General features: G+C 53.2%; 51 protein-coding genes (2 of these 51 running past the window's edge). 20 read left to right on the top strand and 31 right to left on the bottom strand.

Features of this window, described 5'->3' with window-relative positions:
- Positions 1 to 805, top strand: partial view of a LysR family transcriptional regulator gene (locus GHC22_RS07630; protein ID WP_153752592.1) — the 3' portion only. Its footprint begins 74 nt before the window's first position; 805 of the gene's 879 nt are visible here — the last part of the coding sequence; its start codon lies beyond the left edge, outside the window; it ends in the stop codon at positions 803 to 805.
- A 61-nt stretch (positions 806 to 866) separates the two neighbouring features.
- On the opposite strand, the gene glpQ is transcribed toward GHC22_RS07630, so the two are convergent.
- Together glpQ and glpT are read right to left on the bottom strand one after the other, a co-directional pair.
- Positions 867 to 1,934 (bottom strand): glycerophosphodiester phosphodiesterase, encoded by a 1,068-nt coding sequence (gene glpQ, locus GHC22_RS07625; RefSeq protein WP_048234857.1) that lies wholly within the window; start codon positions 1,932 to 1,934, stop codon positions 867 to 869.
- Between the two features lie 3 nt (positions 1,935 to 1,937).
- A complete protein-coding gene (gene glpT / locus GHC22_RS07620; RefSeq protein WP_153752590.1) occupies positions 1,938 to 3,296 on the bottom strand; it encodes a glycerol-3-phosphate transporter in 1,359 nt (452 codons plus the stop codon).
- Positions 3,297 to 3,566: 270 nt separating this feature from the next.
- Here glpT and glpA point away from each other — a divergent pair, with 270 nt between their 5' ends.
- From glpA to GHC22_RS07600, 4 genes are all read left to right on the top strand, one after another.
- Entirely contained in the window at positions 3,567 to 5,195 is a 1,629-nt protein-coding gene (gene glpA, locus GHC22_RS07615) for an anaerobic glycerol-3-phosphate dehydrogenase subunit A (protein WP_153752589.1), read from the top strand.
- On the top strand, positions 5,185 to 6,444 hold the full coding sequence (gene glpB / locus GHC22_RS07610; protein WP_100272090.1) for a glycerol-3-phosphate dehydrogenase subunit GlpB: 1,260 nt from the start codon (positions 5,185 to 5,187) through the stop codon (positions 6,442 to 6,444). The genes glpA and glpB overlap by 11 nt, the downstream gene beginning before the upstream one ends.
- Positions 6,441 to 7,631 carry an anaerobic glycerol-3-phosphate dehydrogenase subunit GlpC gene (gene glpC / locus GHC22_RS07605; protein ID WP_048224697.1) on the top strand — a complete coding sequence of 397 codons (1,191 nt, stop codon included), beginning with the start codon at positions 6,441 to 6,443 and terminating at the stop codon, positions 7,629 to 7,631. Before glpB ends, glpC begins: the two co-directional genes overlap by 4 nt.
- 183 nt (positions 7,632 to 7,814) lie before the next feature.
- Positions 7,815 to 8,732, top strand: a complete 918-nt coding sequence (locus GHC22_RS07600) for an Rpn family recombination-promoting nuclease/putative transposase (protein WP_153752587.1) — start codon at positions 7,815 to 7,817, stop codon at positions 8,730 to 8,732.
- A gap of 38 nt (positions 8,733 to 8,770) precedes the next feature.
- On the opposite strand, the gene GHC22_RS07595 is transcribed toward GHC22_RS07600, so the two are convergent.
- Positions 8,771 to 9,967, bottom strand: a complete 1,197-nt coding sequence (locus GHC22_RS07595; RefSeq protein WP_153752585.1) for a nicotinamide mononucleotide deamidase-related protein YfaY — start codon at positions 9,965 to 9,967, stop codon at positions 8,771 to 8,773.
- A gap of 79 nt (positions 9,968 to 10,046) precedes the next feature.
- Complete coding sequence (locus GHC22_RS07590; protein ID WP_071445251.1) at positions 10,047 to 10,589, bottom strand: YfaZ family protein; 543 nt, start codon at positions 10,587 to 10,589, stop codon at positions 10,047 to 10,049.
- Between the two features lie 317 nt (positions 10,590 to 10,906).
- Here GHC22_RS07590 and nudI point away from each other — a divergent pair, with 317 nt between their 5' ends.
- The 8 genes from nudI (at position 10,907) to arnF (ending at position 19,003) form a co-directional block, all read left to right on the top strand.
- The gene (gene nudI / locus GHC22_RS07585) at positions 10,907 to 11,332 is read left to right on the top strand and encodes a nucleoside triphosphatase NudI (RefSeq protein WP_048215870.1); all 426 of its coding nucleotides are present in this window, start codon (positions 10,907 to 10,909) and stop codon (positions 11,330 to 11,332) included.
- A 294-nt stretch (positions 11,333 to 11,626) separates the two neighbouring features.
- On the top strand, positions 11,627 to 12,766 hold the full coding sequence (gene arnB, locus GHC22_RS07580; RefSeq protein WP_153753965.1) for a UDP-4-amino-4-deoxy-L-arabinose aminotransferase: 1,140 nt from the start codon (positions 11,627 to 11,629) through the stop codon (positions 12,764 to 12,766).
- Between the two features lie 2 nt (positions 12,767 to 12,768).
- Positions 12,769 to 13,752 (top strand): undecaprenyl-phosphate 4-deoxy-4-formamido-L-arabinose transferase, encoded by a 984-nt coding sequence (gene arnC, locus GHC22_RS07575; protein WP_042307134.1) that lies wholly within the window; start codon positions 12,769 to 12,771, stop codon positions 13,750 to 13,752.
- Positions 13,749 to 15,731, top strand: coding sequence for a bifunctional UDP-4-amino-4-deoxy-L-arabinose formyltransferase/UDP-glucuronic acid oxidase ArnA (gene arnA, locus GHC22_RS07570; protein ID WP_153752583.1), 1,983 nt, complete (start codon positions 13,749 to 13,751; stop codon positions 15,729 to 15,731). Before arnC ends, arnA begins: the two co-directional genes overlap by 4 nt.
- Positions 15,728 to 16,630 carry a 4-deoxy-4-formamido-L-arabinose-phosphoundecaprenol deformylase gene (arnD, locus tag GHC22_RS07565; protein ID WP_153752581.1) on the top strand — a complete coding sequence of 301 codons (903 nt, stop codon included), beginning with the start codon at positions 15,728 to 15,730 and terminating at the stop codon, positions 16,628 to 16,630. The genes arnA and arnD overlap by 4 nt, the downstream gene beginning before the upstream one ends.
- Positions 16,627 to 18,285, top strand: coding sequence for a lipid IV(A) 4-amino-4-deoxy-L-arabinosyltransferase (gene arnT, locus GHC22_RS07560; RefSeq protein WP_153753964.1), 1,659 nt, complete (start codon positions 16,627 to 16,629; stop codon positions 18,283 to 18,285). Before arnD ends, arnT begins: the two co-directional genes overlap by 4 nt.
- The gene (arnE, locus tag GHC22_RS07555) at positions 18,282 to 18,617 is read left to right on the top strand and encodes a 4-amino-4-deoxy-L-arabinose-phosphoundecaprenol flippase subunit ArnE (RefSeq protein WP_003834709.1); all 336 of its coding nucleotides are present in this window, start codon (positions 18,282 to 18,284) and stop codon (positions 18,615 to 18,617) included. Before arnT ends, arnE begins: the two co-directional genes overlap by 4 nt.
- On the top strand, positions 18,617 to 19,003 hold the full coding sequence (gene arnF, locus GHC22_RS07550) for a 4-amino-4-deoxy-L-arabinose-phosphoundecaprenol flippase subunit ArnF (RefSeq protein WP_048224714.1): 387 nt from the start codon (positions 18,617 to 18,619) through the stop codon (positions 19,001 to 19,003). Before arnE ends, arnF begins: the two co-directional genes overlap by 1 nt.
- A gap of 2 nt (positions 19,004 to 19,005) precedes the next feature.
- On the opposite strand, the gene pmrD is transcribed toward arnF, so the two are convergent.
- The 9 genes from pmrD to GHC22_RS07505 all read right to left on the bottom strand — a co-directional run bounded on the left by pmrD (position 19,006) and on the right by GHC22_RS07505 (position 27,366).
- A complete protein-coding gene (gene pmrD, locus GHC22_RS07545) occupies positions 19,006 to 19,269 on the bottom strand; it encodes a signal transduction protein PmrD (RefSeq protein WP_079934570.1) in 264 nt (87 codons plus the stop codon).
- 95 nt (positions 19,270 to 19,364) lie between these two features.
- Positions 19,365 to 20,789 (bottom strand): o-succinylbenzoate--CoA ligase, encoded by a 1,425-nt coding sequence (menE, locus tag GHC22_RS07540; RefSeq protein WP_153752579.1) that lies wholly within the window; start codon positions 20,787 to 20,789, stop codon positions 19,365 to 19,367.
- A complete protein-coding gene (gene menC, locus GHC22_RS07535; protein WP_032944069.1) occupies positions 20,786 to 21,748 on the bottom strand; it encodes an o-succinylbenzoate synthase in 963 nt (320 codons plus the stop codon). The genes menE and menC overlap by 4 nt, the downstream gene beginning before the upstream one ends.
- Entirely contained in the window at positions 21,748 to 22,605 is an 858-nt protein-coding gene (menB, locus tag GHC22_RS07530) for a 1,4-dihydroxy-2-naphthoyl-CoA synthase (RefSeq protein ID WP_003027671.1), read from the bottom strand. The genes menC and menB overlap by 1 nt, the downstream gene beginning before the upstream one ends.
- Positions 22,606 to 22,619: 14 nt before the next feature.
- The gene (gene menH, locus GHC22_RS07525) at positions 22,620 to 23,378 is read right to left on the bottom strand and encodes a 2-succinyl-6-hydroxy-2,4-cyclohexadiene-1-carboxylate synthase (protein WP_153752577.1); all 759 of its coding nucleotides are present in this window, start codon (positions 23,376 to 23,378) and stop codon (positions 22,620 to 22,622) included.
- Entirely contained in the window at positions 23,375 to 25,045 is a 1,671-nt protein-coding gene (gene menD, locus GHC22_RS07520) for a 2-succinyl-5-enolpyruvyl-6-hydroxy-3-cyclohexene-1-carboxylic-acid synthase (protein ID WP_060683502.1), read from the bottom strand. The genes menH and menD overlap by 4 nt, the downstream gene beginning before the upstream one ends.
- 87 nt (positions 25,046 to 25,132) lie before the next feature.
- Positions 25,133 to 26,431, bottom strand: a complete 1,299-nt coding sequence (gene menF / locus GHC22_RS07515) for an isochorismate synthase MenF (protein ID WP_032944075.1) — start codon at positions 26,429 to 26,431, stop codon at positions 25,133 to 25,135.
- 104 nt (positions 26,432 to 26,535) lie between these two features.
- Positions 26,536 to 26,841 (bottom strand): stress response protein ElaB, encoded by a 306-nt coding sequence (gene elaB / locus GHC22_RS07510; protein WP_003027683.1) that lies wholly within the window; start codon positions 26,839 to 26,841, stop codon positions 26,536 to 26,538.
- A 63-nt stretch (positions 26,842 to 26,904) separates the two neighbouring features.
- Positions 26,905 to 27,366: a GNAT family N-acetyltransferase gene (locus tag GHC22_RS07505; protein WP_008785342.1), complete on the bottom strand. Its 462-nt coding sequence runs from the start codon at positions 27,364 to 27,366 to the stop codon at positions 26,905 to 26,907.
- Positions 27,367 to 27,433: 67 nt separating this feature from the next.
- Here GHC22_RS07505 and rbn point away from each other — a divergent pair, with 67 nt between their 5' ends.
- Entirely contained in the window at positions 27,434 to 28,351 is a 918-nt protein-coding gene (rbn, locus tag GHC22_RS07500) for a ribonuclease BN (RefSeq protein ID WP_008785343.1), read from the top strand.
- A 64-nt stretch (positions 28,352 to 28,415) separates the two neighbouring features.
- Positions 28,416 to 29,420, top strand: coding sequence for a chemotaxis protein (locus GHC22_RS07495; RefSeq protein ID WP_008785344.1), 1,005 nt, complete (start codon positions 28,416 to 28,418; stop codon positions 29,418 to 29,420).
- 58 nt (positions 29,421 to 29,478) lie between these two features.
- On the opposite strand, the gene nuoN is transcribed toward GHC22_RS07495, so the two are convergent.
- The 14 genes from nuoN to lrhA form a co-directional block, all read right to left on the bottom strand.
- Entirely contained in the window at positions 29,479 to 30,936 is a 1,458-nt protein-coding gene (nuoN, locus tag GHC22_RS07490; protein WP_003027689.1) for an NADH-quinone oxidoreductase subunit NuoN, read from the bottom strand.
- A gap of 6 nt (positions 30,937 to 30,942) precedes the next feature.
- The gene (nuoM, locus tag GHC22_RS07485; RefSeq protein ID WP_003027692.1) at positions 30,943 to 32,472 is read right to left on the bottom strand and encodes an NADH-quinone oxidoreductase subunit M; all 1,530 of its coding nucleotides are present in this window, start codon (positions 32,470 to 32,472) and stop codon (positions 30,943 to 30,945) included.
- Positions 32,473 to 32,723: 251 nt separating this feature from the next.
- Positions 32,724 to 34,565 (bottom strand): NADH-quinone oxidoreductase subunit L, encoded by a 1,842-nt coding sequence (gene nuoL, locus GHC22_RS07480; protein ID WP_003834744.1) that lies wholly within the window; start codon positions 34,563 to 34,565, stop codon positions 32,724 to 32,726.
- On the bottom strand, positions 34,562 to 34,864 hold the full coding sequence (gene nuoK / locus GHC22_RS07475; RefSeq protein ID WP_000612644.1) for an NADH-quinone oxidoreductase subunit NuoK: 303 nt from the start codon (positions 34,862 to 34,864) through the stop codon (positions 34,562 to 34,564). Before nuoK ends, nuoL begins: the two co-directional genes overlap by 4 nt.
- On the bottom strand, positions 34,861 to 35,415 hold the full coding sequence (gene nuoJ, locus GHC22_RS07470) for an NADH-quinone oxidoreductase subunit J (protein WP_003028059.1): 555 nt from the start codon (positions 35,413 to 35,415) through the stop codon (positions 34,861 to 34,863). The genes nuoK and nuoJ overlap by 4 nt, the downstream gene beginning before the upstream one ends.
- A gap of 11 nt (positions 35,416 to 35,426) precedes the next feature.
- Positions 35,427 to 35,969 carry an NADH-quinone oxidoreductase subunit NuoI gene (gene nuoI, locus GHC22_RS07465; protein ID WP_003028062.1) on the bottom strand — a complete coding sequence of 181 codons (543 nt, stop codon included), beginning with the start codon at positions 35,967 to 35,969 and terminating at the stop codon, positions 35,427 to 35,429.
- A gap of 14 nt (positions 35,970 to 35,983) precedes the next feature.
- Entirely contained in the window at positions 35,984 to 36,961 is a 978-nt protein-coding gene (nuoH, locus tag GHC22_RS07460) for an NADH-quinone oxidoreductase subunit NuoH (protein WP_003028063.1), read from the bottom strand.
- Entirely contained in the window at positions 36,958 to 39,684 is a 2,727-nt protein-coding gene (gene nuoG / locus GHC22_RS07455) for an NADH-quinone oxidoreductase subunit NuoG (protein ID WP_071445283.1), read from the bottom strand. The genes nuoH and nuoG overlap by 4 nt, the downstream gene beginning before the upstream one ends.
- An 80-nt stretch (positions 39,685 to 39,764) precedes the next feature.
- Positions 39,765 to 41,102 (bottom strand): NADH-quinone oxidoreductase subunit NuoF, encoded by a 1,338-nt coding sequence (gene nuoF / locus GHC22_RS07450; RefSeq protein WP_003834753.1) that lies wholly within the window; start codon positions 41,100 to 41,102, stop codon positions 39,765 to 39,767.
- Positions 41,099 to 41,599 (bottom strand): NADH-quinone oxidoreductase subunit NuoE, encoded by a 501-nt coding sequence (gene nuoE, locus GHC22_RS07445; RefSeq protein WP_003028069.1) that lies wholly within the window; start codon positions 41,597 to 41,599, stop codon positions 41,099 to 41,101. The genes nuoF and nuoE overlap by 4 nt, the downstream gene beginning before the upstream one ends.
- A gap of 2 nt (positions 41,600 to 41,601) precedes the next feature.
- The gene (nuoC, locus tag GHC22_RS07440; RefSeq protein ID WP_003834757.1) at positions 41,602 to 43,404 is read right to left on the bottom strand and encodes an NADH-quinone oxidoreductase subunit C/D; all 1,803 of its coding nucleotides are present in this window, start codon (positions 43,402 to 43,404) and stop codon (positions 41,602 to 41,604) included.
- An 85-nt stretch (positions 43,405 to 43,489) separates the two neighbouring features.
- The gene (gene nuoB, locus GHC22_RS07435) at positions 43,490 to 44,152 is read right to left on the bottom strand and encodes an NADH-quinone oxidoreductase subunit NuoB (RefSeq protein ID WP_003028075.1); all 663 of its coding nucleotides are present in this window, start codon (positions 44,150 to 44,152) and stop codon (positions 43,490 to 43,492) included.
- Between the two features lie 15 nt (positions 44,153 to 44,167).
- Positions 44,168 to 44,611 carry an NADH-quinone oxidoreductase subunit NuoA gene (nuoA, locus tag GHC22_RS07430; protein WP_003028077.1) on the bottom strand — a complete coding sequence of 148 codons (444 nt, stop codon included), beginning with the start codon at positions 44,609 to 44,611 and terminating at the stop codon, positions 44,168 to 44,170.
- A gap of 627 nt (positions 44,612 to 45,238) precedes the next feature.
- Positions 45,239 to 46,198, bottom strand: a complete 960-nt coding sequence (gene lrhA / locus GHC22_RS07425; RefSeq protein ID WP_153752575.1) for a transcriptional regulator LrhA — start codon at positions 46,196 to 46,198, stop codon at positions 45,239 to 45,241.
- A 927-nt stretch (positions 46,199 to 47,125) separates the two neighbouring features.
- Between lrhA and alaA the strand changes: the two genes are divergently transcribed.
- The gene (gene alaA / locus GHC22_RS07420; protein ID WP_003028082.1) at positions 47,126 to 48,343 is read left to right on the top strand and encodes an alanine transaminase AlaA; all 1,218 of its coding nucleotides are present in this window, start codon (positions 47,126 to 47,128) and stop codon (positions 48,341 to 48,343) included.
- An 83-nt stretch (positions 48,344 to 48,426) separates the two neighbouring features.
- Positions 48,427 to 49,026, top strand: coding sequence for a 5'-deoxynucleotidase (yfbR, locus tag GHC22_RS07415; RefSeq protein WP_153752574.1), 600 nt, complete (start codon positions 48,427 to 48,429; stop codon positions 49,024 to 49,026).
- A 63-nt stretch (positions 49,027 to 49,089) separates the two neighbouring features.
- Here yfbR and GHC22_RS07410 read toward each other — a convergent pair whose 3' ends face one another.
- From GHC22_RS07410 to yfbV, 4 genes are all read right to left on the bottom strand, one after another.
- Entirely contained in the window at positions 49,090 to 50,922 is a 1,833-nt protein-coding gene (locus tag GHC22_RS07410) for an SLC13 family permease (RefSeq protein ID WP_032944084.1), read from the bottom strand.
- Positions 50,923 to 50,999: 77 nt separating this feature from the next.
- Positions 51,000 to 51,677, bottom strand: coding sequence for a sugar phosphatase (locus GHC22_RS07405; protein WP_008785348.1), 678 nt, complete (start codon positions 51,675 to 51,677; stop codon positions 51,000 to 51,002).
- Positions 51,670 to 52,164 carry a YfbU family protein gene (locus tag GHC22_RS07400; protein WP_003028086.1) on the bottom strand — a complete coding sequence of 165 codons (495 nt, stop codon included), beginning with the start codon at positions 52,162 to 52,164 and terminating at the stop codon, positions 51,670 to 51,672. The genes GHC22_RS07405 and GHC22_RS07400 overlap by 8 nt, the downstream gene beginning before the upstream one ends.
- Before the next feature lie 83 nt (positions 52,165 to 52,247).
- Entirely contained in the window at positions 52,248 to 52,703 is a 456-nt protein-coding gene (gene yfbV / locus GHC22_RS07395) for a terminus macrodomain insulation protein YfbV (protein ID WP_003028087.1), read from the bottom strand.
- A gap of 339 nt (positions 52,704 to 53,042) precedes the next feature.
- Here yfbV and ackA point away from each other — a divergent pair, with 339 nt between their 5' ends.
- The 3 genes from ackA to yfcC all read left to right on the top strand — a co-directional run.
- Complete coding sequence (gene ackA, locus GHC22_RS07390) at positions 53,043 to 54,245, top strand: acetate kinase (protein ID WP_003834770.1); 1,203 nt, start codon at positions 53,043 to 53,045, stop codon at positions 54,243 to 54,245.
- A 75-nt stretch (positions 54,246 to 54,320) separates the two neighbouring features.
- Entirely contained in the window at positions 54,321 to 56,462 is a 2,142-nt protein-coding gene (gene pta, locus GHC22_RS07385; RefSeq protein ID WP_003834771.1) for a phosphate acetyltransferase, read from the top strand.
- Positions 56,463 to 56,661: 199 nt separating this feature from the next.
- Positions 56,662 to 57,671 carry the 5' portion of a putative basic amino acid antiporter YfcC gene (yfcC, locus tag GHC22_RS07380; protein ID WP_063940562.1) on the top strand. Its footprint extends 511 nt past the window's final position, so only the first 1,010 of its 1,521 coding nucleotides appear in the window; the start codon lies at positions 56,662 to 56,664; its stop codon lies off the right edge, out of view.

Genomic DNA, 57,671 nt, shown 5'->3' with positions numbered 1-57,671 from the left:
GTACATGACCCAATCCGCCGTTAGCCAGGCAATTTCAGCGCTAGAGGAAGAGCTAGGGGTTGATATTATTATCCGCGAACGCCGCAAAGACATTCAACTTAGTCCGGCCGGGAGTCGGATCGTTTCACACCTGCGGACGATCGTGTCTGAAACCAACGCGGTGAAAGAGATTGCCGAGCAAGAGCGACAAAACCCGGCCAGAGCCCTGCGAATCGGCTGCTTTCCCAGCGCCTGTGCCTGTATTTTGCCCGGTATCATCCACCACTTCGAGCAGCACCACCCGCATATCAAAATTATCCCTTATGAGGAAAACAGCACGGCAATCGTTGATTCCCTGCGCAGTGGGGACATCGATGCGGGATTTGTGCATTTCCCGGTAAATGGCATGTACTGCGTACCGGTGTATCGCGACAAATTTACCGTTGTAGTTCCTGAAAGCCATCCGCTGGCGGCCAATAGCACAATTTCAGTGGAACAACTGGTTGGAGAACCGCTCATTATCAGCAAAGGTCGCTATGAATTAAGCATCATGACGCTATTTAAAGAGAAGGGAATTGAACCGGTCATTAAATACGAGTTTAACCATCCGGATACCGCGATGAGCTTTATTCGTCAGGGGCTGGGTATAGCGTTATTACCGGAATTAACGCTGAAGGCGGTTGGTGGGAAAGTACGCTCAGTCGCGCTGGAACCGACGTTCTATCGACAGATATCCTTACTGGCAAAAGAGCCGCCGGTGGACGGCAGCCCTTTATTTCTCCTGCAGGCATGTATGGAAACGTTGACAGCAGACGGCCTTATCTAGCAGTTAAAACGTTTCATCCATTTAGGCCTGTGACCGGAGGTGCATCACAGGCCTTACGCCATCACTCTTTATTCAAGAATTTCACTGCTTTGTCGGGGAAGTCGGTGAACAGCCCGTCAACGTCCGCCTTGTTATAAAGAATGTCATACAGCTGGTTTACGTCAGTGGTGTAATCCGGCAGTTGATCGGCGCGAACGGTATAAGGATGCACCACCATCTTATTCTGATGTGCGTCCTGCACCATGCCAGTTAACGAGATATTGCCCTTCTTCGACTTCTCATCAATCAGCATGTGGTAGTCCGGCCCAATGCCGTCCGCATACTGCGCAACCTGCTTCATGGCACCCGGCTTAAACATCCAGTCGTAGTTGTAATTAACCCAACTACCGTCCGGCTTTTTCTCCTGAGTTTCATTCCAGTCGGTGTACGCAATCAACTGTACCAGATTGAGATCCATCCCCATCTTCGGTTCCAGTTCATTTTTAATGCGCTTCAACTCTGCAACATCAAAACACTGTAGATAGACCTTGTCGTTCTTGTCGGTATACCCGTACTTTTTCAGCACTTCCAGCGTCTTAGCCGCAATGTCCTTCCCTTCCTGGTGATGGAACCACGGCGCTTTCATTTCCGGGTAAATACCGATGTTTTTACCGGTGGAATGATTTAATCCCTGAACAAACTCAATCTCTTCTTCGAACGTGTGCACGCGGAAATCAGATTTACCCATCGGGAAGCGCCCTGGGTAGGTCTGGACCTTTTTGCCATTTTCGATATCGAAGCCTTCGGTAAATTTCAGCGATTTAATTTCATCCAGCGTAAAGTCGATAGCGTAGTAACGCCCGTCTTTACGCGCCCGATCCGGGAAACGCTCGGCAACATCGGTGACGCGGTCAAGATAGTGGTCATGCAGGACGACCAGATGGTCATCCTTGGTCATAACCAAATCCTGCTCCAGATAATCCGCCCCCTGGGCATAGGCCATCGCCTTTGCTGGCAGCGTATGCTCCGGCAGATAACCGCTGGCGCCACGATGCGCAATCACGATTTTATCTGCGGCAACAGCTGCACTGCTGACTACCATACCTGCGAGCATCAGCGCCACGCTGAGACTTTTCAATGTGGTTTTCATCTATTAGCCCCCGTTACGCTTCAGTTCCATCTCTTCGTGATGGCGTTTTTCGCCAATCATGACGACTACCAGCAGAATAACCGCCAGCACGCTACCGCCAATCATTACCATAAAGCCGCCGTCCCAACCGAAGAAGTCAACGGTGTAGCCAACAATGGCGCTCGCGGCCACAGAACCGCCGAGATAACCGAACAGACCGGTAAAGCCAGCCGCCGTTCCCGCCGCTTTTTTCGGTGCCAGTTCCAGCGCGTGCAGACCAATCAACATTACCGGACCGTAGATCAGGAAGCCGATGATGATCATACAAGCCATATCCACGTTCGGGTTGCCTGCCGGGTTCATCCAGTAAACGATGGTCGCAATAGTTACCAGCGTCATAAAGAACACGCCGGTCGCGCCACGGTTACCACGGAAGACTTTATCCGACATCCAGCCGCACAGCAGCGTGCCTGGAATACCCGCATACTCATACAGGAAGTAGGCCCAGGATGATTTGTCCAGTGCGAAATGCTTCACTTCTTTCAGGTAAGTTGGTGACCAGTCCAGGATGCCGTAGCGCAGCAGATAAACAAACACGTTGGCGATAGCGATGTACCACAACAGTTTGTTCGGCAGTACGTACTGCATGAAGATCTGCTTCGCAGTCAGCTCTTCTTCCGCTTTCTCGGTGTAATCGTCCGGATAGTCGTTCTTATACTCTTCGATAGGCGGCAGACCACAGGACTGCGGTGTATCACGCATCAGGGCAAAAGCAATCAGCGCGACGACGATCGCACCGAAAGCAGGCATATACAGCGCCGCTTTCCAGTCATTGAACCAGGCCATACCCAGCAGGAACAACAGCGGAGGCAGACCGCCACCCACGTTATGCGCACAGTTCCAGACGGAAACAATGCCTCCACGCTCTTTCTGCGACCACCAGTGCACCATGGTACGGCCACACGGCGGCCAGCCCATCCCCTGGAACCATCCGCAGAGGAACAGCAGCACAAACATAATAGCAATGCTCGATGTCGCCCACGGCACAAAGCCCATGAACAACATCACAGCGGCGGCCAGTATCAGACCGGCTGGCAGGAAAACGCGCGGATTCGAGCGATCCGAAATGGACCCCATGATGAATTTCGAAAATCCGTAAGCAATGGAGATACCGGACAACGCAAAACCCAGATCGCCACGCGAGAAACCTTGTTCAACCAGATACGGCATCGCAAGGGCAAAGTTCTTACGTACCAGATAGTACGCGGCATAACCAAAGAAAATCCCCAGAAAAATCTGCCAACGTAATCGACGATCTGTCGGGTCGATCTCCGCTGCAGGTAAACGCGCCGTGTGTGACGCTGGTTTAAAAATGCTCAACATAGTGTAGCCTCCGTGGCCGTCTTTCATTCGAAGTAAACACTGCAGTTCGTCATTACTACCCTACCGCTCCCAGTGTGGCCGCGATGTTAAGGAAAGATACATAACAAAAATGTGAAACGCAGCACATATTGTTACAGATTTATGACAAATGTTCATAAAGGCGCACGAAATCACGTTTCATTTTCGAATAATGAGCGATTATGCGCGAAATCAAACAATCCATGTTTTTTATGTGGCTAAATGATAAAAAACGAACTGTGAGGAAAAACAATGAAAACTCGCGACTCGCAAACAAGTGACGTGATTATCATTGGTGGAGGAGCAACAGGTGCAGGGATCGCACGTGACTGTGCGCTGCGCGGGTTGCGCGTCATCTTAGTGGAACGCCACGATATCGCCACAGGTGCGACCGGACGCAACCACGGCCTGCTGCACAGCGGTGCACGCTACGCCGTCACCGACGCTGAATCTGCCCGTGAGTGCATCAGCGAAAACCAAATTCTGAAACGTATCGCCCGTCATTGCGTTGAGCCAACGGACGGTCTGTTTATTACTCTGCCGGAGGATGAGCTTTCCTTCCAGGCCACCTTTATTCGCGCCTGTGAAGAGGCAGGGATTCGCGCAGAAGCGATTGACCCTCAGCAGGCACGTATTATCGAACCTTCTGTGAATCCACAGCTGATTGGTGCAGTAAAAGTACCAGACGGCACGGTCGATCCTTTCCGCTTAACAGCAGCTAACATGCTGGATGCGCGTGAGCATGGCGCGGTTATCTTAACGGCGCATGAAGTGACGGGACTGATCCGCGAAGGCGCAACGGTTTGCGGCGTTAACGTGCGCAATCATCTGACAGGCGAAATGCAGTCCCTGCATGCACCGGTTGTCGTCAACGCCGCTGGGATCTGGGGTCAACGCATTGCGGAATATGCCGATCTGAGCATCCGTATGTTCCCGGCCAAAGGTTCGTTGCTGATTATGGATCATCGCATTAACCAGCATGTCATTAACCGCTGCCGTAAGCCCTCTGACGCCGATATTCTGGTGCCTGGCGATACTATTTCACTGATCGGTACCACCTCACAGCACATTGATTACGACGATATCGACAGCAACCGCGTCACCGCAGAAGAGGTCGATATTCTGCTGCGTGAAGGCGAGAAGTTGGCGCCGATTATGGCGAAAACGCGCATTTTACGCGCCTACTCCGGCGTACGCCCGCTGGTGGCCAGCGACGACGACCCAAGCGGTCGTAACGTCAGCCGTGGGATTGTACTGTTCGATCACGCTGAACGTGACGGACTGGAAGGGTTTATCACCATTACCGGCGGCAAACTGATGACCTACCGCCTGATGGCGGAATGGGCCACCGATGCCGTTTGCCGTAAGCTGGGCAATACCCAGCCTTGCACAACGGCAGACACCACGCTGCCTGGCTCACAGGAATCTACCGAGCATACGCTTAAACGCGTGATCTCATTGCCAGCGCCACTACGCGGCTCGGCGGTCTACCGTCACGGCGATCGCACCCCTGCGTGGCTTAGCGAAGGCCGCCAGCACCGCAGTCTGGTCTGTGAATGCGAAGCAGTCACCGCAGGCGAAGTGCAATACGCCGTCGAGAATTTAACCGTCAACAGCCTGCTCGATTTGCGTCGCCGTACCCGTGTTGGAATGGGGACCTGCCAGGGCGAATTGTGTGCCTGTCGCGCCGCAGGTTTGCTGCAACGTTTCAATGTCACTACCGCAGCGCAGTCCATTACCCAGCTTTCCGACTTCCTCAACGAACGCTGGAAAGGCGTGCAGCCTATCGCCTGGGGAGATGCGCTGCGCGAAAGCGAATTCACGCGCTGGGTTTATCAAGGGTTGTGTGGTCTGGAAAAGGAGCACCAGGATGAAATTTGATACCGTCATTATCGGCGGCGGCCTCGCCGGACTGCTATGTGGCCTGCAACTGCAAAAAAGCGGACTGCGCTGCACGATTGTTACCCGCGGCCAAAGCGCCCTGCATTTTTCCTCCGGCTCACTGGATTTGCTCAGCAGCTTACCCGATGGTCAGCCGGTGACGGATATAGAAGCGGGTTTGAATGCGCTGCGCACTCAGGCACCCGCACATCCGTATAGCACCATCGGAACGCAGAACGTTCTGGAACTGGCCCAACAGGCGCAAAATTTACTGGAAGAATGCGGAACGCATTTGCAGGGCAAAGTGCATCAGGCACATCAACGTGTTACCCCGCTGGGCACCCTGCGCTCAACCTGGTTAAGTTCCCCGGAAGTGCCGGTCTGGCCGCTGTCCGCGCAGCGTATCTGCGTTGTAGGGATTAGCGGGTTACTGGATTTTCAGGCGCATCTCGCCGCGGCGTCATTACGCCAACGCAATCTCAGCGTCGAGACGGCAGAAATCGAGCTACCGGAGCTGGATGTCCTGCGTGATAACCCAACCGAGTTTCGTGCCGTTAATATTGCGCGCCTGCTGGATAACGAAGATAAATGGTCGCTGCTCTATGACGCATTGCTGCCAATGGCAAAAACCTGCGACATGATAATCATGCCGGCATGCTTTGGTCTGGCCGATGAGCGGCTCTGGCAGTGGCTTAACGAGCGCCTCCCCTGCTCGCTGACACTGTTACCGACCCTACCACCTTCGGTACTGGGCATGCGTTTGCACAACAAATTACAGCGCCAGTTTGTGCGCCAGGGCGGTGTGTGGATGCCGGGTGATGAAGTGAAAAAAATCACCTGTCAGGATGGCGTGGTCAGCGAAATCTGGACCCGAAATCATGCCGATATCCCCTTGCGGCCACGTTTCGCCGTGCTCGCCAGCGGCAGTTTCTTCAGCAGCGGGCTGGTCGCCACGCGTGAGGCAATCTACGAACCAATCCTGGGACTGGATGTACAGCAAACAGCTACCCGCGCCGAGTGGTATCAGCGTGATGTTTTCGATCCACAACCGTGGCAACAGTTTGGCGTGACTACCGATTCCGCATTACGCCCATCACTGGCGGGAAAAACGATAGAGAACATGTATGCCATTGGTTCCGTCCTCGGCGGATTCGACCCTATCTCCCAGGGTTGCGGAGGCGGCGTGTGCGCAGTTAGCGCCTTACATGCCGCGCATCATATTGCGAAACGTGCAGGAGGACAGCAATGAGCGACACACGTTTTGAAAGTTGTATCAAATGTACGGTGTGCACCACCGCCTGCCCGGTAAGCCGCGTCAATCCGAGCTACCCGGGCCCTAAGCAGGCCGGCCCGGACGGTGAACGCCTGCGCCTGAAAGATGGCGCGCTATATGACGACGCGCTGAAATACTGCATCAACTGTAAACGCTGCGAAGTGGCCTGTCCGTCAGACGTGAAAATCGGCGATATCATCCAGCGCGCGCGCGCCAAATACGACACGACGCGCCCATCGTTGCGTAACTTTGTCTTAAGTCATACCGATTTAATGGGCAGCGTATCCACCCCCTTCGCCCCTATAGTGAATACCGCCACCTCATTAAAACCGGTGCGTCAACTGCTGGATTACGCGTTAAAAATCGATCATCGCCGTACGCTGCCGAAGTACTCCTTTGGCACCTTCCGCCGCTGGTATCGCAGCGTTGCCGCACAGCAGGCGCAATACCAGGATCAGGTCGCCTTTTTCCACGGCTGTTTTGTGAATTACAACCATCCCCAGCTCGGCAAAGACCTGATCAAGGTGTTGAATGCAATGGGTACTGGTGTGCAACTGCTGAGTAAAGAGAAATGCTGCGGCGTACCGCTGATTGCCAACGGTTTTACCGATAAAGCGCGTAAGCAGGCTGTCAGCAACGTGGCCTCGCTCAGGGAGGCAATTGATGGCAAAGGCATTCCGGTGATCGCCACCTCATCAACCTGTACCTTTGCGCTACGTGATGAATATCCGGAAGTGCTGGATGTCGACAACTCAGGCCTGCGTGAACACATTGAACTGGCAACCCGCTGGCTATGGCGCAAGCTGGATGAAGGTAAAACGCTGCCGCTGAAAACGCTGCCGCTGAAGGTGGTCTATCACACGCCATGTCACATGGAGAAAATGGGCTGGACGCTCTATACGCTGGAGCTACTGCGACAAATTCCAGGGCTGGAGCTGACGGTGCTGGATTCTCAGTGTTGCGGGATTGCCGGGACTTACGGCTTTAAAAAGGAAAACTATCCGACTTCACAGTCTATTGGCGCACCGTTATTCCGCCAAATTGAAGAAAGCGGCGCTGATATCGTCGTCACCGACTGCGAAACCTGTAAATGGCAGATTGAGATGTCTACAAGCAAAAGCTGCGAACATCCTATCACCCTGCTTGCCAAAGCGTTGGGTTAACTCTGTTGCCCGGTGGTGTTTGCTACCGGGCATTTTTGCGTAGCCCGTTCCGCTTAATTGAATACGTTGCAGTCGGACGTACTTATCTCTGGTTCACCCACGCAAAGAACCCATTTCCCGCATGCAGCGCATATTAAAAGTGGATACCGTCACGCCATCTTCTCTTTCTGGTGACGGACTACCATGGCTAAATCCACTACATCTACACCGCATGATGCCGTTTTTAAAAAGATAATGTCTTACCCTGAGATGGCTCGGGATTTTCTGGAGATACACCTTCCTATCGCATTACGTGAGATATGTGATTTACAAACGCTGAAGCTGGAGTCCACCAGTTTTATCGAACAAGATCTCCGCGCATACTACTCCGACGTAGTGTGGTCACTAAAAACCCGCGAAGGTCAGGGCTATATTTATTGTGTTATTGAACATCAGAGTACCGCGGTACCGCATATGGCATTTCGCCTGATGCGTTATGCCACCGCGGCGATGCAGCATCATCTTGATGCCGGGAATAAAACGCTGCCGCTGGTGATCCCCATGCTATTTTATCACGGTCAACAAAGTCCCTATCCCTGGTCGCTCAACTGGCTGGATGAATTTGATAATCCGCAACTGGCGCGACAACTGTATTCTGAGGCTTTTCCGCTGGTCGACATTACCGTAATACCTGACGATGAAATTGCGCAGCATCGCAGGGTTGCGCTGCTTGAATTGATGCAAAAACATATCCGCGATCGTGACTTAATGGGGTTAGTGGATCGACTGGTCTCGCTATTAGTTACAAGCACTGCTAATGACAGCCAGCTACAAACGCTATTTAATTACCTGATACGGTACGGCGACGTTTCTCGCGTCAGCGAGTTTATCCGCGAAGTTGCCGAACGATCCCCCCATCACAAGGAGAAGCTGATGACAATTGCAGAGAGGCTCAGGCAGGAAGGCCACCAAAATGGACTGCAAGAAGGGATACAGCAAGGGGTGCAAAAAGGTATGCAAGAAGAAGCCTTACGTATCGCTCACATAATGCTGGAACAAGGTATTGATCGTGATTTAGTTCAGTTAATTACCGGGCTATTGCCTGGCGATACCACCGCATGAGCCAGATTGGGAAGGTATTTAGCCTTCCCAATCTGTGATTAAATTGTCAACGATTCAACCACTTCAATCCAGCCGTGTTCGCTGGCAACATCCTGGTCGTTTAGCCAGCGGCGCAGCATATTTAGCGCCATCATCGCGCACACTTCCTGACGAATCGCCAGGCTGTAGCGATTTGCATTCAGCCGTACGCGCAAGGCGTGTGTCCCATCAGCCGTGGCCAGGGCAAAGTTAATATGTTCGTTTTCGAAAGCCGATATAGCGAGTGCTAATCCAGCATAATGCTTGCTGCGTCGCTCAGTTATCCAATGCGCCGTTTGCGCCAGCGTTTCTTCCTGAGGCGGAACCACTTCACTCGCCAACAGTGGCGCATTCGCACGAGAAAGCTGCAATGCCACCAGACCACCGGTGAATTGTTCGCTCAGCGTCAGGCTGAATTGCCGTTCTTGCAACGTGCGGGCGATTTGCGCGGGTAAGCCTTCCGTACCTTCAAAAATCATATTCTGCCCGGCAACCCGCTTAACTTCTGGCCACAGCGCCAGCATCGCTTCCCGTTGGGAATCCGGCCCGGTCAGCTTCAGCTCAATAATCGGCATTGAGGAGCGATAACCCATTGTTACTCCCGGAGGCAACGGGAGCGGATCCAGGCTCTGCGCCAGGTCGCTTTCAGAACGGCCAAAGGTGGTTAATCGCAGGCATAACGGGGGCTGAGCCAAAGAGAAACGCTCACGCAAACGAGGCAGGATCTCATGCTCCACCATGACTTTGAATTCTGACGGTACACCCGGTGTAAAGAACATCAGGCAGCGGTTAAGCTTCAGGGCGAACCCGCACGCGGTACCCACCGGATTATTGATAAACTCAGCGCTGGCCGGAAGTTCAGCCTGTTTGCGGTTGCTTGGCGCCATCACGCGGCCACGATCGCGGAAATATCGCTCCATCTCGGCCAGCCATGCTTCATGCAGCACCAACCCTTCGCCTTTTGCCGTTGCCGCTGCCAGCGCGCTCAAATCATCGCTGGTAGGTCCCAGACCGCCATTAACGATCAGTACATCGGCGTGCTCGCTACGCTCACGCAAAACGGCGACCAAATCGTTAAGATTGTCACCTACCGTGTTGCGGCGTGTTAGCGGTAAACCCTGATTAAAGAAAAAATCGGCCAGCCAGGCGGCATTGGTGTCGACGATTTGTCCGTGCAACACTTCATCCCCTGTGGATAGCATCTCCACGTTTAACATCGTGTTCTCCAGCTTTTATGATGAAAACACTATAACGCATGAAGAGGGGAAGGCGCGACTGAACGCCGCGCCAGAAATGTTAGAAGCTGGCGTTAACCCCAACGTACGGGCCATCAGCAATTGCGTTATCACGGTTGCCGTCTTTGCCTGCAAGGTTCAGGTAACGATAACCGGCTTCGATGCTCAGCGGACGCATAATGGTCAGACGCGCACCGGCATTCGCTTCTTCATAGCTGTCGATACCGCTGGAAAGTGAATCAGGAGAGTAATAATACTCACCAAACAGACGGAAGCTATCGCCAATTGGCCATTGTAAACCACCACCGACAGCAGCAGCATAACCTTCATCGCCATCGTTTGGATTGGTATAAACACCTTTACCACCAACGGTCGCCATCAGCGGCCCCAGTGGGATATTCAGACCAAGGCCCAGCCCGGCAACATCACCGTCATCATCGTTATGCATCCAGTTACCACTGACAGCCAGACCGGTGGTCTCAGTACCTATACCAAATCCAAGGTTGGTGTAATCTTCGCCAGCCTGACCATTAATGCTAATCGCGTTCGCCGACGCGGAAACAAACAGCATTCCGGCAAAACCCAACAGTAAACTTTTTTTCATTTTCTATCCTTTCCAGCAAGAATCAAAACATAGCCCCAAAACCGATGAATTGTACTGTCAGATGGCGAGGAATCAATGAGCTAAAAAAGCGATGCAATGACATATTGTAACTAAATACTACTCACAAGATTAATTTAAGGTTAAATTCTTGTGCCAATTACACAGTTGGACGTCCCAGAACGTCATTTTCAACAAACATCCTGTTTTCCCTGCCAAAGCGCTCTTAATCACCGATGAAACATTTTTTCTGCCGCCAGCAAAAGGTAAGATGCGTGCATGACGGAATTTTCTCTACTTCCCCAACAAGGACTCGAATGATGCGCCAAAGAACGATTGTATGCCCATTAATTCAAAACGATGGCTGTTATTTACTCTGCAAAATGGCTGATGACCGCGGTGTGTTTCCCGGCCAGTGGGCGCTTTCTGGCGGCGGTGTTGAACCAGGTGAACGTATTGAAGAAGCTCTGCGCCGTGAAGTGAGGGAAGAGCTGGGCGAACAACTGGTGTTATCAGAAATTACCCCCTGGACCTTCAGTGATGATATTCGCACTAAAACCTATGCTGATGGCAGTCAGGAAGAGATTTACATGATTTATCTTATCTTCGATTGTGTCGCGGCAAATCGTGAAGTGAAGATTAACGAAGAGTTCCAGGCATTCGCCTGGGTTAAACCAGAAGATCTCAGTGCCTACGATTTAAATATCGCCACACGTAAGACGTTGACCTTGAAGGGGTTACTTTAAGTTATCATTATAATAGCGACATGAATATTCCCCTCTTAATAGCGGCATTGCAGCCACCTGTCTACAGTAAGCAGCAGTGTCGCCAAGACAACATAATCCCCATAAAAGTTATTTACTATCAAATGTATATAGAGAGAATGTCGCTATTTTCTTGCCTCTCTCAAACCTTAAACTCTTAAGGATAAATTAACCTTCAGCCATTAACCTTTGTAGCCTGATGAAATAATTAACGACGCCCCTGTTTATCACTAAAAATAAAACTTCGGTGGCGTTAAATGGCTTGAAGGAATAATGATGTCTGACTTTTTGCCTTTCTCTCGCCCGGCCATGGGCGCTGAAGAACTTGCCGCAGTGAAGGCGGTTCTGGACTCTGGATGGATAACCACCGGCCCGAAAAATCAACAGTTGGAAGAGGCTTTTTGCCAACTCACGGGGAATAAGCATGCCGTCGCCGTTTGCTCCGCCACTGCAGGAATGCACATTACGCTGATGGCGCTGGGCATTGGTGCAGGCGACGAGGTCATAACGCCGTCGATGACGTGGGTTTCTACCCTCAACATGATTGTGCTGCTGGGTGCATCGCCCGTCATGATCGACGTCGACCGCGATACGCTTATGGTGACACCTGAGCAAATTGAAGCCGCTATTACCCCACGAACCAAAGCCATTGTTCCAGTACATTATGCTGGCGCCCCCGCCGACCTCGACGCAATTTATGCCATTGGCGAGCGTTATGGAATCCCGGTAATAGAAGACGCAGCCCATGCCGTAGGGACATTGTATAAGGGCCGTCATGTCGGTGCTCGCGGCACGGCAATCTTCTCGTTTCACGCTATTAAAAATATCACCTGTGCGGAAGGTGGACTGATCGTTACCGACGACAGCCAGCTCGCTCAGCGGCTTCGCAGCCTGAAGTTTCACGGTCTGGGCGTTGATGCTTTTGATCGACAAACCTACGGCCGGGCACCACAAGCCGAAGTGCTTGCACCTGGATACAAATACAACCTGACGGATATTAACGCCGCTATTGCGCTGGTACAGCTCAATAAGCTGGAGCAACTGAACTCACGCCGGGCGCAAATTGCCCAGCACTATCAAAAAGCGCTGGCCGATATGCCATTACAGCCGCTGAGCCTACCGCAGTGGTCGCACGTTCATGCCTGGCACTTATTCATCATTCGTGTTGATGAAACGCGCTGCGGGTTGAGCAGAGATGCCCTGATGGAAACGCTGAAGACCAAAGATATCGGCACCGGTCTGCATTTTCGTGCGGCCCATACGCAAAAATATTATCGCGAACGCTTCACTACCCTTTCGCTCCCAAATACTGAATGGAACAGCGCGCGCATCTGCTCGCTGCCGTTATTCCCTGACATGACCGATGATGACACTCAGCGGGTCATTACGGCGCTTCGCGAGATAGCAGGACAATGAGCATGTTTGAAGCCACACCGATTAAAAAAGTCTCGGTTGTTATTCCCGTTTTTAATGAACAGGAAAGCCTGCCAGAGTTAATCAGACGCACCAGCGCCGCCTGCGAAAAATTGGGCAAAGACTATGAAATTCTGCTCATCGACGACGGCAGCAGCGACCGTTCCGCTCAGTTGATGATGGACGCCTCTCAGGCACCGAACAGCCATATTGTCTCTATTTTACTGAATCGTAATTACGGACAGCACTCGGCGATTATGGCCGGTTTCAGCCATGTCACCGGAGACTTGATCATCACGCTGGATGCCGATTTGCAAAACCCGCCGGAGGAGATCCCTCGGTTGGTCGCCACTGCAGATGAGGGTTTCGATGTGGTAGGCACGGTACGCCAGAACCGTCAGGATAGCGTATTTCGTAAGACCGCCTCACGAATGATCAACCATCTGATCCAACGAACCACCGGTAAAGCAATGGGCGACTACGGCTGCATGCTACGCGCCTATCGCCGTCACATCGTCGATGCCATGCTGCATTGCCAGGAGCGCAGCACCTTTATCCCTATTCTGGCCAACATTTTTGCCCGTCGCGCCACGGAGATCCCGGTACATCATGCAGAGCGTGAATTTGGTGACTCCAAATACAGCTTCATGCGTCTGATCAACCTGATGTATGACCTGGTGACTTGCCTTACCACAACACCGCTTCGCATGTTGAGCCTGCTGGGCAGCGTGATCGCCGCCACGGGCTTTACCTTATCAGTCCTGCTTGTTGTTCTGCGCCTGACGCTCGGCCCACAGTGGGCAGCGGAGGGGGTATTCATGCTGTTTGCCGTCCTGTTTACCTTTATCGGCGCACAGTTTATTGGCATGGGTTTACTCGGCGAATATATCGGTCGAATCTATAACGATGTCCGCGCCCGCCCCCGCTATTTTGTTCAACACGTTATCCGCCCACAAACTACGCAGTCAACCGAGGAAAACCGCGCATGAAAGCCGTCGTATTTGCCTATCACGATATGGGATGTCAGGGTGTCCAGGCCTTGTTGGATGCAGGTTATGAAATCGCTGCCATTTTTACGCACACCGACAACCCGGGTGAAAAAGCGTTTTTTGGATCTGTTTCCCGCCTCGCGGCCAGCGCCGGTATTCCGGTTTACGCCCCAGACGAGGTTAATCATCCCCTGTGGATTGAGCGCATTAGCCAACTGGCACCCGATGTTATCTTCTCGTTCTACTATCGCCATTTACTGAGTGATGAGATCCTCAGTCTTGCCCCTAAGGGTGCATTTAATCTGCACGGCTCGCTGCTGCCGAAATACCGTGGTCGCGCGCCATTGAACTGGGTATTGGTCAATGGTGAAACCGAAACGGGCGTCACACTTCACCGCATGGTCAAACGCGCGGATGCTGGTGCCATAGTTGCCCAGCAGCGCGTTGCTATTTCACCGGATGATGTGGCGTTAACGCTGCACCATAAATTGTGCCAGGCTGCGCGTCACCTGCTGGAGCAGACACTGCCGGCCATCAACGCGGGAAGTTACTCCGAATTCCCTCAACAGGATGCAGATGCTACTTGTTTTGGTCGCCGTACGCCGGAAGATAGCTTCCTCGACTGGAACAAACCTGCCGCGGAGTTACATAACCAGGTCCGTGCCGTCAGCGATCCGTGGCCGGGCGCATTTAGCTATGTTGGCACGCAAAAGTTCACCGTCTGGTCATCGCACGTTTGCACAAACGACATTGCGGCCCAGCCGGGTACCGTCATCTCCGTGTCTCCTTTACTTATCGCCTGTGCCGATGGCGCACTGGAGATTATTACCGGACAAGCTGGCGATGGTATTGCAATGCAGGGTTCACAACTGGCGCAAGTTCTGGGTCTGGTGCCAGGTTCTCGCCTGAACAGCCAGTCAGTGACCACCAGCAAACGCCGTACTCGCGTACTGATCCTCGGCGTTAACGGCTTCATTGGTAACCATCTGACCGAGCGCCTGCTGCAAGAAGATAATTACGAAGTGTATGGACTCGATATTGGCAGCGACGCCATTGGGCGTTTCCTGCAACATCCGCGATTCCATTTCGTCGAAGGTGATATCAGCATTCACTCCGAATGGATTGAATATCATGTGAAAAAATGCGACGTTGTGCTGCCGCTGGTAGCGATCGCAACGCCTATCGAATATACCCGCAACCCGCTGCGCGTATTTGAGCTCGATTTTGAAGAGAACCTGAAAATCATTCGTTACTGCGTGAAATACCGCAAGCGCATCATTTTCCCGTCAACCTCCGAAGTCTACGGCATGTGTACCGACAAAGTCTTTGATGAAGACAGTTCAAATCTGATCGTCGGTCCGGTCAATAAACCACGCTGGATCTACTCCGTATCCAAGCAGCTGCTGGACCGTGTTATCTGGGCATACGGCGAAAAAGAGGGATTGCGCTTCACCCTGTTCCGCCCGTTTAACTGGATGGGACCGCGTCTGGACAGCCTTAACGCCGCGCGTATCGGCAGCTCACGCGCCATTACACAGCTGATCCTCAACCTCGTGGAAGGTTCACCGATCAAGCTGATTGAAGGCGGTAAGCAAAAACGCTGCTTTACCGACATTCGCGATGGTATCGAAGCCCTGTACCGCATCATTGAAAACGAAGGCGGCCGCTGTGACGGTGAGATTATCAACATCGGTAATCCACAGAACGAAGCAAGTATTCAGGAACTGGCAGAAATGCTGCTTTCCTGCTTTGAAAAACATCCGTTGCGTAACCACTTCCCTCCGTTTGCCGGTTTCCGTGACGTCGAAAGCAGCAGCTACTACGGTAAAGGTTATCAAGACGTTGAGCATCGTAAGCCTAACATTCGCAATGCAAAACGCTGCCTGAACTGGGAACCGACCATTGAGATGCAGGAAACGGTAGAAGAGACGCTGGACTTCTTCTTACGCAGTGTGGATATCACGGAACACACATCATGACCAAAGTAGGCTTGCGCATTGATGTCGATACATTCAGGGGGACGCGCGAAGGCGTGCCCCGCCTGCTGGAGACATTAAACCGACATAACGTTCGGGCAAGTTTTTTCTTTAGCGTTGGGCCTGACAACATGGGACGCCATCTCTGGCGTCTTGTGAAGCCGCAATTTCTGTGGAAAATGCTGCGTTCAAACGCAGCATCGCTCTACGGATGGGATATTTTATTGGCTGGAACCGCATGGCCGGGAAAAGAGATCGGCCAGGCCAACGCGGCAATCATTGCACAAACCGCCCAGATTCATGAAACCGGTTTGCATGCCTGGGATCATCACGCCTGGCAGGCGCGAAGCGGAAACTGGAATGACAAACAGCTGATTGATGATATTTCGCAAGGTATCACCGCACTTGAAGCCATCATCGGTCAGCCAGTCACCTGCTCTGCCGTTGCCGGATGGCGTGCCGACAACCGTGTCGTCCATGCCAAAGAAGCATTCCATCTGCGCTATAACAGTGACTGTCGAGGAACGTCGTTATTTCGTCCGGTGCTGGAATCCGGGAAAACGGGGACGCCACAAATTCCCGTCACCCTACCAACATGGGATGAAGTGGTTGGTCAGGAGGTCCAGGCGGTGGACTTCAACTCCTATATTCTCTCCCACATCCAGATGAGCAGAGGAACACCGGTGTACACCATTCATGCGGAAGTTGAAGGCATCGCCTTTCATCAGAACTTTGACGAGCTGCTTACTCGCGCCGCGGACATGGGGATGACATTCTGCCCGCTTGGCGAGCTGTTACCTGACGACATCAGTACGCTGCCGTTAGGACAGATAGTACGTGGAAAAATACCCGGCAGAGAGGGATGGCTCGGCTGCCAACAACCGGTGAGTGTGACACCATGAAACCTGCTGCCCGCTACACTCTGGCATTTATCGCTTTAATCGCACTGTATTTTATTTTACCTATCAACAGCCGTATGCTCTGGCAGCCTGATGAAACGCGCTATGCTGAAATCAGCCGGGAAATGCTCAACTCTGGTGACTGGATCGTTCCACACTTTTTAGGGCTGCGTTATTTTGAAAAACCAATTGCCGGATACTGGTTGAACAGCATCGGACAATGGCTGTTTGGCGCAAACAATTTTGGTGTCAGAGCGGGGGCTATTTTTGCCACTTTGTTGACCGCATTACTGGTAGCCTGGCTTGCCATGCTACTGTGGCATGATAAGCGTACCGCCGTACTCTCCTCCGCTATCTTTTTAACGTTTTTTTCGGTTTACAGCATCGGCACCTACGCGGTACTTGATCCCATCATAGCGCTTTGGCTGATGGCGGGCATGTGCTGTTTTTGGGAAGGCATGCAGGCCACCACCAGAACACGCAAAATCATCGCTTTTTTGTTGCTTGGGCTGACCTGCGGTATGGGTGTAATGACCAAAGGTTTTCTGGCACTCGCCGTCCCTGTGCTTAGCGTATTACCATGGGTTTTTGCTCAAAAGCGTTGGAAAGACCTCATTCTCTACGGTCTGCTGGCGGTGATCGGCTGCATCGCGATCGTACTACCGTGGGGTATAGCGATTGCACAACGCGAGCCGGATTTCTGGCATTACTTCTTCTGGGTTGAACATATTCAGCGCTTTGCGCAGGATGATGCCCAGCATAAGGCTCCTATCTGGTACTACATCCCGATATTTGTGGCAGGCACATTACCGTGGCTCGGTCTGCTTCCCGGCGCGCTGCGTACGGGCTGGCGTGAGCGGGATGTTCCGCGCAGTGCTCTGTACCTGTTAAGCTGGATTATTATGCCAATTCTGTTTTTCAGCATCGCGAAAGGAAAACTGCCGACCTATATTCTTTCCTGCTTCGCGCCGCTGGCGATATTAACGGCGCGCTTCGGCCTGCAGGCTGCGGAAAAAGACTCAGCATCCCTGCGCATCAATGGCTGGATCAACGTGCTATTTGGTGTCGTCGGCATCGTCGCTACGTTTATTGTTTCCACGCTGGGACCATTGAAGACGCCGGTCTGGTCGCATATCGAAACGTATAAGGTTTTTTGTGCCTGGGGCATCTTTATCATCTGGACGATTTTTGGCTGGTATACGCTAAATAACCGCGAGAAGAACTGGAAATTCGCAGCACTATGCCCATTAGGGCTGGCGCTGTTATTTGGCTTCTCCATTCCTGACCGGGTGATGGAATCTAAACAGCCGCAGTTTTTTGTCGAGATGACCAAAGAATCGCTAGAGCCGAGCCGTTATATTCTCACCGACAGCGTTGGCGTCGCTGCGGGACTGGCCTGGAGCCTGAAGCGCGACGACATCATGATGTACGGACAAACGGGCGAGTTAAAATACGGCCTCAGCTACCCAGATGCTCAAGGCCGCTTCGTCAGCCGGGAAGGCTTTGCCGACTGGTTAGCACAACATCGTCAACAAGGAAACATTACGCTCGTGCTCTCTGTCGGTAAGGATGAAGATATTAATCAGCTTGCCATCCCTCCCGCTGACTACATTGATAATCAGGGGCGTCTGGTCCTGATTCAGTATCGGCCCAAATGATCTGGATAGCCTTAGTCCTCGCCAGCCTGCTCAGCGTCTGCGGCCAGCTATGCCAGAAGCAGGCGACCCGACCGGTGTCTGTTCGTGCGCGAAAACGCTACATTACGCAATGGATTGGGCTTGCTCTGGCGAGCCTCGGTCTGGCCATGCTGCTATGGCTGGCGGTTTTACAAAACATTCCTGTCGGTATTGCCTATCCCATGCTGAGCCTTAACTTTGTCTGGGTTACTCTCGCGGCCTGGAAAATCTGGCGCGAACCCGTCACCACACGCCACTGGCTGGGCGTTGGGCTAATCATTACCGGCATATTTATTCTTGGGAGCGCAGTGTAATGGGCATATTTTGGGGATTATGTAGCGTTATTATCACCTCTGCTGCCCAGTTGAGCCTTGGCTTTGCGATGGATAATCTGCCGCCAATGCTGCAGCCGCTGGCGTTCATCTCTGCCGTATTCTCTGTCAGTATCGGAGCGTTTGCTTTATATGCCGGATTGACAGGGTATTTACTGTCAGTGATTTGTTGGCATAAAGCCCTACACCAACTCGCGCTGAGCAAAGCCTATGCCCTACTCAGCCTGAGCTATGTGCTGGTGTGGGTTGCCTCAATGATCCTGCCCGGCTGGCAGGGAACATTTTCAGTGAAAGCGCTGGCAGGGGTACTGTGCATCATGGCAGGGCTAATGACGATTTTTCTGCCTTCACGCAAACACCAGCCCTGAGATTACTTATCTTCAGACAGTCGTAACAGACGTTCCCATTCATCACAGATGTACTGTCTGGCATCAATTACCTTAATGACACGGGATTTATCGCGGTTAATACAATACTGTGCATCCTTCAGCGGTGAAAGGAGATCGCCGGGCTTAATCCGCTCAGATGATTGCGCCTGGGCAAGCATCTTGAGCGAACCACCGCTATCGCAAAGTACGATATAGAGCCTCCCTGCTTTTTTGTGACAGCAGGTCTTCTTCACATGCCATTCCATAGCGCACCTATTGTTAATAAATTTCACAATAGGTTACACATTAGCTCATAAACAAAAGGACAATAGCTGCGGAATCACAGAAATGAGAAATGTAATTAATGTTTTCTTAATGTTAACGATGAAGCGCTTACCCAATCCGACAACGCACGGCGCGAAATTTTAATTCCTCCTGCTTTGAGCTCGGGCGGCAATGTCAGCCAACATACCGGTTGTTGAAAGCGGGCCAGCTTATCGTTTACCCACTCAGCCAGATTAGTTTCTCCAGCATTAGCGTCATACTCAATGACCGCCACCGGGCGATGGCCAAACTCTTTGTCTTCAATTGGTACAATAAAGGCCTGCAGAACCTGCGGATGCGCTGCAATCACGCGTTCCACTTCTTCCGGCTGTATACCTTCCCCGCCGCTAAAAAACAGATTATCCATACGACCGACAATCGTTAACTTGCCGTCCTTTAGCACGCCGCGATCGCGGGTTGCAAACCAGCCTTCCGCGTTCACTAAAGGAATAAGCTGTCCGTTACGCCAGTAACCTTGCGCCATGCTGGCAGCCCGTAACCAGACTTCATCATCAACGATTCTGACTTCTCTGCCTACCAGAGGGGAACCCACATCTGCCAGACCATCCGCCTCTTTCGCACAGACCGTAGAAGCGAATTCCGTTAATCCGTAACCGCACCAACAGCGAATCCCCTGCTCGTGCGCCTGCTCCGTCAACTCAACAGGAATAGCCGCGCCGCCCAGCAGTACCGCTTTGAGCGTGACCGACGTGTTGTTGACCAGCAAGCGCCACAGCTGCGTGGGCACCAGTGAAGCGTGGGTACATCCAGCCAGCATTTGCTCCAGCGGCTGCTTGTCGCGCACGGTCATTCGCGCCCCGGCAAACAACCAGCGCCATAAAATCCCCTGGCCGGAAACATGAAACAGCGGCAATGAAAGCAGCCAGTCATCTTCAGCGCCAAACGGCATTAATGACAGCACCCCCTGCGCGCTTGCCAGATGCGCCTGACAGGTGTGAACCGCCGCTTTCGGCAATCCGGTAGAACCTGAAGTTAACGTCATCGTGCTCAAACGTTCAGGCAACCAGGCCGCGGCGCGATCGCCTGGTAACGACCGCATCTGTAACGGACTGAGTTCCGGAAGTGCGATAGCGGCCTCCAGATCCAGCGCAAAACGTAGCGTTAAGTCCGGGATCAGCGCATCAAGCAGCGGCTGAGGCAACTGTGGGTTCACAGGTAAAACCCGCGCCCCACATTGCAGCAGCGCGAGCCAGGCCAGCAAAGCGCGCGGATGATTCCAGGCGCGAAGCAGAACACCATCGCCCTCTTCCACGCCCTGAGCAGCAAAACCGCAGGCCAGATGATCTACACGTGTGCAGAGATCGCTCCAGCTTAATACCTCATCGTTGAGGCGTAAGGCTAGCGCCTTCGCACGAACCTGTTGCCAGTGACGCCAAGGCCAGTCACTGAACTGCACCAGGCCCGATAAGCTCACGCTATCGGGCATTTCCTGCTGGGTCATAGCAGACGTTCCAGCGCATCAACGTCGATACACGGCAACGTGCTACCCGGCCAGGTGCGTACCTGCTGGCACTGCATCAGACTCAGAGTATCCAGACCCGGAATGGTCTGCGGCGTTAACCAGGCGGCAATTCTCGCCAGCTGGGTTAAGCCCAGACTCGACTCGATTGACGAACTGATAACGGCAGTAAGACCAAGCGCATGCGCCGCAGCCACCTGTTCACGGACTTTATCGAGACTGCCAGTCAGCGTAGGTTTGATAACCACGGCCCTGACGCCCTCTTCGGCCTCGAAGGTGAAATCCGCTTCACGCAGACTTTCATCCCAGGCGATGGCAATGCCGGTTTCACGCGCGAAGGCACGAGAATCATCGCGGGTTTTGCACGGCTCTTCGAGGAAGGCAATGCGTCCACGATATTCCGGATTAACGTATTTCGCGAACTGCTGTGCTTTCAACGGCGTCCAGGCCCGGTTGGCGTCAAGTCGCAAATGCAGCTCCGGGATCGCCTCAAGCAGCAGATTGGCTACCATGCCGTCGCGGACCGCTTCATACAGACCGACCTTGATCTTCGCCACTTTTTCGCCCGGCATATCCGCCAGTTGTAGCACCAGATCGTCAGGATCGCCCGTGCACAGCGGCGCAGCACGATAGTCCGCGTCCTGTGGCAATACGCCAGCCAGTTCGGCCAGCGCACAGCTTACGCCAAAGGCGACCGAAGGCAGTTGCGGTAAGGAGTCATCCCCTTGCAACCAGCCTTTCACCCAGGCCAGCAACTCGGTTTGTGCCTCTTCCCAGCTTTCCTGACTGAAGCCCGGCAGTGGGGAAATTTCTCCCCACCCTTCGCGCTCGCCGTCACAAAGACAAACGTACAGCCCGTCACGCGTTTTTAACCGCCTGTCGCGCAGAATCACCCCCGCGTCCATGGGGATCTGCCAGCGGTATACCTGCGCGCTACGCATTACGGATTCCGTTTGAATTTGCTGAAATCAGGCTGACGTTTTTGGTTAAAGGCGTTACGGCCTTCCTGACCTTCTTCCGTCATGTAGAACAGCATAGTGGCGTTACCTGCCAGCTCCTGCAGACCAGCCTGACCATCACAGTCGGCGTTCAGTGCGGCTTTCAGGCAGCGCAGCGCCATTGGGCTGTTTTGCAGCATTTCACGGCACCAGCGTACGGTCTCTTTTTCCAGATCCGCCAGCGGAACCACGGTGTTGACCAGACCCATATCCAGCGCCTGTTTCGCATCGTACTGACGGCACAGGAACCAGATTTCACGCGCTTTTTTCTGACCGACGATGCGCGCCATGTAGGAAGCGCCCCAACCGCCGTCGAAAGAACCGACTTTCGGGCCGGTCTGACCAAAGATGGCGTTTTCAGCTGCAATGGTCAGGTCACACATCATGTGCAGCACATGGCCACCGCCAATGGAGAAACCTGCAACCATCGCTACTACCGGTTTCGGACAGGTACGAATCTGGCGCTGGAAGTCCAGTACGTTCAGGTGATGCACACCGGAGTCATCCTGGTATCCGCCGTAGTCACCACGCACTTTCTGATCGCCGCCTGCGCAGAACGCTTTGTCGCCAGCACCGGTCAGAATAATTACGCCGATGTTGTCATCATAGCGGGCATCCGCCAGCGCCTGGATCATCTCTTTCACGGTGACCGGACGGAAGGCATTGCGTACCTGTGGACGATTAATGGTGATTTTTGCAATACCGTCGGTGGATTTCTCGTAAAGAATGTCGGTATAGCCTTCAGAGCAATCGTGCCATTCTACCGGTGCGTAAAGCATTGTTTCATCAGGATAGATCATAAAATGTCCTATAGTCAGCGACGCAGAATCTGAGCCAGACAATCCACTACGCCCGCGGGGTTGTCCCGATGCGCGTTGTGTCCGGCATTACGAATCACATGGTTTGGTACTAATATTTCCGCCGCCAGAGCGCGGAATTTATCGTCACGTTCACCACATAAATAATAAAACGGAAATGTGCGCGTCGTGAGTTGCGCACGTAAATCAGGCTGTACGGCAAGCGAGGTGGCCTCCAGCATTGCCGCCAGCGTTTGCCCATTATTCTGGCTACGCAGAGCGACCAGCGCCTCTCTTTGTGCCGCGTTCAGCGAGGAAAAAACGGGCTGTTGATACCAGTCATTAAACACCTCACGTAGCGGCTCTGCGCGAAAACGCGCAGCCCAGCGGCCATCCGAGAGACGGCGTTGCACGCGCGCTTCCTCGCTTTGCAAGCCGGGATGTCCGCCTTCAACCACCAGACCACAAAGCCCTGGCATCTCCTGACTGGCCGCCATCATCGCGACTCTGCCGCCAAGAGAGTATCCCACCAGCCAGTAGTTAAGTATGTTGTAACTAAGTAGAGTATTACGCAGCAAAACGCTGACATCACCGAACCCGCTCACGCTGATGTCAGCGGAGCCACCGTGTCCCGGCAGGTCGATGTATAGCCGCGAATAATCCTGAAACGCTTCGCCGACCGTCTGCCATTCCTGGCAATCGCCAGAGAAACCGTGCAGGAAAACCAGCCAGGGAAATCCCGTTTGGCCCTCTTTCGCCTGCGCATGCAGGATCATAGGTGACTTACCTGCGCCAGCAATTGCTGCAAGGTTTGCGCCCCGTCAGTTTCGTTCACCACCAGCTCAATCACCGTGGCCGCAGGTGTACGCCACGCGTTAGTCAACGCGCTCTCCAGCTGCTCCCAGTTTTCCGGGCGCTGGTATTTAAGGTTAAACATGGCGGCAGCATGCTCGAAATGTACGTTCTGCGGCATCAGATAGAACCGTTCGCGTTCGCTGGCTGGTGTCGGCAGCAGGGAAAAAATCTGCCCGCCGTTATTATTGACCACTATCAGGACAAACGGTGCAGAAACCTGGCGCAATAACGCCAGCGCATTCAGGTCATACAATGCAGATAAATCGCCAACAATCGCCAGCGTCGATTTCGCGCTGGCACGCTGTACACCAGCTGCCGTTGACAGCAGGCCGTCAATACCGCTCGCGCCACGGTTGCTATAGACCGGGTAACCAGCCGGAAGCTGCGACAGCGCATCAATCAGGCGTACCACCAGACTGTTACCCACGAACAGCTGCCCCTGCTCCGGCAAGTAGTCACGGATACGGTGGGCTAATTGCGCTTCACCAAACGCCTCACGACGGGCTTCTACCGCCTGCCAGGCCTGTTGCGCCAGACGAGGGATCTCCATACACCAGGGCTGACGTTTCTCCGCCGGATGTAGCTCCAGCCAGTCGCCAACTTTCGCCACCAACCTGCGGCCGCGATGATGGGCCGGATCGAGGCGGCCTTCGATATTATCGACAATCCAGTATTCCTGCGGATCGCAGCTGGCCTGCCATTGCAGCAGACGTTTTCCAGTCAGGCTGCTACCAAGCTGCACCACAATCTGCGCCTGCTGCAATTCAGCTACAGCTTTCGCATTTCCCAGCCACAGGTCGGCACACGGCAGCGGTTGTCCGGTTTGCGACAGAACATCGCCAATCAGCGGCCAGCCTAACGTCTGCGCCCACTGCGCAACCTTCTTACCTTCTTCCGCGCTCATGCGGCCCGCAATGACTACGCCGCGTTTTTGTCGCCAGAAAAACCAGTCGCGTTGTTTGTCGCTTTCCAGCCGACGCGCTTCTCGCAGCCAGGGTTTATCATCCTGCCACCAGTCGCCGAGGCGCTGCTGCCAGGCAATCCCCGTTTCGTCCATATCGCCATACAGCGGTTCCGCAAACGGGCAATTGATATGAACCGCCCCGCTATGCAGTGCAGCTAACGCATTATCAATCGTGGACACCAGCCAGCTTGCCGGAATGTCCTGAGTTGGACGCGGTAAAGAGAGCGTTTGCGATGGATGCGAGGCAAACATTCCGGCCTGACGAATCGCCTGGTTCGCGCCACAGTCGATAAGCTCTGGCGGTCTGTCAGCGGTAAGTAAAATCAGTTTTTCACCGGTCAGGCCCGCTTCAATCAACGCGGGATATAAATTCGCCACCGCGGTACCGGACGTCACAATCACGGCGACAGGTTGACGGCTGACTTTTGCCAGACCTAAAGCCAGATGCCCAAGACCGCGCTCGTCAAAATGGGTGTGGTGGATGAATGCGGGGTTTTCCGCTGCCGCCAGCGTCAATGGTGTAGAACGAGAGCCAGGGGCAATGCAGACATGCCTGACGCCGTGGCGAGTGAGTGCTTCCAGAATGACCGCCGCCCAGCGTCGGTTAAATGCGCTTACTGACATGAGATTGTCCGGTATCAATATTGCGACACAGTATAGAGAATCGAATAAATGGATTTTTGATATGAATCGGAAATATACACGAAATCACTATCCTTCCATCTGTAATAAAGTACGTAACCCTGCCGCTTTATTGTCTATTTCTTGCCATTCCTGCTCAGGATCTGAGCCACGTACAATCCCTGCCCCGGCATACAGGCGTACCACGTTTGCGCTAATTTTCGCCGAACGCAATGACACACAAAACTCGCTTTGGCGCAAAGAAAGATAACCCGCTGAACCGGCATACCACTCGCGTTCAAAGGGTTCATTTTGTTGGATGAATTCACGCGCCAGCTCACGCGGAATACCGGCAACTGCCGCCGTGGGCTGAAGCTGCATCAGGCAAAGCATATCGTCGGCCTGATTCAGTTCCGTCCAGATGCAACGGCGCAGGTGCTGCACTTTACGCAGCCTGAGCACCTGCGGTGGCAGCACATCGAGAGTTTGCGTACAGCCTTGCAGACGCTGGCAAATATCTTCGACCACCAGCATATTCTCGCGCTGGTTTTTATCATCTTTCATTAGCCAGTCGCCCAATTGCCAGGCCCGATGATCCTCAGGGTGATTGGCCACGGTTCCGGCCAGCGCCTCGGTGCGCAGCGCCGTATCACGTCGTCGATACAGACGTTCAGGAGAAGAGCCAAGAAAAGCGGTGTCGGCGGAGAATGCCATAAAGAAATGGTAGCAGTTCAGATTTAAGCGACGGCTGGAAGCCATCACGGCAGCGGCATTAACCGACTGAGAAAACTGTAAGTCGGTCGCCCGCGCCAGCACGACCTTATCGAGGTCTTCTCCTGCGATCGTTTGAGTGGCGAGTTTTATCAGGTCTATCCAGCCAGCTTTCTCCGGCCAGTGCTGTTCTCCCGTCAAATTCAAACGCAATGCAGGGAGCGGTTTTACGGGAGCAAGCGATGAGATGAAGGCGATCGCTTGTGCAGCGTCTTCACGTAGCGACACGTCGCTATAGAGATGTAAGCGTAAGCTCGCCACTCCGGCGCAACGTCGCCACTCCAGCCGCGGCAGCAGTAAATTGCCACGCTGAGGCTCAAAGGCATTCAGGCCCCAGATGCGCAGGTCGGGATGATTATCATGCTGATGTAAAAATTGCTGGGCTGATTCCAGCGAGGAAAATGCGGCGACGGCCCCTAATACGGCGGCTTCTTCATCGCCGTTACGCTGCTGCCAGTAAAACTGGGGCCAGACGGGTTGACTGGCCAGCCATCCTAAAGCGTCAAACGCATCATTCAGTGGGAAAGGTATATCGTAAATACGAATTCCAGGTGCTGCTGGCATCTCTTGCGATAAATGACGCATCAGACTTTCCAGCGCAGTAGTGATTGAATGCACGCGGACCTCTCCCTGTTAAAAACCTCTCATTATACGGGGTACTGAGCAGAAAAAGCAGTACCCCCAGTTAGGGAGTACGTACAAATGCGATGACAGAACGGAATTTATCGCCGCGCTAACAATAATCCCATCACTAAACCGACTGTGGCGCCAACGCCGATTCCGCGCCAGGGTTTTTCGTGCACATAGTCATCCGCCCGACAAACGGCTTTTTTCGCACGGTAATAGTAGCTATCAGAAGCATGGCTGACGCGATTTCTCACCTCTTCTAACGCCCGCTCTGCCCGCGCTTTTAACTCAAGGTATTTTTGATCTGCTGGGTCGCCAGAAGAACGCAGCACCTCTTCCAGCGTTTCACTTAATAATTCCAGATCATCATCGATACGTGATTCATAAGAATGAAAAGACATTATATTCTCCCTTTCTATTGACGTACCCGCTAACTATAGACAACCTGGACTGATTGCGCCTGTTTACGCCTGATGTGCTTCCCGCGCCATTCCGACGTGTGGAATACCATCTTCGTCATAGATATCCGTCACCGGAACAAAGCCAAAGCGTGCATAGAATGATTGCAGATGCGCCTGCGCGCCCAGATACAACGCCTTGTGTGGCCAGTGTTGCGCGCAGGATGCCAGCGTCTGGGCCATTAGCTGTTGCCCCAGTTTTTCACCACGCAGCGCTTCGCTTACAATCACCCGACCAATCACTACCGGCTCCAGCTCGTCATCGCTTTTCAGAATCCTCGCATACGCCACCAGCTCATCGTTATGCCAGCCCAGAATATGCCGATTCTCTCCAGCCAGGTCATCGCCATCCACATCCTGGTACGGACACTGTTGCTCAACTACAAACACCGCGCATCGTAGCTGAAGTAGTGCGTACAGTTGTTGGGTACTCAGCTTTGCATGGTGGAGATCTTGCCAGTGAATCATTGTCTGCCCCTATGTTGTGATAACCTGAACACCCTGCCTTATTGATGGCGAAAAGTGTAACGCAAAGATGGAATTACTATTTTTAGGCACGTCTGCGGGAGTCCCCACGCGCTCACGCAATGTAACGGCAATTTTACTGAATCTGCAACACCCGACTCAGGCGGGGCTGTGGCTTTTTGATTGCGGCGAAGGGACGCAGCATCAGATGCTCACCACGCCTTTCAATCCAGGAAAACTCGATCGTATTTTTATCAGCCATCTGCACGGCGATCACCTGTTTGGTTTACCGGGGCTACTGTGCAGTCGCTCAATGGCCGGCAATGTCCAGCCTCTGACGCTCTACGGGCCAAAAGGGTTGCGAGAGTTTACCGAAACCGCATTGCGTCTGAGCGGCTCCTGGACCGATTATCCGCTGGATATTGTAGAAATCACCCCGGGTGAGATTGTGGATGACGGCTTGCGAAAAGTAACGGCTTACCCGCTGGCGCATCCGCTGGAATGCTACGGTTTTCGCATTCAAGAGCACGACAAACCCGGTGCGCTTGACGCCAATGCCCTGAAGGCAGCAGGTGTAAAAGCGGGCCCGTGGTTTCAGGATTTGAAAGCTGGGAAAACCATCGTGCTGGAAGATGGACGTACGATCCACGGTGCCGACTTCCTCGCCCCGGCCACCAGGGGAAAATCAGTCGCTATTTTCGGTGACACAGGACCCTGCGCGTCCGCCATTGAACTGGCTCGAGGTGTAGATGTCATGGTACACGAAACCACGCTGGACGCTTCAATGGAGGAAAAAGCAAACAGTCGTGGGCACAGCTCAACCCGACAAGCCGCACAGCTGGCGTTGGATGCCGGAGTGGGACGTCTGATAATGACCCACGTTAGCTCACGCTACGATGAAAAAGGCTGTCAGCGATTACTCGCAGAGTGCAAAGCAATATTTCCAGACACGGAACTGGCTCACGATTTCGCCATTTTCACCGTTTAACGCTCTATTTTTCCGCCTCAGTGCCGATAACAGTGGAAAGGCTGGCTTTCACACTGAGGACAGGATGAACAATTTCCAGAAAGATATTGATGACAGGACAAACCTAACCCTGTCTAACCGTTTTGAACTGCTGCTGTTTCGCCTCGGCAAATCTGTTGAGGAGCAGAAATCAGAGCTGTTTGGCATCAACGTATTCAAACTGCGTGAAATCGTGCCGATGCCGACCTTTACGCGTCCGGCGGGTATGAAGGCCCCGTTACTGGGTATGGTTAATATTCGCGATCAGGTGATCCCGGTGATTGACCTGCCCGCCGTCGCGGGCTGTAAGCCAGAGACCGGACTCAACATCCTGTTGATCACAGAATATGCCCGCAGCGTCCAGGCGTTTGCTGTGGAGTCAGTGGAAAACATTATGCGCCTGGACTGGCAACAGGTGCATACCGCCGAGAAAGCCGTTAATGGTCGCTATATCACCAGTATCGCTTGCCTGGACGACAACAAAGAGACCAACAACCTGGCGCTGGTGCTCGACGTTGAGCAGATCCTGTACGACATCGTACCGGCGAACCACGACCTGCGCGCAACCGATCTGAAAACCAATAAATTCAACATCACGCCGGGTGCGGTGGCGATTGTGGCTGATGATTCCAAAGTGGCCCGCGCCATGCTGGAAAAAGGTCTTAACGCCATGGAGATCCCGCATCTGATGCATGTAACAGGTCAGGATGCGTGGGAAAAAATACAGCAGCTTTCCGCAGAAGCGCAGGCGGAGGGCAAGCCTGTCAGTGAGAAGATCGCTCTGGTTCTCACCGATCTCGAAATGCCGGAGATGGACGGTTTTACGCTTACCCGTAAGATAAAAACCGACGAACGTCTGAAGAAAATCCCGGTCGTTATCCACTCTTCGCTTTCCGGTAGCGCGAACGAAGATCACGTTCGCCGTGTAAAAGCGGATGGCTATGTGGCCAAATTCGAAGTCAATGAGCTTTCTTCAGTGATCCAGGAAGTGATGGATCGCACAGCGAAAGGCATCAGCGGTCCGCTGGTGAGCCGTCAGCTATTAAACTGACCGTATTTCACGCATAAAAAAACCCGCCAAGGCGGGTTTTTTCGTTTCTGCATTTCGTTTACATCAGCGGAGTCGCTAACTGCACAATGCTGATCAGCGGTTGCGGGTAAATACCCAGCACCAGTACCAGCAGGGCAGAAATCAGCACTACGATACCGCCCGCGCTGTACTGCCAGTTAGACGGCGCATCACGGTTCAGCTGCTGCGGTGCGCTCAGGTACAGGCTCACGGCAACGCGCAGGTAGTAGTACAAACCAATCGCGGAACCGACCACCACGGCGGCAACCAGCCACCACAGGTTAGCCTGCACACCGACGGCCAGTACATAGAACTTACCGATAAAGCCCAGCGTCATCGGGATACCTGCCAGAGACAGCATCATCACCGTCATCACTGCCGCGAGGATCGGACGATGCCAGAACAGACCACGGTAGGAGAACAGAGAGTCCGCATCCGGGCCGCGGTACGGGCTGGACATCAGGCTGACCACACCGAACGCGCCGAGGCTGCTGAACAGGTAACCGGCCAGGTAAACGCCAACCGCTTCCATCGACATCTCGCCGCTCTGCAGAGCAATAAGCGCCACCAGCAGGTAGCCGAGGTGAGAGATAGAAGAGTAACCGAGCAGACGTTTAATATTGGTCTGGCTCAGCGCCATCAGGTTACCGAAGATGATGGAAGCAAAGGCAATCACGCCCAGTACGATACGTACCGCTTCGCTATCTCCTACCGGTGCGTACAGGAACAGACGCATCACCACGCCGAAGATAGCGATTTTGCTCGCCGTCGCCAGGAAGGTGGAAACCGGAGCAGGAGCGCCCTGGTATACGTCTGGCGTCCACAGGTGGAACGGAACCAGCGAGAGTTTAAAGCCGAGGCCAACAATCATCAGACCGAAGCCCGCCAGCAGCAGCGGTTCGTGCAGCATGCCGTCGCCGAGGCTCTTACCGAGTGCAACAAACGACAGATTACCAGACTGCGCGTACACCAGCGCCATACCGAACAGCAGGAAGGAAGACGCTGCGGCAGACAGAATGGTGTATTTGATACTGGCTTCCAGCGAACGTTTCTGACGGAAGGCATAGCCAACCAGACCAAACAGCGGCAGAGAGATCAGCTCAATACCAAGGAACAGCGCCGCCAGATGGTTAGCGTTAGCCAGCAGAATACCGCCAAGTGCGGCAATCAGCACCAACAGGTAGAACTCTTCCCGGTTGTCATCGTAGCCTTCCAGCCACGGGTAAGCGAAGGTACAGGTGGCAAGACTCGCCAGCAGCACCAGCCCGGTGTAGAGCATGGCGAAACCGTCAACCCGCATCAGCGGGGTGACGTCCATGGCGCCCGCCTGGCCAACAAACCAGAGCGAAACCAGCGCGGCGTTAAGCCCAATGACCGACAGCGTGGCATTGAGGAAGTGATTGCGTCGCCACGCAATGGAGAGCATCACAACCACCACCGTCAAGCCGACGATCAGCAGCGGTAGCAGCGCAATCAGGTGTTGTGGAGTTATTGTCATGGCGATTTACGGCCTTGTAGTAGTAACGGAATTAACAAACCACTGCTGGATGTTGCTCATCGCAGAATGCGAGGTATCCAGAATCGGCTGCGGATAGAAGCCAAGCAGTACCAGAAGCACGACCAGCAACAGGATGATAAACAGCTCACGCAGCGACATCCCTGGCAGTTCAACACTGGCAATCTGGCTCTTCGCTTTACCGAAGTAAGCGCGATGCAGCATCGCCAGCGAGTAAACAGAGGCAAACACCAGACCAAAGGTCGAGATCACGGTAATGACCGGAACCACCTGGTAGCTGCCGAACAGAATCATAAATTCGCCAACGAAATTACCTGTACCCGGCATACCCAGCGTACACACTGCGAAGAACATCGACAGCGCAGGCAACCATTTCATTTTGCCCCACAGGCCGCCCATCATACGCATATCACGCGTGTGCAGACGTTCGTACAGCTGACCACACAGAATGAACAGACCGGCTGCGGACAGACCGTGCGCAATCATCTGGATAACAGCACCCTGGTACGCCAGCTGGCTGCCGGTGTAGATAGCAATCAGTACGAAGCCCATGTGCGATACGGAGGTGTAAGCGATCAGACGTTTGATATCGTACTGATTAAAGGCCATCCACGCGCCGTAGAAGATACCGATAACGCCCAGCCACATTGCGATAGGTGCAAACTCAGCCGACGCGTTCGGGAACAGCGGCAGAGAGAAGCGCAACAGACCGTAAGCCGCGGTTTTCAGCAAGATCCCCGCCAGGTCAACGGAACCTGCGGTCGGCGCCTGGGAGTGCGCATCCGGCAACCAGCCGTGCAGCGGAACTACCGGCATTTTCACCGCGAAGGCAATGAAGAAGCCCAGCATCAGCAGATATTCCACACCGTGGGACATCGGGGTATTCAGCAGCTCTTCATAGTTGAAGGTCCACACACCGGTCGCTTTATAGTGCACAAACACCAGCGCCAGGATGGCAATCAACATCACCAGACCACTCGCCTGGGTATAAATGAAGAACTTGGTCGCCGCCGTGATACGCGTTTTACCGTCAGAGGCTTTATGCCCCCACAACGCGATCAGGAAGTACATCGGCACCAGCATCATTTCCCAGAAGAAGAAGAACAGGAACATGTCGATGGCAAGGAACACGCCGATCACGCCACCTAAGATCCACATCAGGTTCAGATGGAAGAAGCCCTGGTATTTTTCGATTTCATTCCAGGAGCAAAGTACCGCCAGAACACCGAGCAGACCGGTCAGCACTACCATCAGCAGCGACAGACCGTCGATAGCCAGATGAATAGAGATGCCAAAACGTGGGATCCACGGCAGGACAAATTCAGACTGCCACTGCGGAATGCCAGCGGATTGCGTCAGTGAATAGCCGCCCTGCAACCACAGTTGCAGGCCAAGCGCCAGCGTCAATCCCATGGTAATCAGCGCAATCCAGCGCGGCACCTTCACGCCAAAGCGTTCGGTCTGCCAGCACAGGAAGCCACCGATAAAGGGAATTAATATCAACCAGGGTAATAACATAGCTAAGTATGTCCCTTATATTTACTCCTGCTCAGGCTATCTCACTCGTCAGCCCAAATCCCGGCAGTGCTCGCAATCCTCACGTACTTCAGTACGCTCCGGTTGCTCTGCGCTGGCGGTCTCCGGTCTGACTTCGCCGATGACGCCTGTACATCAGGAACAGATTTTCAACGAATTCTAAAAATTATTTTTGGGTTTGTAGGCCGGATAAGCGCAGCGCCATCCGGCAATCGTTCATCCAGCCAACAAACTCAACGCAGTACCATCAACAGTGCCAGCACAACGACGGCGCCGATGCTCATTGATGCAACATACCAGCGCAGATAACCGTTCTCGCTCAACAGCAGGCCTTTACCTGCAAAGCGGGAAAGGATCGCCGGAATGTTCATCATTGAGTTGAGCGGATCGCGTTTCAGCAACCAGGCAACACCCAGGAACGGCTTGACGAACACTTTGTCGTACAGCCAATCGAAGCCCCAGGCGTTATACCACCAGGTACCCAGCAGGCGGCCCGGCGCACTGTTCGCAATCGACGTCACCAGCGTGCGTTTACCCAGCCACAGCCATGCTGCGATCAGGATGCCCGCAATCGCTACGATACCGGAGGTAATTTCCAGCGTCATAACGCGACCATGCTCAAGCTCGGTCGTCGCAGGCAGTACACCCTGCAGCGGCGGCACAATCAGCGCGCCAACGAAGGTGGACAGGATCATCAGCACAATCAGCGGCAGATGATGGGTAATCCCCTTCCCTGCGTGGGCGTGAATTTGTTCTTTACCGTGGAACACGATGAAAATCATACGGAAGGTGTACAGAGAGGTCATGAATGCACCGACCAGACCTGCAACCATCAGATTAATATGACCATTCGCCATTGCACCGGCCAGAATCTCATCCTTACTGAAGAAGCCAGCGGTAATCAGCGGCAGAGCCGACAGCGCCGCGCCACCGATCAGGAAGCAGAGATACACCAGCGGAATTGACTTACGCAGACCGCCCATCTTGAAGATGTTCTGTTCGTGGTGGCAAGCCAGGATAACCGAGCCGGATGCCAGGAACAGCAGCGCTTTAAAGAAGGCGTGCGTCATCAGGTGGAAAATCGCCGCATCCCACGCCTGTACGCCGAGAGCCAGGAACATATAACCAATCTGGCTCATGGTGGAGTACGCAAGAACGCGTTTGATGTCGGTCTGTACCAGCGCAGCAAAACCCGCCAGCACCAGAGTGATCGCACCGATAATCCCCACCAGGTGCAGGATTTCAGGCGTCATCAGGAACAGGCCGTGCGTACGGGCTATCAGGTAGACACCAGCGGTAACCATCGTCGCGGCGTGGATCAATGCGGAGACAGGCGTCGGGCCGGCCATCGCATCAGCAAGCCAGGTCTGCAACGGCAGCTGTGCAGATTTACCGACCGCACCGCCCAACAGCATCAGGGTTGCCCACATCAGCATGTTGTTACCGTCTGCAAAGTGCGCAGGCGCCAGTTCCACCATTTCGCGGAAGTTCAGCGTGCCCAGCTCGTTGTAGAGGATGAACAGCGCGAACGCCAGGAATACGTCACCAACGCGGGTTACCACGAAGGCTTTCATTGCCGCAGCGCCATTCTTCGGATCGGTGTAGTAGAAACCAATCAGCAGATAGGAGCACAGACCCACGCCTTCCCAGCCGAGGTACATCAGCAGCAGGTTATCCGCCAGCACCAGAACCACCATGCTGGCGATAAACAGGTTGGTGTAGGCGAAGAAACGAGAATAGCCCTCTTCTCCGCGCATATACCAGGAGGCGAACATGTGGATCAGGAAACCAACGCCGGTCACCACGGAGAGCATGGTCAGCGACAGGCCGTCCAGCACCAGGTTAAAACCGATGTTGAAGTCACCGACTGACATCCACGTCCACAGCGGCTGGCTGTAAGCCTGCTGGCCATTGGCAAAGAAATCAACGCCAACAAACGCAGTAACCAGCGCAGCCAGACCGATCGACCCGACACCCACGGTAGCGGACAGATTTTCTGACCAACGACCACGAGAAAACGCCAGTAATACAAAGCCAATAAATGGCAGAATAATGGTTAAGGCAAGCATGTTCATCCACGCATCTCACTTACTGAATCGATGTTCAGGTTCTGGCGACGGCGATGAAGTTGCAGCAACAGCGCAAGCCCAATGCTCGCTTCGGCAGCCGCAAGGCTGATGGCGAGAATATACATCACCTGACCATCGGTCTGGCCCCAGTAGCTTCCTGCGACCACAAAGGCCAACGCGGAGGCGTTAATCATGATTTCCAGCCCGATCAGCATAAACAGCAGATTGCGGCGGATAACCAGACCGGTTAAGCCCAGCACGAATAAGATCGCAGCGAGGATCAGTCCATGTTGTAAGGGGATCATGCGTGCTCCTCCGTTTTTCTTTTCGCGCGGTCATCGGTGCGATTGCTCAGCACTTCACCTGAACGCTCTTCGCGCCCCACGTGGAAGGCCACAACCAGACCCGCCAGCAGCAGCATCGAAGCCAGTTCAACCGCCAGTACATACGGTCCGAACAGGGAAATACCGACTGCTTTCGCGCTAATTGGCGTGCCGTCGATGCCCTGATCGTTAACGCCCAGAATGGCGTAAACAATAACCACCAGCATAATAGCTGACAGAATCGCCGGACCAATCCACACCTGCGGTTTCAGCCACTGACGTTCCTGTTCAATTTCAGAACCACCAAGGTTGAGCATCATCACCACGAACACGAACAGCACCATGATGGCGCCCGCGTAGACGATAATTTCCAGCGCACCGGCGAAGTAAGCGCCTAACGAGAAGAACACCCCAGAAATCGCCAGCAGCGAAATAATCAGGTACAGCAACGCGTGTACCGGATTGGTGTGGGTGATCACCCGCAAGGTTGCGAGAATGGCTATCAGGCCACAGATATAAAAAGCGAACTCCATTGCCCCTCTCCTTACGGTAACAGGCTCTTGACGTCGATAGGCTTAGCTTCGTTCTCTGCTTCGCCCTTATCTTTGCCGTCGATTGCCATACCTGCCATCCGGTAGAAGTTATATTCCGGGTATTTGCCCGGACCGGAGATCAGCAGATCCTCTTTCTCGTAAACCAGGTCCTGGCGCTTGTACTCACCCAGCTCGAAATCTGGAGTCAGCTGAATAGCCGTAGTCGGACAGGCTTCTTCGCACAGGCCGCAGAAAATGCAGCGTGAGAAGTTAATGCGGAAAAACTCCGGATACCAGCGGCCGTCTTTGGTCTCTGCTTTTTGCAGAGAAATACAGCCTACCGGACACGCTACCGCACACAGGTTACAGGCAACGCAGCGCTCTTCACCGTCTGGATCACGAGTCAGAACGATACGACCACGAAAACGGGGCGGTAGATAGACCGGCTCTTCCGGATACATCTGCGTTTCGCGTTTCGCGAACGCATGCAGGCCGATCATCCAGATACTGCGTACCTGGGTGCCGAAACCTACGAACAATTCTTTTAAGGTCATGGTCTTTGTGTCCCTTATTGCGCCTGCCAGAGAATGACAGCCGCCGTTACCAGCAAGTTGACGAGCGTCAGCGGCAGACAGACTTTCCAGCCGAAGGACATTACCTGGTCATAACGAGGACGCGGTAACGACGCACGAATCAAAATGAACATCATCATGAAGAACGCGGTTTTCAGCGCGAACCAGACGAATGGCGGTAAGAACGGGCCATGCCAGCCACCGAAGAACAGGGTAACCATCAGTGCAGAAATGGTGACGATACCGATGTATTCACCCACGAAGAACAAACCGAATTTCATACCGGAATATTCAATGTGGTAACCGTCGGCCAGTTCCTGCTCGGCTTCTGGCTGGTCAAACGGGTGACGGTGGCACACTGCCACGCCCGCGATGGCAAAGGTGACAAAACCAAAGAACTGCGGAATAACGTTCCAGATATCAGCCTGGTTGTTGACGATGTCGGTCATGTTAAATGAACCGGCCTGCGCCACCACGCCCATCAGGGAAAGCCCGAGGAACACTTCGTAACTCAGCGTCTGCGCAGACGCACGCATCGCACCGAGCAGGGAGTATTTGTTGTTACTGGACCAGCCGGCGAACAGCACCGCGTATACCGCGAGGCCCGCCATCATCAGGAAGAACAGGATCCCGATGTTCAGGTCAGCAACCACCCAGTTCGGACTCACCGGCACGATGGCGAAAGCCAGCAGCAGCGAGGTGAAGGCGATCATCGGTGCCAGGGTAAAGATGACGCGATCCGAGAATTTCGGGATCCAGTCTTCTTTAAAGAACATCTTGATCATGTCCGCAACCAGCTGGAGCGAACCGCCCCAGCCAACACGGTTCGGTCCGTAACGGTTCTGGAACAGACCCAGCAGACGACGTTCGCCAAAGCTCATGAATGCCCCGCAGGTGACCACCACCAGCAGGATCACGACCGCTTTGAGAATGCTCAGCAGGATCTCAATCAGATCGGGTGTAATCCAACTCATTGTTGTGCCTCCTGCAGATCCTCAAGACGCGCACCTGCCAGAACCGGCGCGATGCCAGGCATACCCATCGGCAAACCAACCTGCCCTGCCGTTAATCCTTCAGCGATTTCAACCGGCAGCGTAACCGTGTTGCCATCGTAGCTGAAAGAAACGCGCGTACCGGCATTAACACCCAACTTCGCGGCATCAGCCGGGTTGAGTTTGATGTACGGCTGCGGCATACGGGTCTGGAAGACCGGCGCACGCTGGGACATTTCGTCGCTGCCGAACAGATGGTAGTACGGCGCGATACGCCACTGCCCATCCTGAGCCTGGAAGCTCGCCGGAACGGTAGTGAAGTAATCCATACCATCTGCAGAAGCTTCGATCAGACGCACGCCCGGATCGCCATGACGCAGTTTACCGCCCACTTCATCCTGGAACTTGTTCCACGCCTGTGGGGAGTTCCAGCCCGGAGCCCAGGCAAACGGAATTTGTGAACGCGGCGCAGACGGTTGGTTGTTCCCTTCCATAGAGAAGGCGAACATTGTGTCTTTGTCCTGCGGCTGGCGCGGTTCGTGTACGCTGATGTTGGCGCGCATTGCGGTACGACCGCTGTAGCGGTGCGGTTCACGAGCCAATTTCTGTCCACGGATACGGAAGCTTGCGTCCGGCGCGGCATCTTTGATACCCGCCAGTTGCGGCAGCTGCTCAACGACCGCGTCGATAACGTGGTCGAGCTGCGTCCAGTCCACTTCGCGGCTCTGCACGGTGCTGTGCAGCGAGTGCAGCCAGCGCCAGCTTTCCAGCATCACGGTGTTACTGTCGTAGTAGGACGGGTCGTAGACCTGGAAGAAACGCTGAGCGCGGCCTTCGTTGTTAATCACCGTACCATCGCTTTCGGCGAAGCTTGCGGCGGAAAGCACCAGATGGGCGTTTTCCATAATTGCCGTACGCTGATGGTCAATGACCAGTACCAGCGGCGCTTTCGCCAGCGCTGCGTTCACACGCGTTGCTGAAGCATGGCGATGCAGGTCATTCTCCAGCACCACAACGGCGTCAGCACGACCTGTTTCCAGCTCGGTCAGCGCATCGTCAAGGGAACCACCGCCAATCATACCCAGGCCCATGCTGTTAACAGAGCGAGCAATCATGGTGATGCCGACGTCTGCGCCACGGCCTTTCAGCGCCTTCGCCACGTTGGCAGCCGCCTGAATCACTTCGGCGCTACCGGCGTTGGTGCCGGAAATAATCAGTGGTTTCTTCGCCCCGGCCAGTGCCTGAACGATAACGTCAATTTTGTTTTGCAGGTCACGGTCGATACCGTCAACCGCCGGAGCGTTGTTATCCAGCGCATGAGCGATAGCGAAACCTAAACGCGCCTGATCTTCAACCGGTGCACGATAGGTCCATGCGGCGATGTCATCCAGACGGGTGTTATCGACGTTGGTAACGAACAGCGGGTGCTTAGCACGCTGGCCGATGTTAAGGATTGCTGCGATCTGCCAGTCAGCCACTTTCTGTGCCGCCGCCATTTCACGCGCTTTACCTTTCACCGCCTGACGCACTGCCAGCGCAACGCGTGCGCCGGTCTGGGTGACATCTTCGCCCAGCACCAGAACCGCATCATAAGATTCGATTTCGCGCAGTGCCGGAGTATGAATCCCGCCGTCACGCAGCACGCTCAGTGCCAGTTGCAGACGTTCCTGCTCGCCCTGGGCGATACCGGTATAGAAGTTATCCGCACCCACCAGTTCACGCAGCGCGAAGTTACTTTCAACGCTGGCGCGCGGGGAGCCGATACCAATTACTTTCTTCGACTGACGCAGAATATCTGCCGCGCCCTGCATCGCCTGCTCGGCGTTGAGCGTGATCAGGTCATCGCCACGACGCTGTACTGGCTGACGCGGACGGTCTTTCAGGTTCACGTAACCATAGCCAAAACGACCACGGTCGCAGAGGAAGTAGTGGTTAACGGTACCGTTATAACGGTTTTCGATACGACGCAGTTCACCGTAGCGTTCGCCCGGGCTGGTGTTACAGCCGATGGAACACTGCTGGCAGATGCTCGGCGCAAACTGCATGTCCCATTTACGGTTATAACGCTCGGAGTGCGTTTTATCAGTGAAGACGCCGGTCGGGCAAATTTCTACCAGGTTACCAGAGAACTCGCTTTCGAGCGTACCGTCTTCCGGGCGACCGAAGTAGACGTTGTCATGTGCGCCATAGACACCCAGATCCGCGCCATCGGCGTAATCTTTGTAGTAACGTACGCAGCGATAGCAGGCGATGCAGCGGTTCATTTCGTGAGAGATGAACGGCCCCAGGTCCTGGTTACGGTGAGTACGCTTCGTGAAGCGGTAGCGACGGAAGCTGTGACCGGTCATGACGGTCATATCCTGCAGGTGGCAGTTGCCGCCCTCTTCACAGACCGGACAGTCGTGCGGGTGGTTAGTCATCAACCACTCCACGACGCTTTCGCGGAACTGTTTCGCTTCTTCGTCATCAATAGAAATAAAGGTGCCTTCGGTGGCCGGTGTCATACAAGACATCACCAGGCGACCACGCGTGTCTTCCGCGTTTTGATATTGCTTCACCGCACACTGGCGGCAAGCACCGACGCTTCCCAGCGCCGGGTGCCAGCAAAAGTACGGAATATCAAGGCCGAGAGACAGACAAGCTTCCAGCAGGTTGTCCGCTCCGTTGACCTCATATTCTTTGCCGTCTACATGAATCGTAGCCATAGTCAGCATGCTTCCAGTTGGCTCGGTCGTAACCGAGCGTTAATCGAATTTCTTATCGCGACACAGGGCTAACCCTGTAATCACCAGCGCTCTTTCAACAGGTTCGGCTGAATACCACCAATCTGATGGGTATTGCTGAAGGACTGCTTGATGCCAGCTTCGAATTCTTCGCGGAAATATTTAATGGCGCTCTGCAGCGGTTCCACTGCGCCCGGTGCGTGTGCACAGAAGGTTTTACCCGGGCCGAGGAAACGACACAATTGCTCAAGTGTCTCGATATCCCCTGGCTGGCCTTCGCCACGCTCCAGCGCGCGCAGAATTTTCACACTCCACGGCAGACCGTCACGGCACGGCGTACACCAGCCGCAAGACTCGCGGGCAAAGAACTCTTCGAGGTTACGCACCAAAGGAACCATGCCAATCTCGTGATCGACAGCCATGGCCAGCGCGGTGCCCAGACGGCTACCTGCTTTACCAATGCTTTCGAATTCCATCGGCAGATCGAGGTGTGCTTCGGTCAGGAAGTCAGTCCCTGCGCCGCCTGGCTGCCAGGCTTTGAACTTCAGTCCATCGCGCATGCCACCCGCGTAATCTTCGAGGATCTCACGCGCGGTAGTACCGAAAGGCAGTTCCCACAGGCCAGGATTCTTCACGCGACCAGAGAAGCCCATCAGCTTGGTGCCCGCATCTTTGCTCTTCGAAATGTTCTGGTACCACTCCACGCCGTTCGCGAGGATAGCCGGTACGTTACACAGGGTTTCGACGTTGTTTACGCAGGTCGGTTTGCCCCATGCGCCAGAGCTTGCCGGGAACGGCGGCTTGGAACGTGGGTTAGCACGGCGACCTTCGAGGGAGTTGATCAGCGCGGTTTCTTCACCGCAGATGTAACGCCCTGCCCCAGTGTGGACAAACAGTTCGAAGTCGAAACCGGTGCCCATGATGTTTTTGCCAAGCAGACCGGCTTCGGTCGCTTCGGCGATCGCGCGACGCAGATGCACGGCTGCTTCGATATATTCACCGCGCAGGAAGATGTAACCACGGTACGCTTTCAGCGCAAACGCGGAAATCAGCATGCCTTCCACCAGCAGGTGCGGCAGCTGTTCCATCAGCAGACGGTCTTTATAGGTGCCCGGCTCCATTTCATCGGCGTTACACAGCAGGTAACGGATGTTCATGGATTCGTCTTTCGGCATCAGGCTCCACTTCAGACCGGTGGAAAAGCCCGCGCCGCCGCGCCCTTTCAGGCCAGCGTCTTTTACCTGATTAACGATTTCGTCCGGTGACAGCCCGGTCAGGGCCTTACGCGCACCTTCGTAGCCGTTCTTGCTACGGTATTCGTCCAGCCAGACCGGCTGTTTGTCATCACGCAGACGCCAGGTCAGCGGATGGGTTTCGGGAGTACGGATAATGTCTTTCATTTATACCGCTCCAGTAGTTCGGGAATGCCTTCCGGGGTCAGGTGAGCATGAGTATCTTCATCGATCATCATGTTTGGCCCTTTATCGCAGTTCCCCAGGCAACAGGTCGGCAGCAGCGTAAAGCGACCATCAAAGGTCGTCTGCCCCGGCTTGATGTTGAGTTTTTTCTCAAGCGCGGCCTGGATCCCCTGGTAGCCGTTGATATGGCACACCACGCTGTCGCAATAGCGGATCACGTGGCGACCTACCGGCTGGCGGAAGATCTGGCTATAAAACGTAGCAACACCTTCTACGTCGCTTGCCGGAATACCCAGCACATCAGCGATCGCATAGATCGCCCCATCCGGCACCCAGCCACGCTGTTTCTGAACGATTTTCAGCGCTTCAATGGACGCCGCACGCGGGTCTTCGTAGTGGTGCTTCTCGTGTTCAATCGCTTCACGCTCAGCCGCACTCAGCTCAAAAGCCTCGGTTTGTGGTTGTTGATTCTCGTGCATAATTAGCGGTCCACATCTGACATAACAAAATCGATACTACCCAGATGGACGATTAAGTCGGACACCAGGCTGCCACGTACCGCTACCGGGATCTGCTGCAGGTGCGCATAGCTCGGGGTACGGATACGGGTACGGTAACTCATGGTGCTGCCATCGCTGGTCAGGTAGTAACTGTTGATACCCTTGGTCGCTTCCACCATCTGGAAGGACTCGTTTGCCGGCATAACCGGACCCCACGAAACCTGCAGGAAGTGGGTGATAAGGGTTTCGATATGTTGCAGCGTGCGCTCTTTCGGCGGCGGCGTCGTCAGCGGGTGATCCGCTTTGAACGGGCCTTCCGGCATGTTATTGAGGCACTGCTCAAGGATGCGCAGACTCTGGCGCAGCTCTTCAACTTTCAGCATCACGCGGGTATAGCAGTCAGAAACGCCGCCGCCAACCGGGACTTCAAAGTCAAAGTTTTCGTAGCCAGAGTACGGACGCGCTTTACGCACGTCGAAATCAATACCGGTCGCGCGCAGCGCAGCACCAGTACAACCCCAGTCCAGCGCTTCTTTCTTACCGTAAGCGGCAACGCCCTGCGAACGGCCTTTCAGGATGGTGTTACGCAGTGCGGCTTTCTCGTAAGAATCCAGACGTTTTGGCATCCAGTCAAGGAAGTCACGCAGCAGCTTGTCCCAACCGCGCGGCAGATCGTGTGCCACACCGCCGATACGGAACCAGGCCGGGTGCATACGGAAACCGGTGATCGCTTCCACCACGTCATAGATTTTCTGACGGTCGGTAAAGGCGAAGAATACCGGGGTCATCGCGCCGACGTCCTGAATGAACGTGGAGATGTACAGCAGGTGGCTGTTGATACGGAACAGTTCGGACAACATCACGCGAATCACGTTGACGCGATCCGGCGTGGTGATACCAGCCAGCTTCTCAACGGCCAGAACGTAAGGCATTTCGTTTACGCAGCCGCCGAGGTACTCAATACGGTCGGTGTACGGAATGTAGCTGTGCCAGGACTGACGTTCACCCATCTTTTCAGCGCCACGGTGGTGGTAGCCGATGTCAGGTACGCAGTCGACGATTTCTTCGCCATCAAGCTGCAGCACAATACGGAAAGCACCGTGAGAAGACGGGTGGTTAGGACCGAGGTTGAGGAACATGAAGTCTTCGTTTTCGGTGCTACGCTTCATACCCCAATCTTCTGGTTTGAAGGTCAGCGCTTCCATTTCCAGATCCTGTTTGGCTTTAGTCAGCTCAAACGGATCGAATTCGGTCGCACGCGCCGGGTAGTCTTTACGCAGCGGATGACCTTCCCAGGTATGCGGCATCAACAGACGCGTCAGGTGCGGGTGACCTTCGATATCGATGCCAAACATTTCCCAGGTTTCACGCTCATACCAGTTGGCGTTCGGAAACAGTTTGGTGAAAGTCGGTACGCGCAGATCGTTTTCAGACAAAGCCACCTTGAGCATGATATCGCGATTGCGTTCAATGGAGATCAGGTGATAGAAAACGGAAAAATCCGCGGCAGGTAACCCTTCGCGGTGCGTACGCAGACGTTCGTCCATGCCGTGTAAGTCAAACAGCATGACGTAAGGTTTCGGCAGTCTCTTTAAGAAATCGCCAACTTCCAGTAATTGTTCACGCTTGACCCAAACAACGGGTACCCCGGTGCGAGTCGCCTGAACGGTAAAGGCATCCGGCCCAAAACGGTTGCGCAGTTCGCCAATGACCGGGTCATCAAGGTGATCCCGTGTTTGCCATACGGCGTCTTGCGCGGTTAAGTCGGTCATATTGTTCACCATTGCAAATGGTCCGTGGTGGTCGGCAGTGCTTCGCGCTATTTATGTAGTGATAAGCGAAGGAAGTGCTGCTGCCGACAGGCGCAAATTAAATCTCGTCTGGTGTACGAAGATTCGTTACAGCAATACGTTCGCCGCGTTTACGCTCGCGTTCTGACTGCATATTGGCGCGATAAACGCCCTGATCGCCAACCACCCAGGAGAGCGGACGGCGTTCTTTGCCAATGGAATCTTGCAGCAGCATCAGAGCCTGCATATACGCTTCTGGGCGCGGCGGACATCCCGGGATGTACACATCGACCGGAATAAATTTATCAACGCCCTGCACCACAGAATAGATGTCGTACATACCGCCGGAGTTGGCGCATGCGCCCATGGAAATAACCCATTTCGGTTCCAGCATCTGATCGTAGAGGCGCTGAATAACTGGCGCCATTTTGGTAAAGCAGGTTCCGGCTACGACCATCAGGTCAGCCTGACGCGGCGATGCACGCAGTACTTCCGCACCAAAACGGGCCACATCGTGCACGGCGGTAAACGAGGTCACCATCTCAACGTAGCAGCAGGAAAGGCCAAAGTTATATGGCCAAATTGAGTTTTTACGGCCCCAGTTAACCATGTCATGCAGTTTGCCCATGAACACGTTTTTGTTAACTTCTTGTTCCAGGGGGTCGGTTACGATCTCCTGTTTTTGCAGGGGGTAACGGTCGTTCTCACCGTTAGGATCTATGCGGGTGAGCGTATAATCCATCTTAATGCCTCGCGGTTAGCGTTGACGATTAGCGATACTGTTCGTTTCCGGGTTCATACGCTCGCGGCGTGAACGCGCGGGCGTCCAGTCCAGCGCGCCAATACGCACCAGATAAACCAGACCTGCCAGTAACACAAAAATAAAAATTGCAGCTTCCACAAAGCCAATCCAACCGCTTTCACGGATAGAAGTTGACCATGCGAACAGATACAGCGCTTCAACGTCGAAGATAACGAAGAACATGGCTACCAGATAAAACTTGGCAGACAGGCGCAGGCGGGCGGTGCCGACCGAGTCGATACCTGATTCAAACGGCACGTTTTTAGATCTCGCGCGTGCGCGACCCCCTAAAAACCAGCCGCCGACGAGCATCAGGCAGCACAGACCAATGGCAACGATAAGAAAGATAGCGAATGCCCAGTGATGAGCGATGATTTCAGTGGATGTTGACATACTCATTGCTTACTCATCAAAAGTAGCGCCAAATTCTCTGCTCTTTTCGGCAGATGAACGCCACATCGATTCATGGGGAGGAATAAAAAAAACCTTACAATCACTGTGAAAAATCATTTTATACAGCTAATTGATGGGGTTTTTTACTCCTTTCTATAACCTTTTGTCAACTTTAACAAAAGTTTCCTCACATTATTTTACACTGTTTCAACTTCATTAACATAAAGTGCTCTTTAGACCCATTTCGATTGCATCATCGGTCATTTTTAATGTTGTTGAATCGTGTCCGTAGTGAAGTAAAAAAGATAATACACGTCTATTTTGACAGTAATTCACCCAGATGCCTCCCCCTAAATGGGAGTATTTTCTTGATCTGTGACACGTTTTTGTTAATTCACCATAAAAAACAGCAACAATTTCTCTAGTTTTTTAACATGGAAACATTTAGCAACTCAGCTGATTATTTTTCATCCTATTGTCAGTCTGTTTTTTTACCTGCTGATTTTGTTAAGTTTTAGTATATGAATGAACAGAAAGCAGTAATATTTGCATAAAAAAAGAGCCGCTGGATGTTTTTTCATCATCAGTGGCTCTTTTTTACACTTACATTTTAAAACGTTTTTTTGTGTCGCTTTACTCAAAGTCGCCTTCAACAATCAGCGAGTCATCTCCCCCTTCAGGGGTAAACTGATTGTATTGCCAAGGATTTTGATATGTCTGCATCGACTTAAAGATAACCTGAGCTAATTCATTTTGCGTGGCCGGATCGCTGCACAGCAGATACTCGGTATCAGGCAGAGGTGGCAATCCGTCCGCCGCACCCAGTACGCGTAAATCCGGGCTCATCATTTCGACAGGACGGGCAGTAACGCCCAGCCCTGCTTTTACCGCCGCGCGGACCGCAGGCAATGTTGAAGCGACATAAGCCAAACGCCACGGGATCTGTGCGGCATTCAACGTCGCCAGCACGATATCGCGAAACGGGCTGGGATCGTCCAGCAGAACTAACGGCACCGGTTCCCCTTTTTGCAGGATATATTCGGCTGCGCAATACCAGTGCGTCGGTGAAGTTCGCAAATTCAGGCACTCAAAATCGCCAGGTCGGTTAGTGGTGACCACTAAATCCACTTCTTGCGACTTAAGCATCTCCACCATGTAGGCGTTGCGTTTCACTCTGACATCCAGTGCAAGTTTCGGATAAACCGAACTTATACGGTTAAGTAGAAAAGGGAGTATGGTATCGGCGGATTCATCAGAAGCACCGATAGTTAACACCCCCTGAAGATTGTTAAACATCAATGATGAGCATGCCTCATCATTAAATCGCAGTATTTTCCTGGCGTAACCCAACAGCTGGATACCATGCTCGGTCAGCAGTTTGTTGCGTCCATGGCGCGCGAACAACTCTTTCCCCACAAGTTGTTCAAGACGCTGCATTTGCTGACTTACCGCAGACTGAGTTCGACATACCGCAGACTGAGTTCGACATACCGCAGCTGCCGCAGCCGCGAAGGTATTCAGGTCGGCAACAGCAACAAAGGTTCTCAGCAGATCGAGGTCGAGGTTAATTATCGGACGATTTGCATTTATCATAGTTTTTCACTTACTCGCGGGTCATACCGGGTTAATGCTGTGCATTCAGAATCAAACAACTCCATTTGTAATGTGCCTCCCTTCAGTTTCGCTTAGTGTAACCAAGTGAAAATAAGGATGTATTTGGTTTAACAAACGAAACAATTCTCTTTCTGAGCTATTTTAATACCCGTGATATTCATCGGAATATAGCAACGAGAAAGAGCCGTATTTTTAGCTGCTGGATGATTCTGACTAATGGGAAACATGTAAATTTTGTAAATTTAAAAAATAGTTAACGAACAATAATTTACACATTAAAAACTAACTTTTCAGGATGTTAGGAACAACCAACAAACATTTGAATTATCGTAAAATTCGTACTACACACCATTTCATAGGAGTTATCTTAACCTAAAACCACTATATTTATAAGTGTTATCGCGAATAATTCCGGGCAAATTGGTGTTATGTCAGTGCAACGGTTTTCGTATTATTGGCCCACTCAATTTGATGTCGTTTAAATAATAAATAATAATTAATTAAGAATCCCTCAATTCATTAATTATGCTTAACAATGGATTCACACCGCATCACGCAGGGATCAGACCGATAACAGATTTCGCAGGCAAAACCTCAGTATTTTCGAATTACGCCATTCAGCTGAGATCTCGGCTACCTTTTTCTTTACAGGCCTAACTTTTTTTGACCAGACAAATCACCACACCCACACTAACAAAGCAAAACATAAACCACAAAAAACACAACAACCCAGACTATTACTCTACAAAAATCACATTATTTAGTTATTGACAGTGAATTACACCCCTCCTGCTTTCCAAAATCTTCTACTAAAGACCCTTCAAAACTAACCGTCGTGGGAGTACATTGTGCTGGGCTGACTTCCACGGCAGGGAGTGGCATTCACAGCTAAAAAGGTCAACGTTCATGTCCCCCATTGAAAAATCCAGCAAATTAGAAAACGTCTGTTATGACATTCGCGGCCCGGTTCTGAAGGAAGCAAAGCGCCTGGAAGAAGAAGGCAACAAAGTTCTGAAACTGAACATCGGCAACCCTGCGCCTTTCGGGTTTGAAGCGCCAGATGAAATTTTGGTGGATGTAATCCGCAATTTGCCAACTGCGCAAGGATATTGCGATTCCAAAGGCCTTTATTCAGCCCGCAAAGCAATCATGCAGCATTACCAGGCCCGTGGGATGCGCGACGTAACCGTGGAAGATATCTATATCGGTAACGGCGTATCTGAATTGATTGTGCAGGCCATGCAGGCATTGCTAAACAGTGGGGACGAAATGCTGGTTCCCGCACCTGATTATCCACTGTGGACGGCGGCGGTTTCGCTCTCTGGTGGTAATGCCGTGCACTACCTGTGTGACGAATCGTCAGACTGGTTCCCGGACCTGGATGATATCCGCGCCAAAATTACGCCGCGTACCCGTGGGATCGTCATCATCAACCCAAACAACCCTACTGGCGCGGTGTATTCTAAAGAGCTGCTGATGGAGATTGTTGAGATTGCCCGCCAAAACAATCTCATCATCTTTGCGGACGAGATTTACGACAAAATTCTTTACGATGACGCCGAGCACCACTCGATTGCGGCAATGGCCCCTGACCTGCTGACTATTACCTTTAACGGCCTGTCAAAAACCTATCGTGTTGCCGGTTTCCGCCAGGGCTGGATGGTACTGAACGGACCGAAGAAACATGCCAAAGGGTATATCGAAGGCCTTGAGATGCTGGCTTCTATGCGCCTGTGTGCCAACGTTCCGGCACAACATGCCATTCAGACCGCACTGGGTGGATATCAGAGTATCAGCGAATTCATCATGCCAGGCGGGCGTCTGTATGAGCAACGTAACCGCGCCTGGGAACTGCTTAATGACATCCCCGGCGTCTCTTGCGTAAAACCGCGCGGTGCGCTGTATATGTTCCCGAAAATTGATGCTAAACGCTTCAATATTCATGACGACCAGAAAATGGTACTCGACTTCCTGTTGCAGGAAAAAGTACTGCTGGTCCAGGGGACGGCATTCAACTGGCCGTGGCCGGATCATTTCCGCATCGTCACGCTACCGCGTATTGACGATATCGAAATGTCGCTGAGTAAATTTGAGCGTTTCCTGTCAGGGTATCGCCAGCTGTAACCACGCAAAGTGCTGCCGGGTTTGCATCCGGTAGCACTCTCTGCGCAAAATACCGTTACTGAAGTCACTGAGTAAGGGTCGTTATGAAGCAGAGCCACTTTTTTGCCCACCTCTCCCGTCTGAAACTCATTAATCGCTGGCCGCTGATGCGCAACGTGCGCACCGAAAACGTGTCCGAACACAGTCTGCAGGTTGCCATGGTTGCCCATGCGCTGGCCGCAATTAAAAACCGTAAATTTGGTGGTCAGGTTAATGCTGAGCGTATTGCCCTACTGGCGATGTATCACGATGCGTCAGAGGTGTTAACCGGCGATCTCCCTACCCCAGTGAAATATTTCAACTCTCAGATTGCTCAGGAATATAAAGCGATAGAGAAAATTGCCCAACAAAAACTGGTCGATATGGTTCCCGATGAGCTGCGCGATATTTTTGCGCCGCTCATTGATGAACATGCCTTAAGTGAAGAAGAGAAGTCGATTGTTAAACAGGCAGATGCCCTGTGCGCGTATCTGAAGTGCCTGGAAGAACTCTCTGCCGGTAACAACGAATTTTTGCTGGCGAAAACACGTCTGGAAAAAACGCTGGAGTCACGACGCAGCGAAGAGATGGACTACTTTATGGACGTATTCGTCCCGAGTTTTCACCTCTCATTAGATGAAATCAGTCAGGATTCTCCATTGTAAGTTTGCGGCGACATTGCCTTTGTAGGCCGGATGAGGCGTTAGCCGCCATCCGGCACATAAAAATCAAAACGGAAACAGCATCGGGATCATCACCACGCACACCACCATCACAATGATGGTAAACGGCACGCCAATTTTTACGAAATCGCTAAAGCTATAGTTACCCGGCCCGAGTACCAGTGTGTTTACCGGTGAAGAAACTGGCGTCATAAAGGCTGCGGAAGCCGCCATCGCAATCACCATCGCAAAAGGATACGGCGAAACGCCCATCGACTTTGCTGCCGCCAGCGCAATCGGCGCCATCAGTACCGCCGTCGCAGTGTTAGAGATAAATAACCCAATGGTCGCGCACAGCACGAACAGGCAGCCCAGCATCATATACGGGCCGTACCCTCCACCAACGTCCATTAGCCCTTTAACCACCAGATCAACACCGCCCGTTTTCTGTAATGCCAGCGCAAAGGGCATCATTCCGACAATCAAAATAATACTTGGCCAGTGAATGGCTTTATAGGCGCTTTCGGCATCGATGCAGCGGAATTTTCCCATCAGCAAACAGGCGATAATCGCGGCAACCGTATTAGGGATTTCATCGGTGAGCATTAACGCGACCATCAGCACCAGACAGAAAATCGCATGCGGCGCCTGGCTGTGCGCCGGAGAAGCTTCACTGACTTCCACGGGCATATTCAGCACCACGAAATCGCGCCCTTTTTGCCCCAACAAAGTGATGAGTTTCCAGTTGCCCACCACCAGAATGATATCGCCCATCAGCAGTGGTTCATCCACCACCGCTCCGGCCAGTGCCGTACCATCACGCTTCAGTCCGACGACATTCAGGCCATAACGCGTACGAAAAGCGATTTCCCGTACCGTTTTGCCGATCAATTCCGATTCAGGGATTAATGAAATCTCGGCCATACCCACGTCAAGCGCCTGCTCGGAGAAGTATTCACCGCGCAGCACCATCGGTTCCAGCAGTTGCTCGCTGCAAAATTCACGCAGGTCAACGTCGGCCGCTGACATATCAATCAGCAACACGTCACGGGCACGGAACTCAGAAACCCCGTTAACATCGACAATCACGCGGCGAAAACGCCGCCAGCGTTCAACACCAATCACGTTTGCCCCGTAGCGTTCACGCAATTTCAGGTCATCCAGACGTTGGCCAATCATGGGAGAACCCGGGCGAATCGCCAGGCGACGGGCACGCCCTGTCAGGCGATACTCTTTGATCAGATCGCGAAAGGTCCGGCGCTTCCAGCCGTCTCCCGGCTGCCCGGAGTCTTCACCTTTCAGCATAAAACGCATCACCAGCATATAAATTATGCCGAGTACCAACACCACCAGTCCCAGTGGGGTTACGCTAAAAAAGCTAAAACCGTTAAGTCCTTCACGTAACAATTCACTGTTGACGACCAGATTCGGCGGCGTTGCCACCAGCGTCATCATGCCGCTTATTAATCCGGCAAAGCTCAACGGCATCATCAGCCGTGAGGGGGAGATTTGCATGCGCATAGAAACGCTTAAGACAACCGGAATAAAGATGGCGACCACACCGGTCGAACTCATGAAGGCACCGAGTCCGGCTACGGTTATCATCAGCAACACCAGCATTTTGACTTCACTGCTGCCAGCGACCTTCACCAGCCAGGCACCCATTACCGTCGCCACGCCGGTACGCACCAGGCCGTCGCCGATAATGAATAAAGCCGCTATCAAAATAACGTTAGGATCGCTGAACCCGGAAAAAGCCTCTGTGATGCTCAATGTTCCACTCAGAACAAAGGCAATAATGACCAGCAAAGCGACCGCGTCCATACGCACTCTGCCAGTTGCAAACAAGACGACGGCAATCGCCAGCAATGAGAGAACCCATATCAATTCACCGTTCACAACATATCCTTGTTAAATGAGAGGGATGGACTGATTCTGCCATAAAAAAGCCCCAACAATCTGGGGCTAAATCATGATCAGGTATTTCTTATAACGACCACATTTCCGTTGGGTTGTTTGGTCACAGAAATATGTTCCAGACTGGTCAGCGAAAAATCAACTTCGTCCAGACGCGGCGTATCCGCTGGCGCGTTAACCGCGATGACATGACACCCAGCAGCCAGTCCTGAGAGCACCCCGGCGGGGGCATCTTCCACGACTGCACATTCCTGCGGTGCCAGGCCCAGAAGCTGAGCACCTAACAGATACGCGTCTGGCTCTGGTTTCCCTCTTTTTACCCGCTCGGCGGTGACAAACACTTCAGGAGCAGGAAGCCCGGCAACACGATGACGCGCACGTGCGACTGGCATAGAACCGGAGGTCACAATCGCCCATGGAATACCTGCTTTATTGAGATGGTTGAGTAAATCAACTGCCCCCGGCAGCGCGGTGATCCCGGCGGTTTCCGTCGCTTCGATCTGCTCCAGACGGGTAAATTCCGCGGCGATCTCTGCCTCAGACTTGCCCACCATAAAGTGTCGCAGGGAGGTAATGGCCTGCTTACCATGAATAAAGCCGAGTACCTCGGCGTGATCGAGGCCGAAGCGATCGGCCCAGTTGCACCACGCACGCTCTACTGCGGGTAAGGAATCGACCAACGTTCCATCCAGATCAAACAGAAAACCTTTGCACTGCACGCTCGCCCCCTCAGGCATTAATGATTTGGTTAATTTCATTCGCGCTCAGGTGATACTGACGCGGGCAAGAGTGCCAAACATTCAGCATACGCTGATATTTTTCCCACATTGGGGTCTGGGCGTTGAAGCCATGCGTACCCGCATCAAAGTGGGTGTAACGACCTTCCACATTGACCATAAAACGAACGTACCCGAGGAAACGGGCTTCCGTTGCGGCGTCAAAACCGAGGAAGGTCACGCGACGCTCATCAATAGCCTGCGCATCCTTAAGATTAGTCCAGGACACATGTAATGCGTGATACATCTCCATAATATCGATAATCGTACGACAGGTTTCTTCCGTCAGTTCACCAAACTCACGATCCAGCTCACGCATCTGCAAGCCGTAACCGCGTTCAATAATCGTCTGCAAACGACGATAACGCTCGGCGTTAGTTGGATCGAGCATAGTCATCATTTTGTACTGATTCGACAAAATCAGACGTTGAGCGTTGGTCATTTCCATTTGGGACTCCTGTATCACTACTACTGCGATGAAAAAAAAGAAGGCATCTTGTGCCTTCTTTTATATGCGTAATCAGGGGTCAATTACAAATCATCAAGGAAAGTTTTATCCAGTTGTTTGAAGGCGCGCTTAAGCGTGTCAGCCAGCGCCTGGTAATCCGGCTTTCCTTCTACCGGAGAGAGCGCCTGCCCAGCTTCTTGCAATTTACCCCGGACTTCATAGAACCAATTGAGAATTGAAGGCGGCAGCGGCGTTACAGAACGTTTTCCCAGCCACCACATCCCCTGCATCGGCAGGCTAAGCGCAAACAGCGCAGTCGCCACGGCCGGGCCCAACTGCCCCCCTAACGCAATTTGCCAACATAAGGTGAAGACGGCGATAGGCGGCATAAAACGAATCGCGTAACGCGTCATGCGGATCACGCGGTTCTCAACAAACACGGGCGCAAGGCGCTTTTCCATTGGCCACGTCTTTGCATAGTGCTGCCCCCGGCGAAACAAGCTAAAAAAATTGACGGAGCGATTATCCGGTGTCGACATGGCGGTTACCTCAACTTCACATATAAAAATTAAAAAATTTGTGCAAAACAACAACTACAAGGGACATCGTTCAAAACATTTTGTCTTTGATACCCACATTCAGGTATCCTGTGCCGGCCTGTAAGGCCTGTAGTCCAAAATCATTGAGTCGTCAAATTGGCATACATTATGCCATTGCCTGAAAAATACGCAAAATGACATAGACTCAAAGGTATTTATTCCATCGTGCCCAAAAAGACTATGGCGCATGATGTTAATCATAAACGTCGGTGTCATCATGCGCTACGCTCTATGACTCCCTGACGTTTTTTTAGCCACGTATCATAAATAGGTACTTCCATGTCGAGTAAGTTAGTACTGGTTCTGAACTGCGGTAGCTCCTCACTGAAATTTGCCATCATCGATGCAGTAAACGGTGAAGAATACCTCTCTGGTTTAGCCGAATGTTTCCATCTCCCAGAAGCACGTATCAAGTGGAAAATGGACGGCGGTAAACAAGAAGCGGCTTTAGGTGCAGGCGCCGCTCACAGTGAAGCGCTGAACTTTATCGTTAACACTATTCTGGCACAAAAACCAGAATTGTCTGCGCAATTGACCGCTATTGGTCACCGTATCGTACACGGCGGCGAGAAGTACACCAGCTCCGTGGTTATCGATGATTCCGTTATTCAGGGCATCAAAGATTCTGCCTCTTTCGCACCACTGCATAACCCGGCTCACCTGATCGGTATCGCAGAAGCGCTGAAATCCTTCCCTAATCTGAAAGACAAAAACGTGGCTGTATTCGACACCGCGTTCCATCAGACTATGCCGGAAGAGTCTTACCTCTATGCTCTGCCGTACAGCCTGTACAAAGAACACGGCGTTCGTCGTTACGGCGCGCACGGTACCAGCCACTTCTTCGTCACTCAGGAAGCGGCAAAAGTGCTGAACAAACCGGTTGAAGAGCTGAACATCATCACTTGCCACCTGGGCAATGGCGGTTCTGTATCTGCTATCCGTAACGGTAAATGTGTTGATACCTCCATGGGTCTGACCCCGCTGGAAGGTCTGGTGATGGGTACGCGTTCCGGTGACATCGACCCGGCGATCATCTTCCACCTGCACGATACCCTGGGCATGAGCGTTGACCAGATCAACAAAATGCTGACCAAAGAGTCCGGCCTGCTGGGTCTGACCGAAGTCACCAGCGACTGCCGTTATGTTGAAGATAACTACGCTACTAAAGAAGACGCTAAACGTGCAATGGACGTTTACTGCCACCGTCTGGCGAAATACATCGGTTCTTACACTGCGCTGATGGATGGTCGTCTGGATGCAGTTGTCTTCACCGGTGGTATCGGTGAAAACGCAGCGATGGTTCGTGAACTGTCTCTGGGCAAACTGGGCGTTCTGGGCTTTGAAGTTGACCACGAACGTAACCTGGCCGCACGTTTCGGCAAATCTGGTTTCATCAACAAAGAAGGTACCCGTCCTGCGCTGGTTATCCCAACCAACGAAGAACTGGTTATCGCGCAAGACGCGAGCCGCCTGACTGCCTGATTTCACACCGCCAGCCTAGCTGGCGGTGCTGTTTTGTAACCCGTCTAAATTGGCGGTAACGAAAGAGGATAAACCGTGTCCCGTATTATTATGCTGATCCCTACCGGAACCAGCGTCGGCCTGACCAGCGTCAGCCTTGGCGTGATCCGCGCAATGGAACGCAAAGGCGTTCGTCTGAGCGTCTTTAAGCCGATTGCTCAACCGCGTGCCGGTGGCGATGCGCCAGACCAGACTACCAGCATCGTCCGTGCTAACTCTTCTCTGCCAGCCGCTGAGCCGCTGAAGATGAGCCACGTTGAATCTCTGCTGTCCAGCAATCAGAAAGATGTGCTGATGGAAGAGATCATCGCGAACTACCACGCGAACACCAAAGACGCTGAAGTCGTACTGGTTGAAGGCCTGGTCCCAACCCGTAAACATCAGTTCGCGCAGTCTCTGAACTACGAAATCGCGAAAACGCTGAACGCGGAAATCGTCTTCGTTATGTCTCAGGGTACCGACACCCCGGAACAGCTGAACGAGCGTATTGAACTGACTCGCAGCAGCTTCGGCGGCGCGAAAAACACCAACATCACCGGCGTAATCGTTAACAAACTGAACGCACCGGTTGATGAGCAGGGCCGTACTCGCCCGGATCTGTCCGAGATTTTCGACGACTCTTCCAAAGCGAAAGTGATCAAAGTTGATCCGGCTAAACTGCAAGAATCCAGTCCGCTGCCGGTTCTGGGCGCGGTGCCATGGAGCTTCGATCTGATCGCTACTCGTGCAATCGATATGGCGCGTCACCTGAACGCCACCATCGTTAACGAAGGCGATATCAACACCCGTCGCGTGAAGTCTGTGACGTTCTGCGCACGCAGCATTCCACATATGCTGGAACACTTCCGCGCAGGCTCCCTGCTGGTAACTTCCGCAGATCGTCCTGACGTGCTGGTTGCAGCATGCCTGGCGGCCATGAACGGCGTGGAAATCGGTGCCCTGCTGCTGACTGGCGGCTACGAAATGGACGCGCGCATCACTAAACTGTGCGAACGTGCATTTGAAACCGGCCTGCCGGTATTCATGGTAAACACCAACACCTGGCAGACCTCTCTGAGCCTGCAGAGCTTCAACCTGGAAGTTCCGGTTGACGATCACGAGCGCATTGAGAAAGTTCAGGAATACGTTGCTAACTACATCAACGCTGACTGGATTGAATCCCTGACTGCAACCTCTGAGCGTAGCCGTCGTTTGTCTCCGCCAGCGTTCCGTTATCAGTTGACCGAGCTGGCGCGCAAAGCGGGCAAACGCGTTGTTCTGCCGGAAGGCGACGAACCGCGTACCGTTAAAGCGGCAGCCATCTGTGCTGAACGTGGTATCGCAACCTGCGTACTGCTGGGTAACCCGGATGAGATCACCCGCGTTGCAGCCTCTCAGGGCGTTGAACTGGGCGCTGGCGTAGAAATCGTTGATCCAGATGTGGTTCGCGAAAGCTACGTTGCTCGCCTGGTCGAACTGCGTAAAAACAAAGGTATGACCGAAACCGTTGCCCGCGAACAGCTGGAAGACAACGTGGTTCTCGGTACCCTGATGCTGGAACAGGACGATGTTGACGGTCTGGTTTCTGGTGCAGTACACACCACCGCGAACACCATCCGTCCGCCGCTGCAGCTGATCAAAACTGCACCGGGTAGCTCTCTGGTGTCTTCCGTGTTCTTCATGCTGCTGCCGGATCAGGTTTACGTTTACGGCGACTGCGCGATCAACCCGGATCCGACTGCAGAGCAGCTGGCAGAAATCGCGATTCAGTCCGCTGATTCCGCAATTGCCTTCGGTATCGAACCGCGCGTAGCGATGCTCTCCTACTCCACCGGTACTTCTGGTGCAGGTAGTGACGTAGAGAAAGTTCGCGAAGCAACCCGTCTGGCACAGGAAAAACGTCCTGACCTGATGATCGACGGTCCGCTGCAGTACGACGCCGCCGTTATGGCTGACGTAGCGAAATCCAAAGCGCCGAACTCTCCGGTTGCAGGTCGCGCTACCGTGTTCATCTTCCCGGATCTGAACACCGGTAACACCACTTACAAAGCGGTACAGCGTTCTGCCGACCTGATCTCCATCGGGCCAATGCTGCAGGGTATGCGCAAGCCGGTGAACGACCTGTCTCGTGGCGCGCTGGTAGACGATATCGTCTACACCATCGCACTGACCGCGATCCAGTCTTCCCAGCAGCAGTAATCTGCCGAGTGTGCCGGATCTTTTATCCGGCAACACATCTGCTTATCAAACCGGAAATAGCTGATATTTCCGGTTTTTTTATGTCTTTTTCCCCTTTGGCATAATCTGAAACATTTGCCTGGATGCGCTGCATCAATGAATAACTATTCTTCTGTTCGCATACTTACTCTCTTTTGCGTTGCAACAGGGATAGTCTTTCATGTCAGCAGTAACAGAATCACAGCCAGCTAAAAAATGGGCGATGCCCGACACGCTGGTGATTATTTTTTTCGTCGCCATTTTAACCAGTCTGGCAACATGGGTTGTTCCCGTCGGGATGTTCGACAGCCAGGAAGTTCAGTATCAGGTTGATGGACAAACCAAAACCCGTAAGGTGGTTGACCCCCATTCCTTTCGTATTCTGACCAACGACGCAGGTGAAGAGCAGTATCACCGGGTGCAGTTATTCACCACCGGAGATGAACGCCCAGGCCTGATGAATTTCCCGTTTGAAGGATTAACCTCCGGCTCGAAATTCGGCACTGCTGTCGGCATCATTATGTTTATGCTGGTCATTGGCGGCGCATTCGGCATCGTTATGCGTACCGGCACCATTGATAACGGCATCCTGGCGCTCATTCGCCATACGCGGGGCAACGAGGTCCTGTTTATCCCAGTGCTGTTTATTCTCTTCTCCTTAGGCGGTGCGGTGTTTGGCATGGGGGAAGAGGCTGTTGCCTTTGCCATTATCATCGCGCCTTTGATGGTACGGCTAGGTTACGACAGTATCACCACCGTGCTGGTTACCTATATCGCGACTCAGATTGGTTTCGCCAGCTCATGGATGAACCCATTTTGCGTGGTGGTCGCGCAAGGTATTGCGGGGGTACCGGTGCTCTCTGGTTCCGGGCTACGCATCGTGGTCTGGGTGATCGCTACACTAATCGGGCTGACCTTCACGCTGGCCTATGCGGCGCGTATCAAAAAGAATCCGCTTTTGTCCCGGGTACATGAATCCGACCGCTTCTTTCGCGAGCAGCAGGACGAGGTCGTGGAACGACGCTTCACGCTGGGCGACTGGTTAGTGCTACTGGTGCTGACCGCGGTGATGATTTGGGTTGTCTGGGGCGTTATCGTCAACGCGTGGTTTATTCCTGAGATCGCCAGTCAGTTCTTCACGATGGGTCTGGTGATTGGCATTATCGGCGTCGTGTTTCGGCTCAACGGCAT

This window comes from Citrobacter sp. H12-3-2, assembly GCF_009649895.1.
GTDB lineage: Bacteria > Pseudomonadota > Gammaproteobacteria > Enterobacterales > Enterobacteriaceae > Citrobacter > Citrobacter portucalensis.
This window is presented reverse-complemented; position numbering and strand designations above follow the sequence as displayed.

Coding starts and splice junctions, on each gene's coding strand:
- glpQ (WP_048234857.1), bottom strand. CDS start 1,934: ATGAAAACCACATTGAAAAGTCTCAGCGTGGCGCTGATGCTCGCAGGT.
- glpT (WP_153752590.1), bottom strand. CDS start 3,296: ATGTTGAGCATTTTTAAACCAGCGTCACACACGGCGCGTTTACCTGCA.
- glpA (WP_153752589.1), top strand. CDS start 3,567: ATGAAAACTCGCGACTCGCAAACAAGTGACGTGATTATCATTGGTGGA.
- glpB (WP_100272090.1), top strand. CDS start 5,185: ATGAAATTTGATACCGTCATTATCGGCGGCGGCCTCGCCGGACTGCTA.
- glpC (WP_048224697.1), top strand. CDS start 6,441: ATGAGCGACACACGTTTTGAAAGTTGTATCAAATGTACGGTGTGCACC.
- GHC22_RS07600 (WP_153752587.1), top strand. CDS start 7,815: ATGGCTAAATCCACTACATCTACACCGCATGATGCCGTTTTTAAAAAG.
- GHC22_RS07595 (WP_153752585.1), bottom strand. CDS start 9,967: ATGTTAAACGTGGAGATGCTATCCACAGGGGATGAAGTGTTGCACGGA.
- GHC22_RS07590 (WP_071445251.1), bottom strand. CDS start 10,589: ATGAAAAAAAGTTTACTGTTGGGTTTTGCCGGAATGCTGTTTGTTTCC.
- nudI (WP_048215870.1), top strand. CDS start 10,907: ATGCGCCAAAGAACGATTGTATGCCCATTAATTCAAAACGATGGCTGT.
- arnB (WP_153753965.1), top strand. CDS start 11,627: ATGTCTGACTTTTTGCCTTTCTCTCGCCCGGCCATGGGCGCTGAAGAA.
- arnC (WP_042307134.1), top strand. CDS start 12,769: ATGTTTGAAGCCACACCGATTAAAAAAGTCTCGGTTGTTATTCCCGTT.
- arnA (WP_153752583.1), top strand. CDS start 13,749: ATGAAAGCCGTCGTATTTGCCTATCACGATATGGGATGTCAGGGTGTC.
- arnD (WP_153752581.1), top strand. CDS start 15,728: ATGACCAAAGTAGGCTTGCGCATTGATGTCGATACATTCAGGGGGACG.
- arnT (WP_153753964.1), top strand. CDS start 16,627: ATGAAACCTGCTGCCCGCTACACTCTGGCATTTATCGCTTTAATCGCA.
- arnE (WP_003834709.1), top strand. CDS start 18,282: ATGATCTGGATAGCCTTAGTCCTCGCCAGCCTGCTCAGCGTCTGCGGC.
- arnF (WP_048224714.1), top strand. CDS start 18,617: ATGGGCATATTTTGGGGATTATGTAGCGTTATTATCACCTCTGCTGCC.
- pmrD (WP_079934570.1), bottom strand. CDS start 19,269: ATGGAATGGCATGTGAAGAAGACCTGCTGTCACAAAAAAGCAGGGAGG.
- menE (WP_153752579.1), bottom strand. CDS start 20,789: ATGACCCAGCAGGAAATGCCCGATAGCGTGAGCTTATCGGGCCTGGTG.
- menC (WP_032944069.1), bottom strand. CDS start 21,748: ATGCGTAGCGCGCAGGTATACCGCTGGCAGATCCCCATGGACGCGGGG.
- menB (WP_003027671.1), bottom strand. CDS start 22,605: ATGATCTATCCTGATGAAACAATGCTTTACGCACCGGTAGAATGGCAC.
- menH (WP_153752577.1), bottom strand. CDS start 23,378: ATGATCCTGCATGCGCAGGCGAAAGAGGGCCAAACGGGATTTCCCTGG.
- menD (WP_060683502.1), bottom strand. CDS start 25,045: ATGTCAGTAAGCGCATTTAACCGACGCTGGGCGGCGGTCATTCTGGAA.
- elaB (WP_003027683.1), bottom strand. CDS start 26,841: ATGTCTTTTCATTCTTATGAATCACGTATCGATGATGATCTGGAATTA.
- GHC22_RS07505 (WP_008785342.1), bottom strand. CDS start 27,366: ATGATTCACTGGCAAGATCTCCACCATGCAAAGCTGAGTACCCAACAA.
- rbn (WP_008785343.1), top strand. CDS start 27,434: ATGGAATTACTATTTTTAGGCACGTCTGCGGGAGTCCCCACGCGCTCA.
- GHC22_RS07495 (WP_008785344.1), top strand. CDS start 28,416: ATGAACAATTTCCAGAAAGATATTGATGACAGGACAAACCTAACCCTG.
- nuoN (WP_003027689.1), bottom strand. CDS start 30,936: ATGACAATAACTCCACAACACCTGATTGCGCTGCTACCGCTGCTGATC.
- nuoM (WP_003027692.1), bottom strand. CDS start 32,472: ATGTTATTACCCTGGTTGATATTAATTCCCTTTATCGGTGGCTTCCTG.
- nuoL (WP_003834744.1), bottom strand. CDS start 34,565: ATGAACATGCTTGCCTTAACCATTATTCTGCCATTTATTGGCTTTGTA.
- nuoK (WP_000612644.1), bottom strand. CDS start 34,864: ATGATCCCCTTACAACATGGACTGATCCTCGCTGCGATCTTATTCGTG.
- nuoJ (WP_003028059.1), bottom strand. CDS start 35,415: ATGGAGTTCGCTTTTTATATCTGTGGCCTGATAGCCATTCTCGCAACC.
- nuoI (WP_003028062.1), bottom strand. CDS start 35,969: ATGACCTTAAAAGAATTGTTCGTAGGTTTCGGCACCCAGGTACGCAGT.
- nuoH (WP_003028063.1), bottom strand. CDS start 36,961: ATGAGTTGGATTACACCCGATCTGATTGAGATCCTGCTGAGCATTCTC.
- nuoG (WP_071445283.1), bottom strand. CDS start 39,684: ATGGCTACGATTCATGTAGACGGCAAAGAATATGAGGTCAACGGAGCG.
- nuoF (WP_003834753.1), bottom strand. CDS start 41,102: ATGAAAGACATTATCCGTACTCCCGAAACCCATCCGCTGACCTGGCGT.
- nuoE (WP_003028069.1), bottom strand. CDS start 41,599: ATGCACGAGAATCAACAACCACAAACCGAGGCTTTTGAGCTGAGTGCG.
- nuoC (WP_003834757.1), bottom strand. CDS start 43,404: ATGGTGAACAATATGACCGACTTAACCGCGCAAGACGCCGTATGGCAA.
- nuoB (WP_003028075.1), bottom strand. CDS start 44,152: ATGGATTATACGCTCACCCGCATAGATCCTAACGGTGAGAACGACCGT.
- nuoA (WP_003028077.1), bottom strand. CDS start 44,611: ATGAGTATGTCAACATCCACTGAAATCATCGCTCATCACTGGGCATTC.
- lrhA (WP_153752575.1), bottom strand. CDS start 46,198: ATGATAAATGCAAATCGTCCGATAATTAACCTCGACCTCGATCTGCTG.
- alaA (WP_003028082.1), top strand. CDS start 47,126: ATGTCCCCCATTGAAAAATCCAGCAAATTAGAAAACGTCTGTTATGAC.
- yfbR (WP_153752574.1), top strand. CDS start 48,427: ATGAAGCAGAGCCACTTTTTTGCCCACCTCTCCCGTCTGAAACTCATT.
- GHC22_RS07405 (WP_008785348.1), bottom strand. CDS start 51,677: ATGCCTGAGGGGGCGAGCGTGCAGTGCAAAGGTTTTCTGTTTGATCTG.
- GHC22_RS07400 (WP_003028086.1), bottom strand. CDS start 52,164: ATGGAAATGACCAACGCTCAACGTCTGATTTTGTCGAATCAGTACAAA.
- yfbV (WP_003028087.1), bottom strand. CDS start 52,703: ATGTCGACACCGGATAATCGCTCCGTCAATTTTTTTAGCTTGTTTCGC.
- ackA (WP_003834770.1), top strand. CDS start 53,043: ATGTCGAGTAAGTTAGTACTGGTTCTGAACTGCGGTAGCTCCTCACTG.